Annotated in this window: 80 protein-coding genes and 1 tRNA gene; 70 read left to right on the forward strand and 11 right to left on the reverse strand. The window is 70.0% G+C overall.

The window, feature by feature from the left end:
- Positions 1–247: 247 nt before the first annotated feature.
- Positions 248–1,468 carry a tyrosine-type recombinase/integrase gene (locus tag ACFYYF_RS40210; protein ID WP_388784126.1) on the reverse strand — a complete coding sequence of 407 codons (1,221 nt, stop codon included), beginning with the start codon at positions 1,466–1,468 and terminating at the stop codon, positions 248–250.
- A gap of 492 nt (positions 1,469–1,960) precedes the next feature.
- The gene (locus ACFYYF_RS40215; protein WP_388784128.1) at positions 1,961–2,335 is read right to left on the reverse strand and encodes an XRE family transcriptional regulator; all 375 of its coding nucleotides are present in this window, start codon (positions 2,333–2,335) and stop codon (positions 1,961–1,963) included.
- A 259-nt stretch (positions 2,336–2,594) separates the two neighbouring features.
- Between ACFYYF_RS40215 and ACFYYF_RS40220 the strand changes: the two genes are divergently transcribed.
- The 25 genes from ACFYYF_RS40220 (at position 2,595) to ACFYYF_RS40340 (ending at position 15,054) form a co-directional block, all read left to right on the forward strand.
- Positions 2,595–2,873 carry an XRE family transcriptional regulator gene (locus ACFYYF_RS40220; RefSeq protein ID WP_388784131.1) on the forward strand — a complete coding sequence of 93 codons (279 nt, stop codon included), beginning with the start codon at positions 2,595–2,597 and terminating at the stop codon, positions 2,871–2,873.
- A 4-nt stretch (positions 2,874–2,877) separates the two neighbouring features.
- Complete coding sequence (locus ACFYYF_RS40225) at positions 2,878–3,126, forward strand: hypothetical protein (RefSeq protein WP_388784134.1); 249 nt, start codon at positions 2,878–2,880, stop codon at positions 3,124–3,126.
- A gap of 93 nt (positions 3,127–3,219) precedes the next feature.
- A complete protein-coding gene (locus ACFYYF_RS40230) occupies positions 3,220–3,729 on the forward strand; it encodes a hypothetical protein (protein ID WP_388784137.1) in 510 nt (169 codons plus the stop codon).
- Entirely contained in the window at positions 3,726–4,295 is a 570-nt protein-coding gene (locus tag ACFYYF_RS40235; RefSeq protein WP_388784140.1) for a hypothetical protein, read from the forward strand. The genes ACFYYF_RS40230 and ACFYYF_RS40235 overlap by 4 nt, the downstream gene beginning before the upstream one ends.
- Positions 4,292–4,603 carry a hypothetical protein gene (locus ACFYYF_RS40240; RefSeq protein ID WP_388784143.1) on the forward strand — a complete coding sequence of 104 codons (312 nt, stop codon included), beginning with the start codon at positions 4,292–4,294 and terminating at the stop codon, positions 4,601–4,603. The genes ACFYYF_RS40235 and ACFYYF_RS40240 overlap by 4 nt, the downstream gene beginning before the upstream one ends.
- Positions 4,594–5,205, forward strand: a complete 612-nt coding sequence (locus tag ACFYYF_RS40245) for a hypothetical protein (RefSeq protein ID WP_388784146.1) — start codon at positions 4,594–4,596, stop codon at positions 5,203–5,205. The genes ACFYYF_RS40240 and ACFYYF_RS40245 overlap by 10 nt, the downstream gene beginning before the upstream one ends.
- On the forward strand, positions 5,202–5,654 hold the full coding sequence (locus tag ACFYYF_RS40250) for a VVA0879 family protein (RefSeq protein ID WP_388784148.1): 453 nt from the start codon (positions 5,202–5,204) through the stop codon (positions 5,652–5,654). The genes ACFYYF_RS40245 and ACFYYF_RS40250 overlap by 4 nt, the downstream gene beginning before the upstream one ends.
- A complete protein-coding gene (locus ACFYYF_RS40255) occupies positions 5,654–6,028 on the forward strand; it encodes a hypothetical protein (protein WP_388784151.1) in 375 nt (124 codons plus the stop codon). The genes ACFYYF_RS40250 and ACFYYF_RS40255 overlap by 1 nt, the downstream gene beginning before the upstream one ends.
- A complete protein-coding gene (locus tag ACFYYF_RS40260; protein ID WP_388784153.1) occupies positions 6,021–6,323 on the forward strand; it encodes a hypothetical protein in 303 nt (100 codons plus the stop codon). Before ACFYYF_RS40255 ends, ACFYYF_RS40260 begins: the two co-directional genes overlap by 8 nt.
- Positions 6,324–6,357: 34 nt before the next feature.
- Entirely contained in the window at positions 6,358–7,083 is a 726-nt protein-coding gene (locus ACFYYF_RS40265; RefSeq protein ID WP_388784156.1) for a hypothetical protein, read from the forward strand.
- Positions 7,084–7,390: 307 nt separating this feature from the next.
- Positions 7,391–7,879, forward strand: a complete 489-nt coding sequence (locus ACFYYF_RS40270; RefSeq protein WP_388784158.1) for a hypothetical protein — start codon at positions 7,391–7,393, stop codon at positions 7,877–7,879.
- A gap of 99 nt (positions 7,880–7,978) precedes the next feature.
- Entirely contained in the window at positions 7,979–9,769 is a 1,791-nt protein-coding gene (locus ACFYYF_RS40275) for a hypothetical protein (protein ID WP_388784161.1), read from the forward strand.
- Positions 9,769–10,131, forward strand: a complete 363-nt coding sequence (locus ACFYYF_RS40280; protein ID WP_388784164.1) for a hypothetical protein — start codon at positions 9,769–9,771, stop codon at positions 10,129–10,131. The genes ACFYYF_RS40275 and ACFYYF_RS40280 overlap by 1 nt, the downstream gene beginning before the upstream one ends.
- Positions 10,128–10,346, forward strand: coding sequence for a hypothetical protein (locus ACFYYF_RS40285; protein WP_388784166.1), 219 nt, complete (start codon positions 10,128–10,130; stop codon positions 10,344–10,346). Before ACFYYF_RS40280 ends, ACFYYF_RS40285 begins: the two co-directional genes overlap by 4 nt.
- The gene (locus tag ACFYYF_RS40290; RefSeq protein WP_388784169.1) at positions 10,339–11,085 is read left to right on the forward strand and encodes a hypothetical protein; all 747 of its coding nucleotides are present in this window, start codon (positions 10,339–10,341) and stop codon (positions 11,083–11,085) included. The genes ACFYYF_RS40285 and ACFYYF_RS40290 overlap by 8 nt, the downstream gene beginning before the upstream one ends.
- On the forward strand, positions 11,082–11,339 hold the full coding sequence (locus tag ACFYYF_RS40295; RefSeq protein WP_388784171.1) for a hypothetical protein: 258 nt from the start codon (positions 11,082–11,084) through the stop codon (positions 11,337–11,339). Before ACFYYF_RS40290 ends, ACFYYF_RS40295 begins: the two co-directional genes overlap by 4 nt.
- Positions 11,332–11,478 (forward strand): hypothetical protein, encoded by a 147-nt coding sequence (locus ACFYYF_RS40300; protein WP_388784174.1) that lies wholly within the window; start codon positions 11,332–11,334, stop codon positions 11,476–11,478. The genes ACFYYF_RS40295 and ACFYYF_RS40300 overlap by 8 nt, the downstream gene beginning before the upstream one ends.
- On the forward strand, positions 11,475–11,903 hold the full coding sequence (locus ACFYYF_RS40305; RefSeq protein ID WP_388784177.1) for a hypothetical protein: 429 nt from the start codon (positions 11,475–11,477) through the stop codon (positions 11,901–11,903). Before ACFYYF_RS40300 ends, ACFYYF_RS40305 begins: the two co-directional genes overlap by 4 nt.
- A gap of 103 nt (positions 11,904–12,006) precedes the next feature.
- Entirely contained in the window at positions 12,007–12,516 is a 510-nt protein-coding gene (locus ACFYYF_RS40310) for a hypothetical protein (protein WP_388784180.1), read from the forward strand.
- 331 nt (positions 12,517–12,847) lie between these two features.
- A complete protein-coding gene (locus ACFYYF_RS40315; protein ID WP_388784183.1) occupies positions 12,848–13,066 on the forward strand; it encodes a hypothetical protein in 219 nt (72 codons plus the stop codon).
- A gap of 14 nt (positions 13,067–13,080) precedes the next feature.
- Entirely contained in the window at positions 13,081–13,770 is a 690-nt protein-coding gene (locus ACFYYF_RS40320) for a hypothetical protein (protein ID WP_388784185.1), read from the forward strand.
- Positions 13,767–14,129, forward strand: a complete 363-nt coding sequence (locus tag ACFYYF_RS40325; RefSeq protein ID WP_388784188.1) for a hypothetical protein — start codon at positions 13,767–13,769, stop codon at positions 14,127–14,129. The genes ACFYYF_RS40320 and ACFYYF_RS40325 overlap by 4 nt, the downstream gene beginning before the upstream one ends.
- Positions 14,122–14,586 (forward strand): DUF6221 family protein, encoded by a 465-nt coding sequence (locus ACFYYF_RS40330; protein ID WP_388784191.1) that lies wholly within the window; start codon positions 14,122–14,124, stop codon positions 14,584–14,586. The genes ACFYYF_RS40325 and ACFYYF_RS40330 overlap by 8 nt, the downstream gene beginning before the upstream one ends.
- On the forward strand, positions 14,583–14,708 hold the full coding sequence (locus ACFYYF_RS40335) for a hypothetical protein (RefSeq protein WP_388784194.1): 126 nt from the start codon (positions 14,583–14,585) through the stop codon (positions 14,706–14,708). The genes ACFYYF_RS40330 and ACFYYF_RS40335 overlap by 4 nt, the downstream gene beginning before the upstream one ends.
- Complete coding sequence (locus ACFYYF_RS40340; RefSeq protein ID WP_388784197.1) at positions 14,701–15,054, forward strand: hypothetical protein; 354 nt, start codon at positions 14,701–14,703, stop codon at positions 15,052–15,054. Before ACFYYF_RS40335 ends, ACFYYF_RS40340 begins: the two co-directional genes overlap by 8 nt.
- Positions 15,055–15,136: 82 nt before the next feature.
- Here the strand turns inward: ACFYYF_RS40340 and ACFYYF_RS40345 are convergent, their stop codons facing one another.
- Positions 15,137–15,346 carry a hypothetical protein gene (locus ACFYYF_RS40345; protein WP_388784199.1) on the reverse strand — a complete coding sequence of 70 codons (210 nt, stop codon included), beginning with the start codon at positions 15,344–15,346 and terminating at the stop codon, positions 15,137–15,139.
- Positions 15,347–15,424: 78 nt separating this feature from the next.
- On the reverse strand, positions 15,425–15,721 hold the full coding sequence (locus ACFYYF_RS40350; RefSeq protein WP_388784202.1) for a hypothetical protein: 297 nt from the start codon (positions 15,719–15,721) through the stop codon (positions 15,425–15,427).
- 235 nt (positions 15,722–15,956) lie between these two features.
- Between ACFYYF_RS40350 and ACFYYF_RS40355 the strand changes: the two genes are divergently transcribed.
- The 43 genes from ACFYYF_RS40355 (at position 15,957) to ACFYYF_RS40565 (ending at position 46,189) form a co-directional block, all read left to right on the forward strand.
- The gene (locus ACFYYF_RS40355; protein WP_388784204.1) at positions 15,957–16,211 is read left to right on the forward strand and encodes a hypothetical protein; all 255 of its coding nucleotides are present in this window, start codon (positions 15,957–15,959) and stop codon (positions 16,209–16,211) included.
- The gene (locus ACFYYF_RS40360) at positions 16,208–16,471 is read left to right on the forward strand and encodes a hypothetical protein (protein ID WP_388784206.1); all 264 of its coding nucleotides are present in this window, start codon (positions 16,208–16,210) and stop codon (positions 16,469–16,471) included. Before ACFYYF_RS40355 ends, ACFYYF_RS40360 begins: the two co-directional genes overlap by 4 nt.
- Positions 16,468–16,638 carry a hypothetical protein gene (locus tag ACFYYF_RS40365; protein WP_388784209.1) on the forward strand — a complete coding sequence of 57 codons (171 nt, stop codon included), beginning with the start codon at positions 16,468–16,470 and terminating at the stop codon, positions 16,636–16,638. Before ACFYYF_RS40360 ends, ACFYYF_RS40365 begins: the two co-directional genes overlap by 4 nt.
- A complete protein-coding gene (locus tag ACFYYF_RS40370) occupies positions 16,638–16,835 on the forward strand; it encodes a hypothetical protein (protein ID WP_388784212.1) in 198 nt (65 codons plus the stop codon). The genes ACFYYF_RS40365 and ACFYYF_RS40370 overlap by 1 nt, the downstream gene beginning before the upstream one ends.
- A gap of 157 nt (positions 16,836–16,992) precedes the next feature.
- The gene (locus ACFYYF_RS40375; RefSeq protein WP_388784214.1) at positions 16,993–17,856 is read left to right on the forward strand and encodes a protein transporter Sec31; all 864 of its coding nucleotides are present in this window, start codon (positions 16,993–16,995) and stop codon (positions 17,854–17,856) included.
- A complete protein-coding gene (locus ACFYYF_RS40380) occupies positions 17,856–18,053 on the forward strand; it encodes a hypothetical protein (protein ID WP_388784217.1) in 198 nt (65 codons plus the stop codon). The genes ACFYYF_RS40375 and ACFYYF_RS40380 overlap by 1 nt, the downstream gene beginning before the upstream one ends.
- A gap of 9 nt (positions 18,054–18,062) precedes the next feature.
- Positions 18,063–18,356: a hypothetical protein gene (locus ACFYYF_RS40385; protein WP_388784219.1), complete on the forward strand. Its 294-nt coding sequence runs from the start codon at positions 18,063–18,065 to the stop codon at positions 18,354–18,356.
- Positions 18,353–18,934: a hypothetical protein gene (locus tag ACFYYF_RS40390; protein ID WP_388784221.1), complete on the forward strand. Its 582-nt coding sequence runs from the start codon at positions 18,353–18,355 to the stop codon at positions 18,932–18,934. The genes ACFYYF_RS40385 and ACFYYF_RS40390 overlap by 4 nt, the downstream gene beginning before the upstream one ends.
- Complete coding sequence (locus tag ACFYYF_RS40395) at positions 18,931–19,515, forward strand: hypothetical protein (RefSeq protein ID WP_388784223.1); 585 nt, start codon at positions 18,931–18,933, stop codon at positions 19,513–19,515. The genes ACFYYF_RS40390 and ACFYYF_RS40395 overlap by 4 nt, the downstream gene beginning before the upstream one ends.
- Positions 19,512–20,357 carry a hypothetical protein gene (locus ACFYYF_RS40400; protein WP_388784225.1) on the forward strand — a complete coding sequence of 282 codons (846 nt, stop codon included), beginning with the start codon at positions 19,512–19,514 and terminating at the stop codon, positions 20,355–20,357. The genes ACFYYF_RS40395 and ACFYYF_RS40400 overlap by 4 nt, the downstream gene beginning before the upstream one ends.
- 192 nt (positions 20,358–20,549) lie before the next feature.
- On the forward strand, positions 20,550–21,209 hold the full coding sequence (locus ACFYYF_RS40405; RefSeq protein ID WP_388784227.1) for a restriction endonuclease: 660 nt from the start codon (positions 20,550–20,552) through the stop codon (positions 21,207–21,209).
- Positions 21,210–21,432: 223 nt separating this feature from the next.
- On the forward strand, positions 21,433–21,843 hold the full coding sequence (locus tag ACFYYF_RS40410) for a hypothetical protein (protein ID WP_388784230.1): 411 nt from the start codon (positions 21,433–21,435) through the stop codon (positions 21,841–21,843).
- A gap of 100 nt (positions 21,844–21,943) precedes the next feature.
- The gene (locus ACFYYF_RS40415; protein ID WP_388784232.1) at positions 21,944–22,177 is read left to right on the forward strand and encodes a hypothetical protein; all 234 of its coding nucleotides are present in this window, start codon (positions 21,944–21,946) and stop codon (positions 22,175–22,177) included.
- Between the two features lie 272 nt (positions 22,178–22,449).
- The gene (locus ACFYYF_RS40420; RefSeq protein WP_388784235.1) at positions 22,450–23,175 is read left to right on the forward strand and encodes a hypothetical protein; all 726 of its coding nucleotides are present in this window, start codon (positions 22,450–22,452) and stop codon (positions 23,173–23,175) included.
- An 11-nt stretch (positions 23,176–23,186) separates the two neighbouring features.
- Complete coding sequence (locus ACFYYF_RS40425) at positions 23,187–23,585, forward strand: hypothetical protein (RefSeq protein ID WP_388784237.1); 399 nt, start codon at positions 23,187–23,189, stop codon at positions 23,583–23,585.
- Between the two features lie 2 nt (positions 23,586–23,587).
- Entirely contained in the window at positions 23,588–23,866 is a 279-nt protein-coding gene (locus tag ACFYYF_RS40430) for an HNH endonuclease (protein WP_388784240.1), read from the forward strand.
- Positions 23,867–23,868: 2 nt separating this feature from the next.
- Entirely contained in the window at positions 23,869–24,252 is a 384-nt protein-coding gene (locus ACFYYF_RS40435; protein WP_388784242.1) for a DUF6221 family protein, read from the forward strand.
- A gap of 21 nt (positions 24,253–24,273) precedes the next feature.
- Complete coding sequence (locus ACFYYF_RS40440) at positions 24,274–24,744, forward strand: hypothetical protein (RefSeq protein ID WP_388784245.1); 471 nt, start codon at positions 24,274–24,276, stop codon at positions 24,742–24,744.
- Between the two features lie 155 nt (positions 24,745–24,899).
- Positions 24,900–25,154, forward strand: coding sequence for a hypothetical protein (locus ACFYYF_RS40445; RefSeq protein WP_388784248.1), 255 nt, complete (start codon positions 24,900–24,902; stop codon positions 25,152–25,154).
- 10 nt (positions 25,155–25,164) lie between these two features.
- Complete coding sequence (locus ACFYYF_RS40450; protein WP_388784251.1) at positions 25,165–25,560, forward strand: hypothetical protein; 396 nt, start codon at positions 25,165–25,167, stop codon at positions 25,558–25,560.
- Positions 25,561–25,921: 361 nt separating this feature from the next.
- The gene (locus tag ACFYYF_RS40455) at positions 25,922–26,359 is read left to right on the forward strand and encodes an AAA family ATPase (protein WP_388784254.1); all 438 of its coding nucleotides are present in this window, start codon (positions 25,922–25,924) and stop codon (positions 26,357–26,359) included.
- 237 nt (positions 26,360–26,596) lie between these two features.
- Positions 26,597–26,857, forward strand: coding sequence for a hypothetical protein (locus ACFYYF_RS40460; protein WP_388784256.1), 261 nt, complete (start codon positions 26,597–26,599; stop codon positions 26,855–26,857).
- Between the two features lie 4 nt (positions 26,858–26,861).
- Positions 26,862–28,349, forward strand: coding sequence for a terminase (locus ACFYYF_RS40465; RefSeq protein WP_388784259.1), 1,488 nt, complete (start codon positions 26,862–26,864; stop codon positions 28,347–28,349).
- A gap of 38 nt (positions 28,350–28,387) precedes the next feature.
- Complete coding sequence (locus ACFYYF_RS40470; protein ID WP_388784261.1) at positions 28,388–28,579, forward strand: hypothetical protein; 192 nt, start codon at positions 28,388–28,390, stop codon at positions 28,577–28,579.
- Complete coding sequence (locus ACFYYF_RS40475) at positions 28,576–29,736, forward strand: phage portal protein (RefSeq protein ID WP_388784264.1); 1,161 nt, start codon at positions 28,576–28,578, stop codon at positions 29,734–29,736. The genes ACFYYF_RS40470 and ACFYYF_RS40475 overlap by 4 nt, the downstream gene beginning before the upstream one ends.
- The gene (locus ACFYYF_RS40480; RefSeq protein WP_388784266.1) at positions 29,733–30,425 is read left to right on the forward strand and encodes an HK97 family phage prohead protease; all 693 of its coding nucleotides are present in this window, start codon (positions 29,733–29,735) and stop codon (positions 30,423–30,425) included. The genes ACFYYF_RS40475 and ACFYYF_RS40480 overlap by 4 nt, the downstream gene beginning before the upstream one ends.
- Before the next feature lie 144 nt (positions 30,426–30,569).
- Entirely contained in the window at positions 30,570–31,946 is a 1,377-nt protein-coding gene (locus tag ACFYYF_RS40485; protein ID WP_388784269.1) for a phage major capsid protein, read from the forward strand.
- Positions 31,947–32,007: 61 nt separating this feature from the next.
- A complete protein-coding gene (locus ACFYYF_RS40490) occupies positions 32,008–32,319 on the forward strand; it encodes a hypothetical protein (protein ID WP_388784272.1) in 312 nt (103 codons plus the stop codon).
- A 10-nt stretch (positions 32,320–32,329) separates the two neighbouring features.
- Positions 32,330–32,884 (forward strand): head-tail connector protein, encoded by a 555-nt coding sequence (locus ACFYYF_RS40495; protein WP_388784275.1) that lies wholly within the window; start codon positions 32,330–32,332, stop codon positions 32,882–32,884.
- A 26-nt stretch (positions 32,885–32,910) separates the two neighbouring features.
- On the forward strand, positions 32,911–33,348 hold the full coding sequence (locus ACFYYF_RS40500) for a hypothetical protein (protein WP_388784278.1): 438 nt from the start codon (positions 32,911–32,913) through the stop codon (positions 33,346–33,348).
- A gap of 29 nt (positions 33,349–33,377) precedes the next feature.
- Positions 33,378–33,599 carry a hypothetical protein gene (locus tag ACFYYF_RS40505; protein WP_388784280.1) on the forward strand — a complete coding sequence of 74 codons (222 nt, stop codon included), beginning with the start codon at positions 33,378–33,380 and terminating at the stop codon, positions 33,597–33,599.
- Entirely contained in the window at positions 33,599–34,585 is a 987-nt protein-coding gene (locus tag ACFYYF_RS40510; protein ID WP_388784283.1) for a phage tail tube protein, read from the forward strand. Before ACFYYF_RS40505 ends, ACFYYF_RS40510 begins: the two co-directional genes overlap by 1 nt.
- Before the next feature lie 9 nt (positions 34,586–34,594).
- The gene (locus tag ACFYYF_RS40515; RefSeq protein WP_388784286.1) at positions 34,595–35,104 is read left to right on the forward strand and encodes a hypothetical protein; all 510 of its coding nucleotides are present in this window, start codon (positions 34,595–34,597) and stop codon (positions 35,102–35,104) included.
- 13 nt (positions 35,105–35,117) lie between these two features.
- Positions 35,118–35,609 carry a hypothetical protein gene (locus ACFYYF_RS40520; protein WP_388784289.1) on the forward strand — a complete coding sequence of 164 codons (492 nt, stop codon included), beginning with the start codon at positions 35,118–35,120 and terminating at the stop codon, positions 35,607–35,609.
- A 124-nt stretch (positions 35,610–35,733) separates the two neighbouring features.
- Positions 35,734–39,465 (forward strand): hypothetical protein, encoded by a 3,732-nt coding sequence (locus tag ACFYYF_RS40525; protein WP_388784292.1) that lies wholly within the window; start codon positions 35,734–35,736, stop codon positions 39,463–39,465.
- Between the two features lie 4 nt (positions 39,466–39,469).
- Positions 39,470–41,941, forward strand: coding sequence for a LamG-like jellyroll fold domain-containing protein (locus tag ACFYYF_RS40530; protein ID WP_388784295.1), 2,472 nt, complete (start codon positions 39,470–39,472; stop codon positions 41,939–41,941).
- 9 nt (positions 41,942–41,950) lie between these two features.
- A complete protein-coding gene (locus tag ACFYYF_RS40535; protein ID WP_388784298.1) occupies positions 41,951–42,388 on the forward strand; it encodes a hypothetical protein in 438 nt (145 codons plus the stop codon).
- The gene (locus tag ACFYYF_RS40540; protein ID WP_388784300.1) at positions 42,385–42,882 is read left to right on the forward strand and encodes a hypothetical protein; all 498 of its coding nucleotides are present in this window, start codon (positions 42,385–42,387) and stop codon (positions 42,880–42,882) included. Before ACFYYF_RS40535 ends, ACFYYF_RS40540 begins: the two co-directional genes overlap by 4 nt.
- Positions 42,883–42,893: 11 nt before the next feature.
- Positions 42,894–44,210 (forward strand): glycerophosphodiester phosphodiesterase, encoded by a 1,317-nt coding sequence (locus tag ACFYYF_RS40545; protein ID WP_388784303.1) that lies wholly within the window; start codon positions 42,894–42,896, stop codon positions 44,208–44,210.
- A 70-nt stretch (positions 44,211–44,280) separates the two neighbouring features.
- A complete protein-coding gene (locus ACFYYF_RS40550) occupies positions 44,281–45,213 on the forward strand; it encodes an N-acetylmuramoyl-L-alanine amidase (RefSeq protein ID WP_388784306.1) in 933 nt (310 codons plus the stop codon).
- Positions 45,213–45,515: a hypothetical protein gene (locus tag ACFYYF_RS40555; protein ID WP_388784309.1), complete on the forward strand. Its 303-nt coding sequence runs from the start codon at positions 45,213–45,215 to the stop codon at positions 45,513–45,515. The genes ACFYYF_RS40550 and ACFYYF_RS40555 overlap by 1 nt, the downstream gene beginning before the upstream one ends.
- A gap of 55 nt (positions 45,516–45,570) precedes the next feature.
- On the forward strand, positions 45,571–45,879 hold the full coding sequence (locus ACFYYF_RS40560; RefSeq protein ID WP_388784312.1) for a hypothetical protein: 309 nt from the start codon (positions 45,571–45,573) through the stop codon (positions 45,877–45,879).
- A 16-nt stretch (positions 45,880–45,895) separates the two neighbouring features.
- On the forward strand, positions 45,896–46,189 hold the full coding sequence (locus ACFYYF_RS40565) for a hypothetical protein (protein ID WP_388784315.1): 294 nt from the start codon (positions 45,896–45,898) through the stop codon (positions 46,187–46,189).
- 692 nt (positions 46,190–46,881) lie between these two features.
- On the opposite strand, the gene ACFYYF_RS40570 is transcribed toward ACFYYF_RS40565, so the two are convergent.
- The 5 genes from ACFYYF_RS40570 to ACFYYF_RS40590 form a co-directional block, all read right to left on the reverse strand.
- Positions 46,882–47,340 carry a hypothetical protein gene (locus tag ACFYYF_RS40570; protein ID WP_388784318.1) on the reverse strand — a complete coding sequence of 153 codons (459 nt, stop codon included), beginning with the start codon at positions 47,338–47,340 and terminating at the stop codon, positions 46,882–46,884.
- A complete protein-coding gene (locus ACFYYF_RS40575; protein ID WP_388784320.1) occupies positions 47,337–48,065 on the reverse strand; it encodes a DUF433 domain-containing protein in 729 nt (242 codons plus the stop codon). The genes ACFYYF_RS40570 and ACFYYF_RS40575 overlap by 4 nt, the downstream gene beginning before the upstream one ends.
- Positions 48,066–48,216: 151 nt before the next feature.
- Complete coding sequence (locus ACFYYF_RS40580) at positions 48,217–48,396, reverse strand: hypothetical protein (RefSeq protein ID WP_388784323.1); 180 nt, start codon at positions 48,394–48,396, stop codon at positions 48,217–48,219.
- 25 nt (positions 48,397–48,421) lie between these two features.
- Complete coding sequence (locus tag ACFYYF_RS40585; protein ID WP_388784325.1) at positions 48,422–49,273, reverse strand: helix-turn-helix domain-containing protein; 852 nt, start codon at positions 49,271–49,273, stop codon at positions 48,422–48,424.
- Between the two features lie 10 nt (positions 49,274–49,283).
- Positions 49,284–50,036: a DUF6879 family protein gene (locus tag ACFYYF_RS40590; protein WP_388784327.1), complete on the reverse strand. Its 753-nt coding sequence runs from the start codon at positions 50,034–50,036 to the stop codon at positions 49,284–49,286.
- A gap of 171 nt (positions 50,037–50,207) precedes the next feature.
- Between ACFYYF_RS40590 and ACFYYF_RS40595 the strand changes: the two genes are divergently transcribed.
- Positions 50,208–50,414, forward strand: a complete 207-nt coding sequence (locus ACFYYF_RS40595; RefSeq protein ID WP_388784329.1) for a hypothetical protein — start codon at positions 50,208–50,210, stop codon at positions 50,412–50,414.
- Complete coding sequence (locus tag ACFYYF_RS40600; protein ID WP_388784331.1) at positions 50,411–50,773, forward strand: hypothetical protein; 363 nt, start codon at positions 50,411–50,413, stop codon at positions 50,771–50,773. The genes ACFYYF_RS40595 and ACFYYF_RS40600 overlap by 4 nt, the downstream gene beginning before the upstream one ends.
- A 234-nt stretch (positions 50,774–51,007) precedes the next feature.
- Here the strand turns inward: ACFYYF_RS40600 and ACFYYF_RS40605 are convergent, their stop codons facing one another.
- Together ACFYYF_RS40605 and ACFYYF_RS40610 are read right to left on the reverse strand one after the other, a co-directional pair.
- Entirely contained in the window at positions 51,008–51,226 is a 219-nt protein-coding gene (locus ACFYYF_RS40605) for a helix-turn-helix transcriptional regulator (protein ID WP_388784333.1), read from the reverse strand.
- Between the two features lie 542 nt (positions 51,227–51,768).
- Positions 51,769–51,841 (reverse strand) — tRNA-Arg (locus tag ACFYYF_RS40610).
- Between the last annotated feature and the right edge of the window lie 21 nt (positions 51,842–51,862).

Raw genomic sequence — 51,862 nt, forward strand, 5'->3', positions numbered from 1 at the left:
GACAAAGGGCCAGCCCGGGAGGAAACCCCTCCTGAGCTGGCCCTTCTGTCGGTGCCCCCGGCAGGATTCGAACCTGCGACACCCGCTTTAGGAGAAAGCGTGCACCATCCGTGAGCTTCGGTGAGACTGAGTGAGTTTCAGTGAGGCTCGATGCGCGGGGCTTTGACCTGCACGAATGAGTATCAGTGAGTTTCGGTGAGACTCAATGAGGGGGTGTTGTGGCATCGGTGTGGCATCCGCGTGGCATTCACCCCGCCACCGCCCGCAGGACTCGAACAGCCGGCGTCTCGGGCGCCATGACCGCGAGCACCTGAGCGGCCACGTCCTCGGCGCTGTGCTGGTACAGCCATGTCACCTTGGACCCGCGGTCGTGGCCCATGACCGTCTGTACGTCCTTCTCCGGGACACCGAGATCCTTGAGCCGGGTGGCAAACACGTGCCGCAGATCGTGCACCCGAGGCCACCACTCGTCCCGGCCCGTCTCCTCGTTCCGCACCTGCCGTGCCAGCCCAGCAGCCTTGATCGCCGGAATCCACGTCCGCCGGAAGTTATGCCGGGTGAGGGCGCCGCCGAGCGGCCCGCGGAACACCAGCTCGTCCGCGTGCAGTTCCCGGCCGTCGCCGAGGGGCGAGACGGTGTCGACCGGACGGAAGCGAGCGGCCATCGTCCGGACCGCGTCGGCAGCCGCAGGCGTGAGCGGCACCGTCCGGAAGCCGGCCACCGACTTGGGCGCCGCCTTCCGAAACAGGGTGCCCTTGTCCTCGCTGAGCACTTCCTTCACCTTGATGTGCTCAGCCTCCAGGTCGACGTGCGCCCACCGAAGTCCGGTCGCCTCGCCCCACCGCATGCCCGTCTCTTCCAGGAACACAACGAGCGGCCGGTACCAGACGGCGACGTGCTGGCGGATGACGGCGACCTGCTCGCGCGTGGGCGGGCGAGCCTCCTCGGCGTCCTTCTTCGGCGGCGCGTCGAGCTGGACCTCGGAGGCCGGATTGAACGGGATGCGCTTCCCGTCCCGGACCGCATCGCGCAGCATCGCCGACAGCAGCTCCAGCACCTTCTTACGGGTGTGGTGCCCCTTCACCTCGCGAGTGATCCACGCTTGCAGCTCGATGAACTCGAGGTCGCACAACCTCCATGCACCCCACCGCGGTTCGATGTGGGCATTCCAGTTGGACAGCTTCCTGTTCGTCGTCGTGGTTGCCCGCTGTGGCTGCGCCGGCCACCACATCTCCCACCACTGCGCGACGGTGATCTCGCCGCGCTTCGGGTCGGCGTAGGTCCGCTTCCGCACGCGGGTGCGGACCTCGTCGAGGAACGCCTCGGCCGCCTTCTTCCCGCCCTCGCTGATGGGGAAGCACTTCTGCTTCTGCTTCCCAGCGGGGTCCCGGTAGCGGGCCTGCCAGGATCCTTGGCAGTCGCGGCGACGGTTCCGCTCGCCGTGCTGGCCAGGCGGGTATTCCTCCATGCACAGCGGACAGCCGCACGACTTCTGCCGTAGCTGCCGTGGGTTGTTAGAGGCCCTACGCCCCATGCTTCACCACCTGCTCACTCCTTCGCTGGTGAGGTACGCGGGCCGGGATGTCGACACCGGCCCCGCACCAGCAGACTGCACCGAACGGCGGCTGCTCGACGAGGAGTTCGCTCAAGATGGCCCTGACGATGACCGGCAGGACTGCTGACGGACAGTCACTTGAGATGGTGATGAGTCGCTCGTCGGCGTCAAAGGTGGGCAAGGATGCCTCTGACGCGGCGAGGAGGACGCGGACGCACATGCAGAACCCCCGAAACGCAGGCAGATCGAACTAACTGCGCCGACGGGGGAGGACGACGGCCTTGTCATGACCGTACCGCCGTTTGGTAGAAAACTGCACCGTTGTTGAGCGTGTTGTTGCTGCGACTTTACGGTGAGTGAACGAGTCCGTTTGGCGAAGACTCCCAGGCCGGGAGGATGGTTGTGCTACTGGCCGGTTCGGTTCATCTCGTTCAGTGCACGCATCTCGATCTCCTTGGCGCGCTGCTGATCTGCGGTGAGTCCGCGGTACAGCTCGATGATGCGGGCCTCGGCCTCGTCGGAGAGCGGGCCGGGCGACTTGCGGCCGGCCGCTGCGAAGATCTCAGCTTCCGAGAATTTGGGGAATTCGCGAGCCAGGGCTTGTAGGGCTTCGCGACGTGGGCCGCGGCCAGTGCCGCGCTGCCTGTTGACCCAGGAGTCGACGGTGGCAGGGGCGACACCGATGCGGCGCGCGATCGCTGAGTTGCTGAGATCGCCGTATGTCGACTTCAGTCTCGCGAGTAGCTGCGCCAGGTCTTCGGTTCGCTCCTGGTCTTCCACGGGCATAAGAATGCAGCCCCAGTTCCCACTTTCGCAAGTGAAAGTGGGAGCGTGGCGCGATACAGACGCGGCGCGTGACCTCCCCGTCGCACGCCGGTGACTACGTCATATGCACCACACCATAGAACAAGCGTTCGAGTAGCGCCACGACTCACCGAAACTCACGCCTACTCACTTGACCTCACACACACTCACACAGTAGGTATGTGGGTAGCGGGATCGCAGTGACCCCGCAGTCACCAAACCGCACGGGGCACACATGACCAACCTGTACCGCAAGGGCAAAGGCCAGCCACTGCGCGACGCCATGCGACGTTCGGGGCTGACCCAGGCTCAGCTCGCCGCCAAGACCCGGGCGGTTGACGTGCAGGGTAAGGGAGTGAGTGCTCACACGGTCAGCAATCTCACGGGTACAGGCAAGACCGCCTCGGAATCCTGCCGGCTTCGCACTGCGTGGCTTGTCGCCACCGCTCTTGGTGAAGCCCTGCAAGACCACTTTTCGCTGCCCGATGATCACACTCACACAGTAGGAAGGTAACCCCATGGCGACTCAGACCCTCGCTGAGCGCTCCGAGACGCTCCGCCCCACCGGACTCTCCCCGCTCCTCACGACCGCACAGCTGATGGCCCGCTACGGCGTCTCGAACTGGACGGTCAACGAGTGGGTGAAGAAGGGGTGCCCCCTTGAGCCGACCGCCTTCCGTGGTCGCCGGTTCGACCCCGACCACGTCAGGGACTGGATGGCCGGCCTCTCCGGGACCGCCGCAGTCCCCGCACAGCGCTCTGCCTGACAGCACGGCAAACGGGGCCACCCCGGACCCTGGCCGGTCCGCTGTAGCCCCGCTCGAGATCGATCACCTCACCACTCATCGAATGAGGTTCACGTGGAACAGAGTACCCAGACCAACACCCCCGGGCCCACCGCCCAGACGGACCCGAGACTTCCTGACGAGTCGTCCTTCCCCGCCCGGGCCGCGTACCGCCGGGCCTCCGCGCTGGCCGGCCGCATCGTCAACCAGCTCTCCGTAATGCCCAGGGCCATAGAGCAGTTCACCGAGGTCGGCAGCTGCGTCTACCGCGTACGGCTCTGGTTCGGCTACGGATTGGACGCGGGCCGCGCCGTCCTCGAGGTCGCCGAGCAGGCGGACGCCGAAGTGGTCCAGGACCGCACGGCAAGCGGCGTGTTCGTCGAGGCGCGCGCCTCAATGGACGGCATCCCAATCATCGCCCGGGCCCTGCTGACCAAGAGCGAGGCCGCCAAGCTGTCCGACGAATCGGCCCCGACGGACGAGGAACCCCTCGACCCCGCGCCGACCGTCCAGCCGGTGCCGCTCGGCGCCAGCGTCATCGCCGTCACCCCCGCCGTCGCCGCGGCCACGGGCGGCGCGGAATGAGCCGGGCCCTGCAGCAGCAGCTGCTCTCCCGCCTCGACATCGCCGTGGCCAACCTCGACTTGCCGCTCACCCGCGAGCAGCTCGAGCGCCTGGCCGTCGAACTCACCCCGGCCGTCAACGCGATGCTCGCCGAGCGGGACGCGACGATCGCCGAGCTCGAGCCCGTCCCCTACGCGATGACCGAGACCGCCGATGGCGAACGGTTCGTCCGAGAGTTCGCGGGCTGCAAGCTGAGCATGGACCCGGACGTCTCTGAAGACGCGCCCGCCGCGCTCCTGGGCCTGGACCTGCAGAGCACTCAGTCCGACGTCCGCGCCCTCGATGTACGCGGCGCGACCAGCCTCGTCGTCACGGTCCGCCCTCGGTCCGCGACCGCCTGGCAGTGGTGGCTCGACAAGTTCGAGGCCCGCGCCTGCACCCCCGAACAGCCCTGCTGTGCAACCGTGATCGGCCGCTTCGGCGACGTTGAGGTCGAGCTGCGCGGCGACGGAGTGCCCGACCTTCTCGCGTCCGTCGAACGCGGCGCCGGCCGCCTCGGCGCGTTCATGGCGGGACACCCGTTTTGAGCGCCCCGACCAGCACGGCGGAGTGGATCGGCGCCGGTGCCCTCGGCGTCACGGCATGGCTGTTAGTCGCCGCGGCCGCCTACCTCGGCGCCGCGCACGCGCACGCCAGCGCGAACGCCCAACTCGCCGCCTACCGCAGACGCCGGGCCGCCGCTCCTGTTCCACCGCCAGCGCCCGCCGCACTCGAGTTCCCGCCCATCCCCGAAAGCCCGCCGGACGAAGCGCTGCCCGCGCACGACCGGACCCTGCAGCTCCACCAGGTCAAAGAGAACCGCGCACGCCACCGCAAGGAACCCGCATGCAGCTGATCGACGACATCTACCTCGGCTGGTCACCGCTCCACCACGGACCCACCTGCGCACAACCGACCTGGGACAAGGTCGAGGTCCGCCACGACCTGGGCGCCCGCATCGTGCAGACCGGCGCCGAGCACCACACCTGCGCCAACGACGACTGCCGCCACAGCGACACGTTCGGCCGGGTGCAGGTGCGGCTGCTGTGCCGCGACTGCGGAACCGTCGCCACCCTCACAGGCGAGAACTTGACCACCGTGTTCACCCCCGGCGCGGACAGCGGCTGGACCCAGGCCCCGCGCGAGGTGGCGGGCGTCTGGCTGTGGCCCGGGCAGCCCGCCCTCCCCAGCGCGGAGCCGCACGACTACCTCGTCACCCGCGAGCCGGCCGACACCGTCACGATTGACAATGTGTACGGCCTGATCACCCGGCACCGCGACGCCACCGGCGCTCCGCACTGGATCGCTGCCGCGCTGCCCGACCCTGCCGGCCCACACCAGGTGCACACCCTGCGCTGGCGCCACCGCACCTCCGGCATCACTGTCCTGGCCGAGGCCGCCGCGTGGATCGCGGCCGCCGACACCCGTGCACAGCGCCCCTTGGTGGTGGCTGTATGAACGCGCCTCGCGTCCTTACGCAGCAGGAACTGTGGGCCGAGGCCAAGGAACGGTTCGGCGAGCACGCGATCGACTGGGCGTTCCAGTGCCCGTCCTGCAACGACGTCGCCACCGGCCTGGAGTTCTCCCGAGCCCTCGCCGACCACCCGCGCAGGCATCGTGCCTTCGACCGAGACGTCCGCTACGGCGACGTGTTCGGGCAGGAATGCATCGGGCGCACCCTCGGGAAGGGCGCTGGCCGCGGCTGTCTGTTCGTGGCGTACGGCCTGGTTCCCGGCCCGTGGCGGGTCACCATCCCCGGCCGGGACAAGCCGATGTATTCCTTCCCCCTCGCCCCGGCTCCCGAGTTCCCGGCACGCGGCGGCCACGACCCGCAGTGCGCGTACGTCGGCGGCATCGGTGTCTGTACCTGCAGCCAGCCGACGCCGGCCGAAGGCGGTGGCCGCTGATGCCATCCCCCACTCAGCACCCGTCGCGGTCCAGCGAGGAGGAGGACACCCGGGCCGGCAGCCAGCCGGCCGGGGCGGCGTCCACTGCTCGCGCCGAGATCCTCGCCGTCCTCGAGGACGCCGGGTACAACGCGGCCGCGGCCGCCGAGCTCCTGGGCCGCGCGTACCGCGAGCCCCAGGACGCTGACCCCGACCCGGACTTCCTGGAGACCCTTGCGGGCGGACACGCACTGATCGTCCAATACGGCGACTGCGAGTTGCACGCGGCCTGCCAGTGCGGACGACGGCTCGGGATGTGCGCGCCGGACGCGTCGCTCGACACGTTCGTTCCCGGCTGGGAGCGGCACACCAACACCGAGGTCAGCCATGGCTGACCCGGTCGCACGGCAGCGCCGCAGAGAACTCCTCGAGGCCATCCGCCGGCAGCCCACCGGCTGGTCGACGGGACAGGTCCAGCGGTTCTACCAGGACAACAACTGGGGCCACGACCGGAACGTGGCCCGCTACGACCTGCGCCACCTCGCCGAGTCCGGCCTCCTCATCGCCTCCGGCCCCGAGAACGACCGGGTCTACCACCTCAACCTCGCGCGGGACGCCCGGTTCGGTCACGGCTGGCAGACGCCGCTGTCCACACCGAACCGCATCAAGCGCCGCACCCGCCGCCGCTGACCACCCCTCATTCCTCCTCACTGATCGGAGCGTCATGACCGCCACCGTCCGCCCCTGGTACGAGGAACTCACCGACAGCGTCACCGCCCTACGTGAAGCGGCCAACGAGTACAGGATCGCCCGGCGGTCTGCCCAGACCCTGCGCGACAGCGTCCAGCTCGAGCGCCGGCGCCTCGAGGAGGGCCGCATTCACGCCCTCCCCATGCCCGACACCCGCGGCGAGGCGGGCTGGGCATCCCAGCCGCACACCCGCGACCCCCACGCCGACGCGATCTTCGAACTGACCGATGCGTACGGCCGCCTGCTTGGCGCCACCAGCAGCGCCTTCGAGTACGCATCGATGCTGTTCGCGTCAGGCGCGGCCTGGGCCATCACCCAAGTACAGAAGGGAGCCACGCCTCACCGCGTCGCGTTCGAGCGGGACCCCCAGGACGCCAACCACCTGATGTCCAGGTCCTTCGAAATCGTGGGTCTGGACCGCTACTCCGGGGCCCCGGCCCTGGCCGCAGCGTACGAGCGGCTCGCCGACTGCCTCTACTCCGGCGAGGTCGGCTCGGGCCTGGCCGGACGGGACTACCTCGCCGACCACGAAGCCTCCGAGATGCACGACCTTTTCGCTCACGCTGACGGCACAGGGTCCGCCGCGTACGCGTACGGAGTCATCGCCGAGAGCGCGCTGCGCTTCGCCCTGTTGCCCATCCGGCACGGCAACCAGAAGCCCACGGTGCCGGAGCAGCCCGGACCGGTCGACGCCGGGTGATCAGCCTCGAGCCGCGGAACTGCCGCCACTGGATCGGCGCCGAGGGCCGCCACTGCCGGCGCCGCCACGGCATCCGCCACTACCTGCCCGGGCTGTGCTGCCCGCTCCACACCCCGGCCGCCCTCGCGGGACGGCCCGAGCCCCAACCGGGGCCGGGCTGGCCAGCCGGAACCGGCACCCGGCCGAGCCTCATCTCCGAGTCCCACGTCCACGACTCCCGCGCCATCGCCTCCGGCAAACGCCGTGCCAGCCCCACCGCATACCGGGCCGCTCAGGCGGCCGTCGATCACCGATCGGACCTGAACCTATGACCACGCATCCCAGCCCGGCCGACCTCGCCCACCGCCCCGCACCGGCCGCCCGCCCGGCACCCACCCAGACCCCGCCCAAGCAGCAGCGCGACCGCCTCCCCCTCACCGCAGCCCAGGCCATCGCCCCCGGCAAGCTCACCCGAGACGAACGCCTGCGCCCCCTCTACACCCAGGGCCTGCGCATCAGCCGCCTCCACCCCGAAGCCCGCCTCGTCGCGCTCACCCTCCTCGGCTACGCCAACTTCCACACCGGCCTGATCCACGAGCAATGGCGGCCCACCCCCCAGGAACTCGCCTACGCCACCGGCCTCACCGCCGGTCAGGTCCTGGTCCAGCTCGAGGTCCTCACCCAGCGCGGATGGATTTACTCCCGCGTCCTCACCCAGGGCAAGAACGCCGGCACCGACGTGCTGCAGCTGTGCGTCCCGGCCGCAGTGCTCCTGCACGTCCGCGCCCGCAAGGGCGAGAGCGACCCCAAGAGCTGACCGCTCACCCCGCCAACGGCCGGGCGGGCGCTGACCAACCGCGCCCGCCCGGCGACCAACTCCACCTCCTGACACACCTGCAGACCACCAGAGGAATCGATGTCCGCCACCGCGCACGCAGCCACCCCGGCTGCACAGCACACCGAGCCGCGCCCCGCGGCCACCGGTGCGCTGCCGCGCGGAGGCGGACTCACCATCCGTGTCCCCCTGCGTCTGGTCGTAGGTGCTCAGTACGCCGATCCGGCCCTGAGCGTCTACGTCAAGATCGCAGCACTCGCCCTCCGCCCAGAGGGATGCCGCGCCAAGGTCGCCACCCTGGCCGGCTACCTCGGCATGTCCAAGTCCGCGGTCGAGCGCGCCCTCAAGCAGCTCACCCGGCCCGACGTCATCGATGGCGTCGTCGAGGTGCCCACCGTCCGCAAGACTGCGCCCGACGGAAAGGGCGAGTCCGCGCACCGCATCACCCGCCCGCTCGACGACAGTGAGCTGTGGGTGCGGATCCCGGTCCGCTCGGCCGAGGCCCTCCCTCCGCGCCTGCTGCGTCTGTACGCGCTGCTCGCTTACTCGACGGCGCGGCGGATCCCGGTGACGGCGGCCGAGCTCGGCGAGATGCTGTACCACCACACCGGGCAGCGCGCGGGCGAGCACCTCGGCGAGCGGCAAGCACGGCGGCTGGTCGACGAGCTCGAGGAGACCGGCTGGCTCACCGTCCGCCGGCGCGAGGGCGAGCGCGGCCGCAACGCCTACGAGCCGAACCGTCACCCGCTCCGGATTGTCACCGCAGCGCCGCTTGAGGACGGGGCTGGTGCACCGGTCATTCATGACGGATCGGGTCCGGCGGATCATGACGGATCCCTCGCGTCTAAGGAAGACCAGCAGACTGACCGACACGAGAAAACGCAGGTAGTTGGTGGTTCCCGCCGTAGGCGAGGTGACCGTAGTAGGTCCGCACCCGACGCTCGTGATCTTGGTTCGGGCACGTTCGGGCCGGGCACCTCTCACGCTCCGCGCGGCACCCACACCCCGCGCCGCGCCACCGACAACAGCCGCACGCCCACCGGTCCATACACCGGACCCGAGCTCCGCTGGACGAAGCGCATCCACGACGCGCTCGCCCCCGTCCGCAGCGACCTGGACGGCATCCGCCGCTACGTGCTGCGGCAGATCGCCGCCATGATCGGCACCGAGCTGGACGCCAATGAGGCCAGCAGCAGCGGCCGGATCGCCGACCGCATCAGCCGCCGCCTGCAGCCGGTGATGCGCGAGGACATCCGCGACCTCGGCGCCTGGCTCCTCGCCGTCGGCCTACCCCACCGCGGCTGCGGCCTCCCCTCCTGCGAGGACAGCTACGTCTGGCCGACCGGCGAACCGTGCGAGATCTGCGCCGTCAACCAGCGCGTGAAGCGCGCCCAGTGGGCGCAGGCCCGGGAGCTGCAGGCCCGCCTGGACGAGCTCCGCGCCCGGGCATCCGCCGGCACCGCCGTGCTGCCCGCGAAGGCCAGCTACCGGGAGCGGGACCGGGCGTCGGATGCGGAGATCCGGCGAGCGATCGCCGAGCACGGACCGGCCGGAGCGCTCCACATCTACGGCCACCTCCGGACCGGGCCCCTGCTCCGGGAGGGCTACCAGGAGCAGCTCCCCCTCCCGGCCGCCGAGAACGTTCCGGTGCTCGAGCCGGTGATCCCGGGCCGGATGCCCGACGCGGTCCGTGCCGAAGTCCGTCCGACCGCAGTACGTGAGCGAACGGACGGCTGCCCTGACTGTCATGCCAGCCCGGGCCAGGCGTGCACCACGCCGCGCGGGCGCCGCCGCCGCACCCCACACCAGGCCCGACTCCACGTCACCCACCCGACGTCGGCATATCCCGCCGCGAGCGGAGAGGACAGCTGATGCCCACCACCCCACACCCCACCCGCGGTGTCACCCAATGCGGCCGCTGCGGCGCATCCATCCGCTGGGCCACCGTCATCGGCAGCGGCCAGCGCATGCCGCTCAACGCCCTGCCGTCCCCGATGGGCGGGTACGCCGCGCACACCACTGGCTCTGGCGGGCTCCTCGTCCGGGAGCTGACCCGGGACAGGGCCGAGCCCGAGTACCTCGAGTGGAAGGCCGTCGCGCACTGGTCCAGCTGCACCGGCGGCGGGTCCGGACAGCAGCCGCGGGCGACGGCGCCCAGGGCACGGCCCGCCCGGCGCAGGCCCACCGTGCAGCCGCCCCTGTGGGGACAGCCCGGCGGACCGAGGCAGCGATGACCGCACACGTCGACCTCGAGCCCGCCGAGCGACTGCCGGAGGACGTGCCCGACGGGACGTTCGGCCACGCCCGACACAGGCTCCCCGCCCACATCACTCCCTGCACACCCGCCGAGCAGGCCCGCCACTACACCGATCTGTCCCAAGCCCTCGCCGGCCTGTCCATCCGAGACCTCCTCCGACGCCACTCCAACCAGGGAGAAACACGTGACTGACCCCGCCCACGACCAGGCCGCCCGGGTCCTGGCCACGCACATCGACCACCTGATCGTCGGACTCCGCGACAACGCAGCCACAGGGCTCCCGGAAGACGCGCCCGGGATGGAGCGGGCCACGGAGCTGCTCGGCCTGCACCGGGCCAAGCTCCTCACCGGTGACCAAGCCGTCGTCCTGCTCCCGCTGCTGTACTCGCTGGCGTCCGGCATCTCCGCCCAGGCCGCCGTCGAGAACGCCCATGCGCTCGCCCGCCGTTGGGGAATGCTGCGCGCGTACGGCGGTGCGGCGACCGAGCTGCGCGCCGCGCTGACGGGCCGAGGACCGCTGCTGCCCGCTGGGTTCACGCGGATCTCGATGATCTCCGTGTCCTGCGCGCGCTGCGGTTACACCTACGACGAGGACGAAGCGCACACGCTGCTGTTCGACTCCGACGGGGACGCGACCCGGGCCGTAAAGGACGCTGGCTGGACGGTGCTCGCCGACGGCCGGGTGTTGTGCACCGCCGAGGACGAAGACCACCAGCAACTCCGCACCCCGACGAACTCGGAGCTGGCCTCGGTCCCGGTCAGCGAGGGTCAGCAGGAGCTCACCGGGGTCGAGGACTGCCGAACCCTCGAGGTCGACGGCGACACCGTCGTCGTACGCGGCGGCGGTCCGATGACCGAGGACGAAGAGGGTGTCATCACCGAAGTCGTCCGCACCGCGCGCCGCCAGGTTGAGGCGGAGCAGTCGTCATGACGGGCGAGGTGGAGTGCCAGGCCTGCCACAAGCCCGTGCGATCCGCGGTAGGGCGGGGCCGGCGGATCGGGTCGCGGTGCTGGCGCAAGTTGCGCCCGGACCAGCGGGCCGCGATCACCGAACTCGTGCGCCGCGGCCGGCCGCTCGGCCCCGCCGAAACCCGTGCCGCCCTCAACCGCGCCGTCCCGCCCGGCCACGGCCAGACCGCGATCCCGACCGAGTCCAGCACCGCCGAGGAGACGACCCATGCCTGACCGCTGCGACAGCCCGGCCCCGCGTACCGCAGCGGAGGCCGCGCACCTGATCGCATCCGAGGGACGCCACGTACACATCGTGTCCGACGACACCGTCTGTCTCGCCGGTGTCTGCCAGCTGGACGTGACCGCCCGATGACCATCATCGACTTCAGGCACCCCATCGTCGCGGCTGCCCTGCAGGAACTGCAGCCGCTCGCTGCTGTCATCGCCGACACCGTCCACACCACCCCGGTCCGGATTGGCCCGGGCGGAGACGAGGACCTGGTCGCCGAACTCACCCTCGCCGTCGCCCTGTTCTGTGCCCGGCACGTCCTGCCGGCCGAAGCTGCAGAGCTGGCAGACCCGCCATTTCAACCGACCCGGAGATGGGTCCTCGAGACCCCCTCCCGCGACGCGTGGACGCCTTACGGCGGCGGCTACGACAACCGCGAGGACGCCCTCAACGACTTCAAGGAAACGGTCGCCCGCTACCAGGGCAAACGGCGCCTGTTCCGTGTCCTGCGGGCGACGACCACCTACGCCGTCGAAGCCGTGCACATCCCCGCGGAGGCAGCGCCGTGACCCGCCACCTCGCCGGGGCCACCTTCCCCCTGCTCTACCTCGCCGCCATCGCCGCGCTCGGCATCGCCACAGCCATCCACCTCTACCGGAACTGGAGAAACCGATGACCGACCTTGACATCACCGAGGCGAGCGGCCCATGCGGAACCGCCGTCCGCGTCCCCGCCGAAACCCACGCCGACAACCCGGCCGTCCTCGACCAGTGGATCATCACCGCCCCGTGCTGGCACCCCGTCTGGACGCAGTACCTCCTCGGCCTCATCTCCCTCGCCGACCTCCCGGACACACCGCCCGCCCACCTGCAGCGCCCGGGCATGAGCCACGAGCTCGTCGTGTTCGCCCTTAACCCCGAGCACGGACCGTACGACGCGGCCGCTTTCACCAGCCAGCACGCTGCCGAGTGCGTCCTGACCCCGGTCAACGTCGTCGAACAGTTCACCAGCACCGACACCCAGGCCCGCAACCTCACCGCCCTGTGCGCGAAGGCCTGCACGGACGGCATCCTCACGCCGGAAACCGGCGACGCCCCCGACCGGATCCGCGCCACCTGGCGCAGCGCCATCCGCCAGACCCTCGACCACGACGTCGACCCGCACCACGGGCGGGCGAACTGATGCGCCACCGCCGCACGGGCCGCGCGCTCACGCTCGCAACCGTCCTCCTGGCCGCCGGCGCGATCCGCCTGCGCGTCACCGACCACTGGATCTCCGCGGCCGCCCTCGCCTACGGCGCCGTCGTCGCCGGTATCGGCGCGTGCCTCGAGTACCGGGCGCACCGCCGGGTCCTAGCGCAGCACGAGCAGGGGCGACGGCGCGCCTGCGGTGATGAGCAGCTGGCCCCGCTGCATCCGTGCTGCTCGTTCTGGCTCGCGTCAGAGGGTGCTGTGCACGGGCGCGGCTGCACACGCGCGGCTGCCCACCAATCGGCCGCCAGGCCCGACGCCCCATGACCGCCCTCACCTACTCCGTCGGCCAGCCGTTCCGCCTGCACCTGCCCCACCAGGTGCTCGACGGATGGGAGCTGACCGACCGGCAGGCCCTCGTCATCGACGACGGGGGCCACAGCCTCACCTCAGCCGCCACCACCGCCGACCTCATCCGCGGCTACGGAGGCGGCCACCTCGAGTGGCTCGAGCAGCACCACCCCGCACAGCACGACCAGTAGGAAAGGGGAGCACCATGCGCTGCACCCTGTGCAACACCAGCACGATCCAGTACGGCACCCTCTGCCCCACCTGCACCCTCACCACCCGCAACCACATCGCCGACCTGCCCCGCATGTGGGAGGAACTCGAGGACTGGCTCACCCCCGGCAGCCGCGGCGCCAGCCCGTACAGCGGCCGCCCCTCCAAGGTCGAGGCGCCGATGCCTCTGGACGAGGACGTCCTGAGCCTGCGCGCCGCCGGCGGAATCATCGGCGTCCTCGAGGACTGGCACTCTGCCGTCCGCCACGCCCGCACCCTGCCCGAACTCCCAGCCGCGGCCGCCGCCTCACCCGCGCGGCGCGTCCACGCCGCGGCCCACGGGCTTGCCTCGCACATTCACTTCATCGCCTTGTGGGAGCAGGGCCCGGTCCTCGGCTCCGAGATCCGGCGCCTGGTCGACCGCGTCCAGAACATCCTCGAGCCTGGCCGGAACGACGACGCCCCCAGGTTCCTCGGCCACTGCATCGCCGTCGACGAGTCCGGCGTGGTGTGCGGAGCCAAGCTCTACGCCGACATGAGCCGGCCGGTGCAGTGCGACTGGTGCCTGTGCCCGTACCCACCCTCACAGTGGCTGCAGCTCAGACACTTCCAGCCCGGCCGTACGCCCACCCACGGAGACGCATCATCACCCGCGGGCCGGACCGAGGAACGGATCGCAGCATGAGACTGAACGAGCCCGCCATCATCATCCGCAAGATCAAGGACCCGACAGCCCCGGAGAAGTGGACCTGGCGCTGCGTCAACAGCAACTGCGGCTGGGCCGGACACGGCCTGGGCTCCCAACAAGCAGCCCTCCGCGCCGCCTGCCACCACCTCGCCGCCTCCTTCGACCGCCACCACGGCATGGTTGAGTCCAGCCCGTCGTGGAACGAGGACGCCGGGCGCGCCCGGGCCACGTGCTACTGCGGGTTCGAGGCCGAGGAGAAGACGGAGGCCGGCGCCGAGTACACGATCGAGGCGCACGCCGAGTGGCTGCGCGAGACACTGCCCGCCCGCGTCACGGAAGCGACGGCCGATGCCTGACCTGCACGGCTGGATCACCCAGCAGATCAACGAGACCGAACGCCTCGCCAGCAGGGCCGCCGAACTGTGCGGCTGCCACCCGCCCGCGCCCGCCTGGTCATTCCGCGACGGCGACGAACCGAGCGACGGGCACATCCTCGTCGTCGACGAACCGCACCCGGGCCTGAAGCGGAAGATCGGGCGGCGCTGGAACAGCTCCTACGAGGGCCTGTTCATGGCCGAGCACATCGTCCGCCACGACCCAGCCGCGGTGCTGCGCCGCTGTGCTGCAGACCGCCGCATCCTCGCCGCGCACCCGTACACCACTACCGTGATCAACCCCCAGGACGGATCATCCAACGCCGGGTTCGGCTGCGAGACCTGCCACGCTTGGGACGCCGTCCCCGAAGGACGCGGGAACTGCAGCACGCTCCTCGACCTCGCCGAGGGATACGGGCTGACCGAGGAGCACCCGTGATCCGTGATCCCGACGCCCTCCGCGTGGTCTGGCTGTTCGGCAAGCCCTACTGGTGGGACCGCTCCGACGGCCGGCTCTCCCTTCAGTCCGCAGCATGGATCAGGGAGGCACGGCGTGTCTGACCTGCCCGTCATCACCCACCCGAAGTGGGCGCCCGCCTGCCCGTCCGGCCGCCACATAGTTCACCAGTTCTACGAATGCGACGAGGTCGACGTCCTGGCCGCAGCGGTCGCCGGGCTCTACCAACAGGCCATGGCCGAAACGTTCGCGGAGACGCAGGCCGTCGTCGACCGGCTGCTCATCACCGGCAACGGGACAGGCGAGCCGCGCAGCATCCTCGCCACACCCGAGCCGCGGGAGCCCACGCCGATGGACCGGGCCCTCCACATCCTCGACCTGGAGCTGCGTGCCTGCCCGCTGTACGACGCGGGTCCGCCCGTGGTGCGCGGCCCGTACTGGAAGGCATGACGCGAGACAGCACGAAGCCCGCCAGTCCGAAGGCTGGCGGGCCCGTGACCTCCCAAGTTCCACCGACGCTACGCCCCGCCGATCACCGCGTCCAGACCTCCGGGCCGCCGCCCCGCCACTCGATCATTTCGGTACGCACGACGTCCATCTCGTTGAAGTCCTGGAGGCCGGCCGTCTGGAGTAGCGCCGCGATGTCGCGCACGGAGTAGGCCAGGCCGAGGATGGTTCCGTCTGCGCGGACATGCCGGGCGCCGCCTTCGTCGGGCGGGTACACGATGATCGGGATGGCCATACACCCAGCCTTGCGCGAGATCGGGCGAGGCGCACGGCGGACCGGACCAGCCGGGCATGTCAGCGCCACTGCACCAGGTCATTCTCCGTCGGCCGCCTTTCGGGGGCGCGTTGTTCCGGAGCCCTTGCCTCGGAACACCGCTTGCACGGTGGCCAGCTTGAGTGTCAGGCGCGCCGCGATCTGCCGGTAGGAGAGACCGTTCCCGCCGTCCCAGAGTTCACGGATCAAGTCGTCGCGCTCCTTCGACCACTCCTTGTTCCGCGCGGCCTGCGCTGCCATGACTCGGCTCTTGGCCTTTACTCGCTCCTCGCGGTCCTCAATCTGCTCGACCGCATCAAGGGCGTCCGCCACGCGGCGCACCTCCTCGTCGCTCATTTCAGGCCCTTCATCCGGCGGGCCGCTTGCACGAACTGTAGGGGACCCCTACAGTCGTGGGCAAGCAGTCCGTACTGCTGACGCAAGACAGCCCCGACCCGTGGTGACACACGCGGCCGGGGCTGGACAACGGCGGGGCCCGGTGGTGACACACCGAGCCCCGCCTCAACCCCGATCCGGTGGTGACACACCGACACGGGACAGCCATCCACCTGCATCACCAGGAGGAACAGCCGTGACACACGGTATCCGCACTACACCCATGCAGCCCAGCCCCGGCACGGAGCCGTGGCCCGACGGAGTTACCGCCCGCTACCTCACCGTCGCAGGCGCCACCGTCGATGTCCGAGGCAGCGGCGACAACGTCTCCATGACGTGCCTCGGCTGCGACCTGGGCTACTCCGCGTTCGGCGAGGCCCGCACCCGCGAGCTCGCCCAGGGCCACGCGGAGAAGTGCCGCGCCCTGCCCCGCCCGGCGGTGACCGGATGAGCGAGAGCAGCGGCCTGCCGGCCGCACAACAGCGACGGATCGTCCGCCAGCTCCTCGGCGACATCGCCACCCGCCTCGAAACGAACCGCCCGGACCGGCCGTTCACCGCCGTGTCACGGATCGCGGTCATCCAGGCCACGACCATGGACCCGGTCCTCGGCCGCGCCGTACGCGACATGGCACCCGACGTCCACGGCGAGACCACCCGCCGCGCGTACGCCGCCCGCCTCCGCCGGATCCTCACCGGCGGTGCGCGATGAGCCACGACCCGAAGACGTCCACGCCCGTCGCCCTGCAGCCCGCGACCCCGCAGGCCTGCGCCGCCGACTACGCGACCCGAGACCAGACCGGACAGGCTGCCACCCAGCGCGGCTGCGTCAACGCGGCCGCGCAGGACGGCATCCCGCGCACCAGCGGCGGCCGCTGATGGGCATCCGCAACGTCCTCCGCAGCCTCACCCCGGGCAACGACAGGCAGCTCGCCGCTGACCTTTCCGCTCAACGCCGCGCCGGCCACCGCACCCGCGGCGCGACCCGCGCAGCCCGCCAGGGCCAGGCATGGGAGGACCAAGACCGGGCCAAGGATCGCACCGGCCGCGACCGGCACACCGACTGGCGGCAGTGATGGAGCGCTTCCTGGCAGGCCTCGGCATGGTCCTCAGCCTCGCGTCCGGGGTCTTCGCCGTCGTCTGGATCGCCACCCACTGAACCGCCCCCGACCGCCCGGCTCCCGCGACAGTCCCCCCGCGGGGGCCGGGCCCGTCCCGCTCCAGGAGAGCATCGTGAAGCAGCGCACGCAGACCATCGAGCGCACCAGACTCGTCCCTCACACCGTCGACGGGCAGACCGAACTCGTCATCGACAGACAGCAGATCGAAGTACCCGCCGCGCCCCGCGACTGGGACCAGGCCGTCCGTACCGCCGTGACCGTGATGGCTGTCGTCCTCCTCGCGGTGTCCGTGTGCTGGTCGACGTCCAGCATCGGCTCCCTGCTGAGCAGGATCGTGGCGTCCGCTGCCGCGTACGGAGCGGCGTGCGCCTTCGACACCCTGTGGATCATGTGCACTGCCGTCCAGTGGCTGATGCGCAGCCAGCCGGACGTCGCCAAGAGAGCTGAGGTCGGCGGCCGTTGGGCCCTCGCCGCAGCGATGGCCGCCGTGTTCGCCGACGGCTACCTCAACGACGAGATCGTCATCGGCCTCGTCGGAGCTGCCGTGTCCGCCCTCGCCAAGGGCGGAACCTCCCTCGCGATGCTCGTCCACGCACGCCCCCTCGACGACCGCACCCAGCAGTGGCTCGAGAAGCAGCGCGCAGCCGTCAACGGGCAGCTCGCCCTGATCCCCGTACGTCGCGAACTGCAGCGCGGGCAGGCCGCGATCGACGCCGAGCGCCACCGCCTGGAGCTGCTCACGGAATCCGGATCCGTCGATCCGGACCAGTCCGGACAGTCCGAGGACCATCCGCACCCCCGATCCGCCCCGATCGACCGCAGGTCCCTGACCACAAAGGATGCAGTCCGGATCGCCTGGGATTCCGGAATCCGGGACCGGGACGCAGTCCTCCACGACGCCGCACAGCAGCTCGGCCGGCCGGTCTCCTCGGACAGCGTCGACCGCTACCTCCGCGACCTCAAGCGCGGCGCCTGATGCTCTCCACCGCCGGGCTGCTCCTCGCCCTCGTCTGCATCGCCATCGTCGCCGCCGGGCTCGGCCTCGCCGCCGCAGCCTGGCGGCCCGCCCTGCGCCCTGTGTCCACCCTCGTCGTCCTCGCGGCAGGCCTCACCGTCGGCGCCACAGGGATCGTCGCGGCCGCCGTCCACCAGCTCGCCACCGTCCTGCCGTAGGAGTCCGCCATGCTGCTCGCCGCGCTCGCCCTCGCAGCGCTCGCCCCGGGGGTGATCACCGGGTGGCGCGTGCACCGGCGCCGCGGCTGGTTGCCTGCCGTCCTGGCTGGGACCGGTGTCACCGTCGCTGTGGCCGGGCTCGCCCTCCTTGCCCTGATCATCCTGGCGCCGGTCGCACTCGTCCTCGCCCTCCTGGCCGCGCTCGGCGCGCTGAACGCCTACGACCGCGGGCGCCTGAAGCTGGCCACGCTGCTGGTGTCGGCGATGGCCGTCTGCCTGTGGTGCGCGGGGTGGCCGCGATGAGCGAGCCGATCCTCCCCACGAAGATCATCCCGGCGGGGGAGCCCCTGCCGGCACCGGCCGAACCTCCGCCGCCGCCCCCGCATCCCCCTGTCACACCGCCCGCTCCACCGCCCGGTCCGGATCCGGATCCGGACTGGTGGCGCGGATCCGGATCGTCCGGACCGCCGCCGGTCGTCGTGATCCACCACCACAACTACCCGGCCAATCCTGCAGGTGGATGGCTGTCCGTACCGGATCCGGAGCCCGGTCCGAGGTGGTGGCAGCGGATCCGGATCGGCTACAACGCCGGACTGGCCACGCTCGCCCTCTCGCTCGCCGGCCCGTGGGCTCACGTCCTCGACTCCGTCCAGGAGGAGGAGTCACTCGCGGGCGCCTGGGTGATGGCGCTCGGCCCGCTCATCGTCATCGCCCTCGCCGACAACGCCTACCGGGTCGCCGCCGCAGCCTCCGGCGAGCTGTGGCTGCCCAAGGTCCGCGCCGCCGTCGCCCGCTTCCTGCTGTGGGCCGCCGTCATCGGCACCTGTCTCGCCCTCCCCGTCACCACGCTCGTCTACGCACTCACCGGAGTACAGCCGTGAACCAGCTCGCCACCGGGACCATCACGACCGCCGGATTCGCCCTGGCCGTCGGCCTCCTCTGCGCCGACCTCTGGCGCTGGTGGAAGGGCGGGAGCGGCGGCGGAGGGGGCAAGGGCAAGGGCGCTCCGGCCGAGTCCGCCGGCCCGGCCCGCGACCCCAAGGCGCTGATCCCGCTGGCCTTCGGGATCGTGTTCGGGATCCTCATGGTCGGCTGCCCGTCCGGCCTCCTCGGCCAGGCCGGCGGCATCCTGCGCTGGGGAGGCAACGGACTCGGCGGCACCCTGATGAGCCTCCTCACCGGCCAGAGCGGCACCACCTTCGCCCAGGCCTCCGCGCCCCGCCTCGACGGGTACGGGGCCGTGATCGTCACCGCGCTGACGATCACGCTGTGGCTGGTCCGCAAGCAGGTCGCCAAGCAGATCAAGGGCAAGTGGAAGAAGGGCGTGTTCATCGGCGTCATGCTCTGCATCGGCACCGGCACCGCGGCCCTGGTCGCGCAGATCGTCATCGGCGGCGCCAACGACCTCGGCGCGCAGCTCTTCGACGTCGTCCGCACCGCCAGCATCGGCGGCCTCGCGTGAGCGCCCCGACGACCGTGCAGTGGCTGCGCGCCGCCGTACACCGGATCGCTGTCGGATCCGGGCGCCGCGCCACCTCCATCGCCGCCTGGGCCGCGCGGCGCGGCCGCGGCATCTGGTCCGGGGCACGCGCCTGGCTCGACGAGGGGACCGGGCTCGGCTGGCTGCTGCGCCTGGCCCTGCTTGTCATCGCCGCGGCCGCCGCCCGGAAAGTCGCCACGGCCGTGGGCCTGGCCGTCTACCACCGTGCGGCCGCCGGCCGCGCCCCCTTCCTGTGCTGGGGCCTGGCCGCCTGGTGGATCGTCAGCGCCTACCGCGCCGGCGCAGACGGGTGGGAGCCCAAGCAGCAACCCCAGCAACCCACCGATCAGGAGACGTCCGAGCAGCCCGCCGAGGCCGACGCGGAAGACGAAGACCCGGCGCCACCCCCCGGGCCGCCGCCCGCCGGGCCCCCGCTACCGAACCTGCTCGACCTCCGCACCGCCCTCGCCCGGGTAGGCACCCCACACGCCCACATCGCCGCCCTGGCCTCCGACATCGGCACCACCCCCGAACGCGTCCGCGAGGCACTGGACCGGTGGGACATCCCCGTCGAGCCAGTCCGGATGCAGGGCCGCGGCTCCTCGACCGGCGTGAAGGGCGGCGCAGCCGTCCACCCCGCCCTCGCCCCGGGACAGGACGTGACCGACGTTGTTGCCGCAGGTCAGACAGCCAACAACGACAACAACAACGCGGACAGCTCACCGGCTCGAGAGGAGGTGCGTGTGCAGGCCATCGGCGAGGGCGGGCGACTCGTCCACGACCCCGCCGAAGCCGTCCGACGCCACACCTCGATCCCCGACTAGCCGGCCCGGGCGGCACATGGACAGGACGGCACGCCCGTCGAGGACTGACCTCGCCCTCACCACTGCGTCACAAGACGGATACACCGCGTCCACGCCCGGCGGGCCCGGTAGATCATTCCCTCACACACCGGCACCGATCCCGGCCGCCACTGCACGGCCAGGCCCGGCACGCCCCTGCCCCGAGGACACCCCATGCCGCGCCGCCGCAAGACCGACGACACCTGGATCGTCATCGTCTTCATCCTGGTCATCGTCACCGTCGTGCTCACCGCATTCGCCCGCTGGGTGGTTGCAACACCCGCCCTCCTGCCCATCACCGCCCTCGTCCTCATAGCCGTAGGCCTCCTGTCCGCCCGACGCCGCGCCGCCCGTCGGGCCGTCGCCGCGCAGCAGGCGCAGATTCGTGACGTCCAGTCCCAAGAGATCGCCCGCTACCACGTCATGGACCCCAGGCAGTTCGAGGACGCGATCGCCTACCTCTGCCACCGCGACGGCTGCCGCGACGCCCGCCGCGTCGGCGGCGCCGGCGACCTCGGCGCCGACGTCACCGCCATCGCCCCAGACGGCCGCCGCATCGTCATCCAGTGCAAGCGCTACGGCCCCACCACCAACGTCGGCAGCCCAGACCTCCAGAAGTTCGGCGGCACCTGCTACGCCGTCCACGGCGCCCAGGTTGCAGCCGTCGTGACCACCAGTCGCTTCACAAAGCCCGCCATCGGCTACGCCCAGTCCATCGGCATCCATCTCTTCGACCAGCACGCGCTCGCCGCCTGGGCCAGCCGCACCGGCCCGGCCCCATGGATGCTCGACTCCGCGAACCCCCACAACGGCCCTGCACGCGCGAGACGATGAGCGTCAAGGCCCACAACGAGGCCAGAGCTGCCATGCACGCTCCCGCCGACTGGACCTGACGGAACGACGACGGCCCCCGGCCCGTAACACCCTCCAGACCGGCCCCGCCGCGACCCCTCCCGCGGCGGGGCCTCGGTATGTCACAACCAGGACACACCGCCACACAGCCCCACCACAGCCGCGCATCATGCCCCCTACCGACACAACACACCCGGGGGAACCCATGCGCCGCACCACGATCGTTGCCGCCCTCGCCGCCGCCATCATCGCCCTCGCCGGCTGCTCGGCGTCCGCAGACGAGAAGGCACAGGACTGCGCCGCCGCGCTCTCCGAGCGGACCGGAGGCGACTCCAAGGACACACCGACCGTCGGCGAGGCCAAGGAGCGGGTCGACGCCTTCGACAAGACGCTCGCCGGCATGGTCCGGTCCGGATACCAGAGCCAGGCCGACCGGGCGTTCAACACGCTAGGCACGAAGGCCAAGGAGGGCGGCGAGGAGCGGCCGGAGGCATGCGGACCGCTGTCGGACGATGACTACACCGCGCTGCAGATGGCCACCGCGATCAACAGTCTGGGCTGGACGAAGGACGGCGAGTTCGACAAGCTCCAGATGGTGGAACACCTCGACGGCTAGTGCTGCCACCGCCGCACAGAGGCCCCGCAACCGAGTCCGGACGGGGCCTCACCTCATAGCCCCTGGCGCACCCCGCCCCGCCTGCCGCACGATGGATCACATGAGCCCGTACGTCCCGCCCGGCCACCTCGACGCCGAACAGACCGCCACCCTCCTCGGCATCACCCGCGGCAACCTCCGCATCCTCGTCCACCGCGGACACCTCACCCCCGCCGGCGGCACCGACCGACACCCGCACTTCCGGCTCACCGACGTCGACGCCCTCTACGCGCAGCGCGCCGCCCGATCCCAACGCCCCGGCGGCCCCGTACGCCCCACACGCCAACCTGCTTGACGCGCAGGTCAGACGGGTGTAACGATCAGCCCACAACAAGCATGTCCGCAGACGGACACCACAGACCGCACAGCGAAGGCCCCGGAGACCTGACTCCGGGGCCTTCGCCGTGCCCAGGCACCGCCGCCCGGCGATGAGATCGAGGAGGTCTCCAGGGTCCACGGTCCCTGCGCGCAGCGACCGGGCGGCGGGCCACCAACCCCAGGAGCCCCCATGCGCCACGCCCCCACCGCACTCCTCACCGCCGCTCTGCTGGCCGCCACACTCACCGCGTGCACCACGGACCACCCCGACCCGGCTCCGAGCACCACCCGGCCGCCAGCCACGACCAGGCCGCCGCTCACACCGACCCCGAGCACCCCCTCGGCCCCCTCGCCCTCCCCGAGCCCGAGCCACAGCCCCGACGCGTCACCGTCCGCGTCCGACGCCGCCTGACCACCCGCCAGGAGCACCCGTTGACCGTCATCGTCGGCCTGGCCCACAACGGCCGCGTCCACCTCGGCGCAGACTCCGCCGGCGTCGCCGGCTACACCCTCACCGTCCGCGCCGACGCGAAGCTGTTCCGCACCGGCCCCTACGTCATGGGCTTCACCAGCAGCTTCCGCATGGGCCAACTCCTCCGCTACGCCTTCCAACCGCCCGCACCCGACGGCGACGACCTCCACCGCTTCATGGTCACCACCTGGGTCGACGCCCTCCGCACCTGCCTCAAGAACGGCGGCTGGGCCCGCAAAGACAGCGAGCAGGAGCAGGCCGGGACCTTCCTCGTCGGCATCCACGGACGCCTCCTCACCATCGACAGCGACTACCAGGTCGGCGAGTCCATCGCCCCCTACGCCGCCGTCGGCTGCGGCCAAGACCTCGCCCTCGGCGCCCTCCACGCCACCCAGCACCTCGGCCTCAAGCCCCGTACGCGCCTCACCGCCGCGCTCGCGGCAGCAGCCCACCACAGCGCCGGCGTAGCCGAGCCATTCACCCACGTGGCCACACGCCGCTAGGAGCAGCCCGAATGTCCGACAGTCAGCAGACGCACGCCGAGTGGCAGGCCGAGCAGCACCAGGCAGCCCAGAAGGCCGCGGCCGAGTGGGCCGCCATGGCGGAGGACGCGCACCACGACGCCCTGCAGAGCGCGACCCACGCGAAGGAGAACAGCAGCGGCGCCGCCTACCTCTTCGCCCAGCACCAGGAGGCCGCCGAGGAGCACCACGCCCGGTCCGACGGCTACCGGCAGCTCGCCGAAATGTGGGCACGCGTCGCCACCGCCCTCACGCCGCCGCAGGCCGCCTCCACCTACAACGCCTTCAACATCCACGGCACCCTCGACCGCGACACGGCTGCACAGACCGTGGACACCCTCCGCGAGGCCGTACGCCGTACCGGCGTCGTCCAGCCTGATTCCGCCCGCTGACCGTGCCCAGCAACCCGCGCAACGGCCGCCGCTACCGGCGTCTCGTCGCCTGGCAGAAGGCCCTCGGCCTCCCGTGCTGGATCTGCGGCCACAACATCCCGGAGGCCGTTGACGGCCGCCGGCACCCCCTCGCGTTCACCCTCGACCACTACATCCCCCTCAGCCGCGGCGGAGACCTCCTCGACCCCGCCAACGCCCGCTCAGCGCACCGCCGCTGCAACAGCGCCCGCGGCAACCGCCCCACCCTCAAAGCCCGCACCCAGACCGCCATGAGGTGGTGACCATGCTCCGCACCGCCGACGTGATCCCCTTCCTCCGCGCCCGCTACCAGGAAGAGGCCCGCCTCGCCCACCGAGCCGCCTGGTGCCAGGACGCAGCCACCTGGCACGCCGAACCGTCCCCATACGGCACCGGCGACGGCACCGCCCGCTGGTACATCGCGGACTGCCTGGACGACGGCGTCGTCTCCCACGTGGATCCGTCCGGCTCGGACGACGAACACGTGGCCCGCCACATTGCCCTCTGGGACCCAGCCCGCGTCCAGGCCGACTCGGCGGCCCGGGAACGCGTCCTCGACGCCTGGGAAGACACCGAATACGACGTCCCCGACTACGTCATCGAAGCCCTCGCAGAGCCGTACAAGGACCACCCCGACTACCCCAAGTAGCAGCGCCAGGAGGCGACGACCGTGGTGTCCCTATGGCCCGCCCTGGCCCGCGTAGAGCCAACCTGCTCCTGGCCCCCGCAGTGGGACGCCTGGACCACCAGCGGCCAGTACCTCTACCTCCGCTACCGCAGCGGCAGAGGCAGCGTCACCGCCTACCCCAGCCCCGACTGGGAAGCCTGGGACCCCACCACCGCCCCCCTGATCCAGTGGGACGACGACACCGACGACACGGACATCGAACTCGCCGACTTCCTCGACGCCGCCGGCCTACGCCTCAGGCTCCCCATCACCTGGAGGACGCGCATGGAACGACTCCTGCGCCGCCTCGTCCGCCGCTGCGAAGTCCACGACGCGCCGTCCTACCCCCGCATCCGCGACCTCGAGCACGCCCTCGGCTACCCACCCAGCGAAGCAGCCCCCGACCTCGTCGCGGCACTCAGCGACCCCGACATCATCGACTGCGGCCATCGATGGTGCCCGCGGCGGCGTTGACTCACGTCGGCCCAGCGCTTCCCCCGCGGGGCTCACACCCACGGTTCCTCCGGCCAGGCAGCCCGGCCGGTGTGCGCACTACGACACCCGTCATCACGCAGGGCCGACGCCCGCCAGCCTAGGCACTGCCACCCCAAGCAGCAACGGAGATCGCCATGAGCGAGCCAGACACCACCGGCATCGACGTACGCCTCGCCGCCGACCTCACCGTCATCCGCCCCGGCGACACCGTCCTCGTCCGGCTCTCCACCCCGCGCGTCACCCAGCAGCAGGCGCACGCCGTCAAAGAGCGTCTCGAGGAAGCCCTGCCAGACGTCACAGTGCGTCTCGTCACCGGGGTGGACGGCATCGACGTCTACCGCCCCAGCGACGACGCCCACAGCCCGGCACACGCGTCGAGCACGCACTAAGGTGGCGCGCATGCTCCACCCTGACCTGACCCTGTTCAGCGCCGACCTGCTGTCCAAGTGGGGATTCTGGGACGGCGACGCCCCCGACGCGTGGTTGGACTACTGCGACAGCGAGGGCATCGACCACACCAAGCTCGACTTCCCCACCGCCGCCATCGTCCGCGCCCACCTCGTCCCCGTGCTCGAACAGCACGTCACCGTGGTCGACGTCGAGACCATCCACAACCCCATCCGTGTGCAGACGCGCGACGGCGTAGACGTGAGCGAGACCTGGTACGGCCGAGGCCCGACGCCCCTGCTCACCCCCGAATTGGTCGACGTCCCCATGACCGAGGTCCTGCGCCTGGCCCTCGACGCGGCCGGCCTCACAGAGCCGCCCCGCTACACCCCGCCGCTCAGCAACTGAGCCAGGCCTCACGGAGGTGGTGACCTTGGCCCGTGCCATCGCCTACCCCGAGCACGACGGGCGCTCCTGGCGCTGCGACGGCTGCGGCTCTCACGGCCGAGCCTGCGGAGGCACTGACGGTCACCGCAGAGCAGCCGAGACCATCGCCCTACACATCGAGGACTGCACGCCCAGAGAGACCCCAGGCGGCACCGCACAGTGCCCCGTGTGCGGGCAGCAGGTGGAGTTCCCGGTCTCAGCCACGCACTCGACCGCGACCAGGGTCACGGTCTCAGTCGACCTCACCCCGGTCCGCGAGCACGTCGCCAGCCACCAGGCCCGCTTCACGATGGAGCTGCCGCCGACAGCGAGGTGACGCCCCGTGCTCATCGTGGTCACCGGTCCACCGGCCGCTGGCAAGTCGAGCTGGATCGACGCGCATGCCAAGGCCAGCGACATCGTCATCGACCTCGACCGCATCACCCGCGCGCTCACCGGACCCGGCGCCCCATCCTGGAACCAGGACCCGCTGCAGCTGCGCGTCGCCCACCGCGCCCGGTACGCGGCGATGCGCGAGGCCTTCGAGCTCCGCGACAAGACCGACGTGTACCTGATCCACACCATGCCCACCGCCAAGTGGCTGGCCCGGTACAAGCGCATGGACGCGAAGGTGATCGCGGTCGACCCGGGGCGCACGATCGTGATGCAGCGCATCGAGGCCATGCGCGACCCGGAGATGAAGCGGGTCGCGACCCGGTGGTACCGGTCGCGGCCGGCCACCCAGCCGGGGGCCCGGGCGGGCCGCACGATGGAGTGGTGATCATGGTCGCGGGCAGGTCGATGATCATGGCCCGACCCCTTTTTGAGTGCAGGGTCGGGCGACCCAAACGCCCTTGTCGCCCTGTTTTTTACACGGGGCCCGTACTCACTAATCCGCTGAACTCAGTTCGAGTGAATTAGTAAGCGGAGGCCCCCTCCTATTCACGCGAACTCGGTTCGAGTGAATTAGTGGCGGTCACTCTCGGTGATGTAACGCTGTGTCACGTCGGGGGTGATCATGACCACCAACGTCGAGGCCACCCAGGCGGAGATCGAACACCTCCGTGTCGGCGACATCGCGCCCGGCCTGGCCCAGCTCGCCCTCACCATCGCCGCGTCGCTGGACGGGCACGAAGGTGCGACCGCCAAGGCGAACGCGGCGCGCGAGCTGCGGACTTGTCTCGAGTCCCTGCGCAAGCTCGCGCCGATCGCGGGCGTGGACGACCGGCTCGATGAGCTGACGAAGAAGCGGAGGACCCGACGTGCTCGCTCCGCCTGACCTCATGACGGGCCTGCAGACGCCACGACTGTCCACCGCCCCCGCCGCGTTCCTCTCCTCGGCCGGACAGGAGGCGGTCGAACTGGCGGCGATGGCCGGGCTCGATCTGTTCACCTGGCAGCAGCACGTCCTCGACGTCGGCCTGCGCGAGCGGGACGACGGGTCCTGGGCCGCGTTCGAGGTCTGCGTCAACGTCCCTCGCCAGAATGGGAAGGGCGCGATCATCGAGGCGCGCGAGCTCGCGGGCCTGTTCCTCCTCGATGAGCAGCTGATCATCCACAGCGCGCACGAGTTCAAGACGTCGAAGGTCGCGTTCCAGCGTATCGAAGCGCTGATCCTTGGGTGCCCTGACCTGCGCAAACGTGTGCTGCGGGTGCGTAACAATACGAACGAGACGTCGATCACGCTGGTCACCGGGCAGACGCTGCAGTTCCTGGCCCGCTCCGGCGGCTCGGGCCGTGGCTTCACCGGCGACTGCAACATGATGGACGAGGCGATGATCCTCGGTGACGAGGCCATGGGCGCGCTGATGCCGACCATGTCCGCGATCCCCAACCCGCAGCTGTGGTATCTGGGCAGCGCAGGCATCGGAGCACAGTCGGTGCAGCTGGCGCGGCTGCGGCGCCGCGCGCAGGCCGCTGTCGAGTCGGGGCAGCCCGACCCGTCGATGGCGTACTTCGAGTGGTCGGTCGACCCGCACCTCGACGAGTGCGCGCAGGGCTGCGCCGAGCACGACGACTCCGCTGACCCGGTCGCGTGGGCGCGGGCGAACCCGTCGCTCGGGCACCTGATCAGCACGGAGTTCGTGCGCAACGAGCGCGCCTCGCTGGGCACTGGCGGCGTGTTCGAGCGGGAGCGGCTCGGGGTGGGCCTGTACCCGTCGGACGAGGCGGACACCTGGCAGGTCATTGCCGAGGAGGCGTGGCGGGCGCTGTCGGTCGGGAACGTCGAGGAGATCGCGGCGGCGCGGGCGACGTCGCCGGTGGCGCTGGCGATCGACATGACGCCGGAGCGGTCGCACGCGGCGATCTGTGCGGCGCTGCGCTGGCGGGGCGGTGTGCACGTGGTGGTGGTCGACCACCGGCCCGGTACGGGCTGGATCGTGGGGCGGGCCAAGGAACTGCATGCGAAGTGGAATCCGCGCGCCTGGGTGATCGACCCGGCGTCTGCGGCGGCGTCGCTGATCCCCGAGCTCGAGGACGAGGACGACGGCCTGGGCGTGGAGGTCGTCAAGCCGAAGGCGCGGGAGATGGCGGCGGCGTGCGGGCAGTTCTACGACGCGGTGACCGACCAGTCGCTGACGCACTTCGACGAGGCGCCGATGGCGTCGGCTCTGGCAGGCGCGCAGAAGCGGGACTTGGGCGATGCGTGGGCGTGGGCGCGGCGCACGGTCGGTGTGGACATCAGTCCGCTGGTGGCTGCGACCGAGGCCAAGTGGGGGCTGACCGTGGACGTCGAGGAGACGTCGGATCCGCTGGACAACATCTGGTGAACGGAGAGACCAACATGGGGCGCTTGCAGGCTTTGTGGGTGGGCCTGGCAGGCGTGGCCGGCCTGGCCGTGGGAGCGGCATGGAGGGCCCTCCCCGGCCTGGCCGGCCTTGGCCTGGTGGCGTACGGGGCGTGGCTGGCGTGGCCACCTGCCGGGTTCATGACGGCCGGTGTGCTGGTTCTTGCCGACCTGGTCGCGGACCGCATCAGTAGCGGACGGGGGCAGTCGTGAGTTTCCTTCTGGGGCGCCGTGAACTGCGGGGCCGGCCGACGCCGTTCACCGAGCCGCCGATCCCGCCGAACTCGGCGCAGTCGGCCGGGTACGCGCGGGTGGACCTGTCGCGGACTGAGTCGTCGCTGCAGAAGATCGCGGTGTGGTCGTGCGTGAATCTGGTCGCGACGATCGCGGAGACGATGCCGCTGCAGTACTTCCCGCGGCCGCGGGAGGTGGCGCCGCTGCCGTCGTGGCTGGCCGACCCTGGCGGGGATGGGCACGGGCTGCCGGACTGGACGTCGCAGTACGTGTACTCGGCGATGCTGCGCGGCAACGTGTACGGGTTCGCCGCGGAGCGGGACCGGCTGCGGGGCACGCCGACGCAGATCGCGCTGCAGCATCCCGACCTGGTCGGCGTCTCCCTGGTCAAGGGTGTGCCGCAGTGGCGGGTCAACGGCGAGGACGTGCCGGCCGATGACATGTGGCACCGGCGGGTCCACCCGGTCCCCGGACGGCTGCTGGGTCTGTCGCCGATCGAGCTGCAGGCGTTGACGATCGGGACGGGCATTTCGGCGATGCGGTTCGGGGCGCAGTGGTTCCAGGACGGCGGGCACCCCTCGGCGCTGCTGACGAGTGAAAGCAACCTGGACCAGAAGCAGGCGGCCACCGCGAAGCAGCGGTTCCTCGCGGCGATCTACGGGCGCCGTGAGCCGCTGGTCCTGGGCGCGGGCTGGAAGTACACGAGCATCCAGATCGCCCCCAACGAGTCCCAGTTCCTCGAGACGAACGGTTACACCAGCGCTGAGTGCTGCCGGATCTTCGGGCCCGGGTTCGCGGAGATCTACGGGTACGAGACGGGCGGCAGCCTGACGTACTCGAACATCGAGCAGCGCTCCCTGGACCTGCTCACCTACGCGGTCGACCCGTGGCTGGTGCGCGTCGAGCGCGCCCTCACTGGGCTGCTGCCGGCGGGCGAGACCGTCAAGTTCAACCGGGGCGCCCTGGTCCGCACGGACCTGCTCACCCGGTACAAGGCGCACGCCATCGCGCTGCGCAACCAGTTCAAGGTCATCAACGAGGTCCGTGACCTCGAGGACGAAGGCCCGGTCCCGTGGGGCGACAAGCCCAGCACGGATGCCCCGGCCAACCACGACCCGACAGGAGGTCAGTCATGAGCGACAAGTCCGAACGCGCCTCTGTCACGGGGGTCGTGCGCCGCGCGTTCCCCGTCCAGCTCGAGGTGCGGGCGAAGAAGGACACGCCGTCCGTGTCGACGATCGAGGGGTACGCCTCGGTGACGGAGCAGCCGTTCGAGATGTGGGACTGGCTGGGCCCGTACTCCGAGGTCGTTCGAGCCGGGGCGTTCGCGAAGACGCTCGGCGAGAACCCTCAGGTGCAGCTCCTGCTGAACCACGCCGGGCTGGCGATGGCGTACACGAAGGCTGGAACGCTTCGCCTGTCGGAGGACACGACCGGCCTGCACATGGAGGCCGACGTCTCCACGAAGCGCTCGGACGTGGGCGACATGCTTGCCGCGCTCGAGGAGAAGAGCGTGGACGAGATGTCGTTCGCGTTCCGTGTCACCCGCCAGATGTGGTCCCCGGACTACGATCAGCGCGACATCCTCGAGGTCGACCTGCACCGCGGCGACGTGTCCGTGGTGAACTTCGGTGCCAACCCGGCCACGAGCGTCGCACCTGCGATGCGGGCCGCGGACTTCGACCAGATCGGCGAGGACGACGCCCGCGCGCTCATGGAGCGCCTGCAGCGCCGTTTCGCCGCTCCGGTCGTGGAGCCCGAGCGGGTTCCGGCCGGGCATCCCCTCTCGTTGTACCTGGCTCAGGCCGAGGCCCTCGCCCTGTAGCCGCACCCCGCCTGCACCACCCGACGCGCCGGAGCCCACGCCGGAGCGCTCTGCGGCATGCCCGCAGGCGCCACCACCTGGGCCACCACCCGTACGGCCAGCAGGCGCGACCCCATCGATCACCGATCACTGAAGGAGTGAGCCATGCTCGCATTCCTGCGTAAGCAGCTGCAGGACCTGCTCGAGCAGCGGGCCGCGCTGAAGACCGAACTCGACGCCGTGCTGAAGGCGCCGACGGACGAGAAGCGCGGCCTCACTGACGACGAGGACAAGACGTTCGCCGAGAAGCGGGACGGCATCAAGAAGGTGGACGCCGACATGGCGGCCATCGAGCAGCGGATCGCGGACCTCGAGGATGAGGAGAAGCGCGCTGCGAAGGCGGACGAGCTGCGCGGGAAGTTCTCCCCGGAGGGCCCGCAGCCCACCGGGGTCAAGGTCGTGTCCGAGCCGGAGACCTACCGCAAGGGCGGCAAGGCCTCCTACTTCCGCGACCTGTACCGCTCGCAGCACGTCGGCGACAGGGGCGCGCTCGAGCGCCTGCAGCGCAACGACCAGGAGGTCGCGGCCGGCCTGGAGAAGCGCGCCATCACCACCACGGACGGATCGGCCGGCGAGTTCGTGCCGCCGCTGTGGATGATCGACGACTACGTGGCCCTCGCCCGCGCGGGCCGTGTCGTCGCTGACCAGATCGCGCACCAGCCGCTGCCGCCGGGCACCGACACGATCAGCCTGCCGAAGGTGGTGACCGGCACCGCCACGGCGGAGCAGGCGTCGCAGAACACCGCGGTGCAGAACACGGACGCGACGACCGGTTCGGTCTCCGCGTCCGTCGCGACGATCGCGGGCCAGCAGGTGGTGCCGCAGCAGCTGATCGACCAGTCGCCGATCAACATGGACCAGATCCTGCTCGCGGACCTGGCCGCGGACTACGCGACGAAGCTCGACGTGTTCTGCATCAGCAACAACGCGGCGAACAAGCGCGGCCTGCTGAACGTGACCGGCGCGAACGCCATCACGTACACGGACGCCACGCCGACCGTGGGCGAGGCGTACTCGAAGGTCGGCGACGGCATCCAGCAGATCCACACCGGGCGGCTGCTGCCGCCGGACAAGATCTTCATGCACCCGCGCCGGTGGGCCTGGTACACGGTGTCCCTGGACACCCAGGGCCGGCCGCTGGTCGTCCCGGTGGCGAACATGCCCGCCAACGTCCTGGCCTCTATGAGCGACGTCGTGTCCGAGGGGTTCGTGGGGACGCTGCAGGGCCTGCCCGTGTACGTCGACCCAAACATCCCGACCAACCTCGGCGCTGGCACCAACGAGGACCGGATCATCCCGATCCGCTCCACCGACGTGATCCTCTTCGAGGGCACCCCGCGCGCGGAGACCTTCCGCGAGACGAAGGCCGACCAGCTGTCCGTGCTGCTGCGGTTCTACAACTACGCGGCCCTGCACTCCGAGCGCTACCCGAAGTCGATCTCGATCGTCTCCGGCACCGGCCTCATCGCCCCGGTCTTCTAGTTCGCCCCTGGCCCCGGCACCGACCTGGTGCCGGGGCTTCACCGTGAAGGGAGTTCACCCCATGCAGAGCGAAGACGAGCGGGTCGAGGCGGAGGCCGCCGCCTCGCAGCGGAAGGCGCTGCGGGCCTCGCTGGAGCGGGAGCGCGACGGCTACAAGACGCGCGGCCTGGACGACCGCGCCGCGCAGGTCGAGGAACAGCTCAACCTGCTCGACGACGACCACGACCAGGAGAGCGCCGAGGATGGCGAGGAATCCTCGGAGTCCGGTGAGGAATCTTCGGAGTCCGGTGAGGAGCGCATGCCGAGCGCGCCGGTGGAGCGTGCGGTCGAGTCGAAGCCGCGCAGCACAGCGGGCCGCGCCCGCGGTAAGTGAGGCGGTCCGCATGGCGCTGCTGACGCTGGCCGAGGCGAAGGCGCAGCTGGACATCGACGGTACGGGGCAGGACGCCGAGCTGCAGGTGTACGTGGATGCGCTGACCGCGACGATCGAACGGCACGTGGGCCCGGTCGAGATCCGCACCGTGAGCGAGGTCGTGGACGGGCGGGCGGCCCTCGTGCTCACGCAGGCGCCGGCGGTGTCGCTGACCTCGCTCACCCCGCTTATGACGGCCGGCCTGGCCGTCTCGGTGGGTGAGGTGTTCCTCGACGGAGACAGCGGCGTCGTACGGCGCCTGGACGGCGCCGTGTTCACCGGCGGCCCATGGCGGGCCGTGTACGAGGCGGGGCGCGGCGCTGTGCCGCCCACGATCAACCTCGCCGCGCGGATCCTGCTGCAGCACCTGTGGCGCACCCAATACGGGGCGTCGCGCGGCCTGTCCGGGATCGGGGGCGGCGACGACTTCAACGTCACGGAGGCCGTGCCCGGTTGGGGCTACGCGATCCCGAACCGGGTGCTGCAGCTGCTCGAGCCCTACAAGGTTCCTGCGGGGGTGGCGTAGTGCAGACCTCCCGAGTGCCGGCGGCGATGGACGCACTGCTGGCGATCCTTCGGGCCCGGCCCGCGCTCGCGGACGTCGCCGTTGTCGATGGTGAGACAGCGGTGAACCTGACCCAGCGGCGCCGGATCCATGTCGGCTGGTCACCGGGCGCCGATCAGGCGGTCGAGGTCCAGCAGCAGTTCAACGCCGCGGGTGCCCGAACCCGCGACGAAGTGTTCTCGATCAGCTGCTATGCCGAATCGCGGGGCGGCGACAAGGACATGTCTTTCCGCCGTAACGATGCGTTCGACCTGGTCGGCGAGGTCGAGCAGGCGCTCCGCGCGAGCGATGCGGCACCTGAGGCTCCGACCCTGAACGGCTCCGTGCTGTGGGCGGAGTTGACCACGGGCAACGTCCTGCAGGACACGGCCGAGGGCGCGACCGTCGGTGTCATCTTCGCGGTGTCCTGCCGGGCCCGTATCTGATCCACCCCACTCAAGACTGGAGTACTGCCATGGCGCGTGTGCGCTACCTGGGCCCGGAGCCGGTGACCGTGCCCGAGCTCGGCGACCTGCTCGTCGAGCCGGACCAGGTTGTCGAGGTCCCCGACGAGCGGTTCGAGGGCTACGTCTGCCAGACCACCAACTGGGAGTCCGTCGAGGAGCCCGGCCTCAAGGCCGCGGCCGCGGAGAAGAAGGCGGCCCGTGACCGTGCCGCGAAGGGAGCTGATCTCTGATGGCGATCGGTTCGGGCCTTGGCGCCCAGATCGGCTACTCGCCGGAGTCGTCCTACGGGACCTTCGTCGCTCCGGCGAAATTTGTGGAGTTCACGAAGGAGAGCCTCGCTCTCAAGAAGACGACAGCGCAGTCCGCGGGTATCGCAGCCGGCCGGCTGCTCCCTCTCTCGGCGCGGCGGGTGCTCACCCGCCAGGAGGTCCAGGGATCCATCGACCTGGAGATCGTCAACAAGTCCATGGGCGGCCTGCTTCAGGCGTTGATGGGTACGACGGTCACGCCGGTGCAGCAGGTCGCGACGACCGCCTACCTGCAGACTCACATCCTCGCGGACACGTTCGGCAAGAGCCTGACGATCCAGAAGGGCGTACCGCTGACCACGGGCGTGGTCACGGACAAAACTTTCTTGGGCTGCAAGGTCACCAGCGCGGAATTCTCGTGCGAGGTGGGTGGCATGCTCACCGGCAGCTTCGAGTTCGACGGCAAGTCGTGCGACGAGGCACAGACACTGGCGAGCGCGAGCTACCCGAACATGTCGCCCTTCCACTTCGCGCAGATGGCCGTCAAGACCGGCACGTACGCGTCGGAGACGGCACGAGACGGCGTCCGCAAGATGTCCGTGAAGATCGAGCGTCCGCAGGCGACGGAACGCTTCTACGCGGGCCAGGCCGGGCTGAAGAAGGAACCCATCTCGAACGACCAGGTGAAGATCACCGGGACGATCGAGGGGGACTACATCGACACGATCCTCGACGACCTGCACACCAGCGACGGCGCGACCTCCCTGGTGTGGGAGTTCATCGGCCCGATCATCGCGTCGACCTACGCGGAAACCTTCCGCATCACGCTGCCCGCGGTCCGCTTCGACGAGGGCCCCCCGGTCGTCGACGGATTCGACGTCGTGAAGCCGAGCTTCAACTTCACCTCGCTGTACGACGGCACGAACCCGGTGAAGATCGAGTACATGTCTACGGACGTCACTCTGTGAGGTGACCTCGTGGTCTCCGACATCCGCATCACGAACACCGGCAGCCTGCTCGAACTGCAGCGCCGACTGCGGGCTGCCGGTCACGAGAACATCCGCGCCAGCATGCAGCGCCGCCTGCGGCACGCGGCCGAGCCCCTGCGGGACGATCTGCAGTCCGCGATCAGCGGGCTGGACATCAGCTCGCAGGGGCGCCGCGGCCGGCCGGGCGGACCGTCCCCGACAACCCGCCCACTGCGCGCCACGATCGCCGAGGCCATTCGGATCTCCGTGCGGACCGCGGGCAACCCCGGCGCCCGCGTGTGGCTCGACAAAGGGCGCCTGCCCTCCGACATCCCGATGGGCCTGGTCAACCGGATCAACGAAGGCCGCATCAGGCACCCCGTGTTCAACAACCGCAAGCGCTGGGTGCAGCAGAACGCGACCCCGTTGTGGTGGGACAACACCGTCCGTAAGGGCCGCCCGCGCATGGAGCGCGAGGCCGCCCGTGTCCTCGACGACGTCCGCCGTCGTCTCGAATAGCCAGGAGCAACCTGTGATCGTTTCCTACCGCCTCGACGACGGCACTCTCGAAGAGGTCTCCACAGATGACCTGTCCGCGATCGAGGCCTCGGTTATCGAGTCCGCGACGGGCCTGGACTGGGACGACGTCGACGGCGCGCTGCGCCTGCAGCAGCCGACCGCGATGCGGGCCGTGTTGTGGGTGTTCCGCAAGCGCCTGCAGCCCACGCTGCGGTTCTCCGAGTTCGACCTGCCCGGATGGAAGCGGCGCACGAAGGCCCGGCTGGAGTATCCGGAGATCCGCGACATGGTCGAGTCGTTGAAGAAGAACCCTGAGGCCACGGACGAGGTCGTCGAGCAGATGACCCGTCACATGCGGAACATGGCGCACGACGAGGCCGACGTCGACCGGGCTTTCCAGGAGCTGGCCCCAAAAGCCCCGGCCACCGCCACCCCGTCGGCACCGGAGCCGGTCCTCTCGCCGGACGCCGCATCGGAGACCTCCTCGACGACTACTGGCCTCTGATCGCCCATCTCCTGCACATCGGCCCTGCCGAGCTCGAGGCGCTGCCGCTTGCTCGATTTCTCCAGGCCGTGGTCTGGGTCGACCGACACGTGGCCGCGCAGGCCCAAGCCTCTGGGGGTGAGTGATGTCCGGTACGCGTCTCACGTTCACGCTGGAGGGCCGCGACCGTCTGTCCCGGGTCCTGGACAAGGCGGGCGACTCGGCGGGCGATCTGGAGAAGAAGCTCGCTCTGGTCGGGGCGGCGATCCCCGCGGCTGCCGCGCTGGCCCCGCTCGCCGCGCAGGCCGGCGCCGCGGCTGTCGCAGTGGCCGCGTTCGGTGCGGCCGTCATCCCGCAGATCGGCGCACTGTCGGATGCGAGCAAGGCGCAGGCGAAATATGAGGAAGCGTCCCGCAAGTCGGGTGCCACGTCGAAGGAGGCGCTGGCTGCTCAGCGGGAGTTTCAGCAGCAGGTCAAGCAGATGCCGTCCGCGACCCGCGAGGCGGCGGCTGGTCTGTCGACGCTGAAGAAGCAGTACACGGCCTGGTCGGATGGGCTGGCCAAGGACACCATGCCGGTGTTCACCCACGGCCTGGCCATCACGTCGGCGATGCTGCCGAAGCTGACACCCCTGGTCAAGGGCGCGGCATCGGAGCTGGACCGGTTCATGACCACGGTGGCCGGCGGGGTCAACACCACCGGCTTCGACAAGCTGTCGACGACGTTCGCGAAGTTCGCGACCGACTCCATGCGGCGGGCGAACGATGGCCTGATCAGCTTCATGCGCACGCTCGACACCGGCAAGGTCGGCGGCAGCCTGTCGGAGTTCATGAACTACGCGCGGGCGCAGGGCCCGCTGCTGGCGGAGACGTTGAAGAACGTGGGCGCGGCAGCCCTGAACCTGCTGCAGGCCGCTTCCGGCGTGGGTGTGGGGCTGCTGCAGCTGGCGAACTCGGCGGCGGCCGTGGTCGCCTCGCTGCCGCCCGGGTTCGTCACCGTGCTGATGCAGACCGCGGTCGCGATCCGTGCGGTGCGCCTGGCAGGCTCCGGGATCCAGCTCCTGGCCGGCGGCTTCCTCACTGCGTCGACGGCGATCCGCGGCATGGGCACGGCAGCCCTCGGTTCGGCCACGACGATGGGATCGCTGCGTCTGGCGCTGGGCACCCTTTCCACCGGGGCGAAGCTGAACCTCGCCGCGGTCGGGATCGGTCTCGCGGTGGTGGCCATCACCAAGCTGGCCAAGCTGGGCAAGGCCGCGCCGCCGGACGTCGACAAGCTGTCGGCGAGCCTGGTCAAGCTGACCCAGACCGGGAAGTCGACGGGCGAGGCGTCCCGGGTGTTCGGCGAGAACATGTCCGGGCTGTACGACTCGGTGCGCAACATCACCGACCCGTCCCTGGTGGACCAGATCCAGAACGGCTTCGTGAAGATCTTCACCGCCGGACAGGTCAACTCCACCGCGAGCACCGACGCCCAGGAGAAGCTGGACGCGATCGATGACTCGCTCGTCAAGCTCGTCAAGGGCGGCAACGCCGACCTGGCGGCCGCGGCACTGGACAACCTGGCGGCCAAGTACGCCAAGGGCGGGCACGACGCGTCCAAGTTCCGCGCCCAGATGGACGAGTACAACAAGGCCCTGGCCGACCAGCGGTTCGCGCAGGAACTCGCCGCGCAGGCGCAGGGCCTGTTCGGCGCTCAGGCGCAGAAGACGCAGGCCGCGCTCGCTGCTCAGAAGCAGAGCGCGGACGGGCTGCGGCAGAGCATCGAGGCGCTGAACGATGCGAACCGCAGTGCGCTCGGCGGGCAGATCGGATTCGATGCGGCGATCGACGCGGCCGCGAAGTCCGCGAAGGAGAACCACGACTCGCTGCGCATGGTCAACGGGCAGTTGGACACCAACTCGCCCAAGGCCCAGGCTGCGGCAACGGCGCTGAACGATCTGGCCGCGAAGACGAAGGACGCCGCTCTCGCGAACTATGAGGCCACCGGGTCGTGGGACGGTGCCATCGGTATCTACGAGCGGGGCCGCAAGGAGTTCATCAGGTCGGCGATGGCGATGGGCCTCAACCGGAAGGAGGCACAGGCTCTCGCGAAACAGATCGGGGATATCCCGGACAAGACGGCCCGGGTGAAGATGAGCAGCGAGGACGCTGCCCGCGATCTCGACACGTTCGTCGCCAAGATGCAGAAGGCGCCCGGCTCGAAGTCTGTCACCCTCAAGACGCTCAGCTCGTCGGCCGAGGCCCTGCTCTCGCAGTTCGGGTACAAGGTCAAGCGCCTGCCGGACGGGTCGGTGAAAATCACCGCCATCACGGGCAGTGCCCTGGCGGGGATCGGCGCGGTGAAGTCGGCGCGTGACGGGCTCAAGAACAAGACGATCACCATCACGACGGTCCGGGCCACGTACTTCACGACAAGCGGCCGCCCGGGTCAGACGGTGGCGGCAGCTCACCGTCCGGACCTCGCCCGGGGTGGCCCGGTCCGCGGGTACGCGGGCGGCGGGCCGCTGCAGTTCTTCCCCAACGGCGGTCTCATCTCCGGCCCCGGCAGCGGCACGTCGGACAGCATCCTCGCGATGTTCGCATCGGGTGCGATGGCAGGCGTGTCGAACACCGAGTTCGTCGTCAAGTCGGCGTCCGTCAGCAAGTACGGGATCCCCCTGCTCACTGCGCTCAATGACGGACGTCTGGAGCAGTTCCTAGCTGGCCGCGGTCTGGCCGGCGGCGGCACCTCAGGTGCGGGCACCCAGGCGGGACGGGGTCTGGCTCAGGGACTCATCGGCAGCAAGGGCACCGTCGGTGACGCAGCCCGGGCCATGGCATCCGCTGTGGAGACGGGCATCCGTGACGAGCTGGAGATCCGGTCACCGTCGAAGAAGACGAAGGCCCTCATGGCCGACGTCGGCAAGGGCATGATCCTCGGGCTCACCGGCTCACAGGCCAAGATCAAGTCCACGTCCAAGGACCTGGCCATGGACATCTGGAAAGCGTTCTCCGGCACCAAGGACAACCGCCTGGTAGCCATGGTCAACCGGGAGACGGCCAAGCTCCTGTCGGCGGCGAAGAAGCGGGACGCCCTTCAGAAGAAGATCGCCGAAGCGAAGGCGTTCGCCTCGGACATCACGAAGAACGCACGCGAGGGCGCCGGTCTGTCCAGCTTGGGCATGGAGCCGGACAAGGTCACCGCGGGCGGTATCAAGGCCGGACTGGCGGGCAAGCTGTCGCAGCTCAAGCAGTTCACCCGGTACATCGACATCCTCGGCAAGAAGGGCCTGAGCAAGAGCCTGCTGCGGCAGATTCTCCAAATGGGCCCGGAGGCCGGGTACGCCTACGCCTCGGCGCTGGTCGGTGCGGACAAGAACACCTTCAAGTCCATCAACTCCATGCAGGGGCAGCTGGACAAGTCGACGACGAAGCTCGGCAAGCTCGGCGCCGACCGCCTGTACGACTCGGGCAAGAACGCGTCGAAGGGGTTCCTGAAGGGGCTGGAGTCCCAGGAGAAGGAACTCCAGAAGACCATGATCAGGATTGCCAAGGCGATGCAGCACGCGCTGCGTGAAGCCCTCGGCATCAAGTCGCCGGCCACGAAGATGAAGCCCGACGGAATCAACACGGCCCGCGGGATCGCGGTCGGTGTTCTCGCCGGCCTGCCCCACATCGACCGCGCCATGAACGTGGTGGCCGGGCGGATGGCGGGCCGCGCCACCGTTCCGGCGGGCAAGGCCGCTGCAGCTGGCTCCGGCGGCCTCGTCTACAACATCAGCTTCGTCATCGAGCAGGCGATGGACCCAGTCGCTGTCGGCCGCGAAGTGCAGCGGATCCTGCTCCAGTTCGGACGCGCGCAGGGCGCGACCGTGCGCCTGAACCTCGGGGGGTGAACGGATGGCCCTGCTCGTAGAGGTGGGCTGGGGTGGCCTGGTGCAACTGCCGGCCACCATCACCTGGACGGACATCAGCCCGTACGTCGACGGCATCGTCCAGGGCGTCGTCATCTCCCGGGGTGCGGCGGACGAACGGTCGGAGACGCAGCCCGGCACGGCGACCCTGACCCTGGACAACCAGGACGGCAGGTTCACCCCCGGCAACAGCTCCAGTCCCTACTACCCGTACGTGCGGCGCAATGCGCCGATCCGGATCGCTCAGGCCGTGACACCGACACGGTCCGGATCGGCGCCCTACCCGCTCGCCTCGCTGGGTGACGATTTCGACGACAACAGCGTGAACACCACGCTGTGGCCCAACAACTACGGCGGGGCCTCCGAGACCGGCGGCCGGATGCGGGTCCCGGTCCCCGTCGGCACCACGGCCGGCTACCAGTCGGCCCGCGAGTGGACGGTCACCGGATCGAAGCTGACGGCGAAGCTCGTCACCCTGCCGGCCGCGAACGGCAGTAGCAGTAGCTCGGCGTCGATGTGGGTCAACTCGACCACGTCCGGTACCCGGATCGGCTGGTCGTACAACGCCGTCTCCGGGCTCCTGTCCTGCCAGAACCAGACCGGCTTCTCCGACGGCTCGGCCGTGTCGATGGCCTACTCCGCGATCGACCACGTGTGGCTGCGGGTCCGGGAAGCCAGCGGCACCGTGTACTGGGAGAGCAGCGGTGACGGTGCCAGCTGGACCGTGCGGCGCTCGCTGGCCGCCCCGGCCTGGGTGACGAGCCAGACCGTCGCCGTCGAGTTCGCCGCCACCCGTACCGGTGGCACCGCGGACTACATCGAGTGGGACCTGGTCGGCGCCGACGTCCGGCCCCGCTTCTACGGCATGGTCAACGAGTTCCCCATCGAATGGCAGGGCCTGGTCTCCACGGTGCAGATCTCGTGCACTGATCTGTTCAAGAGGCTCAACCGCCTGCCGGACCTGAAAAGCATGCTGGCCGAGGAGATCGTGCACCAGGACGTCGCCGGCGTCTTCGACTTCGTCTCGGCGTACTACCCGCTCACCGAACCCTCCGGATCGCTGGCGGCCGGCGACCTGTCTGGGCGCGGCAGCGGCGCGCTCGCCGTCACCCAGGTCAGCACCGGCGGGACGCTCGACTTCGGCACGGACGGGCTCGCCGACACCGGCGATACATGCGCCACCTTCACGCCCGCCAGCGCCAGCGCAGGCAAATACTTGACGGGCGACCTGGGCGCACAGTTCGCGGCCGACTCCACCACGTACTGGCAGACCGTCGAGTTCTGGATCAAGACGACCACGGTCAGCCGCGCGATCCTCGGCATGTTCGACAGCGGCCTCGATCACCAGATCGTGTACGCCCTCAACGCCAGCGGCGTCCTGACGATCGAGCACACAGACGGCGGTGGCACCCTCACCGTGTACACCTCGGGCGGGGCCAGCCTCACGGACGGGAACTGGCACCACGTTGTTCACGACGGCTACCCCACCAAGCAGCTCTATGTGGACGGTGTGGCCTCGAGCTTCACCAACAGCGTCGTCGACATGACCGGCCTGCGCACCATGCACATCGGCGGCTACCGCGGCGCCCGCCTGTTTGCCGGACAGATCGCGCACGTGTCGGTGACCTCGGTCAACGGGAACATCGGCGCCACCGTCTCGCCGGCGCACTACCAGGCGGCAACATCCGGGTTCTCCGGTGAGGCAGCGAATCTACGGATCCAGCGCCTCGCCCGATACGCGAGCATCCCGTCGGTGACGATCGTGGGCAGCACACACGACGCCATCGCCTCACAGGGTCCCGGCGGCAGCGGCGTCGTGGCCCGCATGCGGGAGGTCGAGTCCACCGAGTCCGGCAAGCTCTATGCCGCGCGCGACTCCTACGGGCTCGTCTACCAGTCCCGCGACGTCCGCTACAACCCTGACCCGTCCACCGAGGCGTTCCAGATCGACTACGCCGATCTGGAGCCCGGCACCGGCTACGCCGACGATGATCAGAAGCTGGCCAACTCGGCGGAGGGCGGCCGACCGGGCGGTGCCGTACAGAAGGTCACGGCGCCCTCGAGCATCCTGGCGTTCGGGGAGTACCCGGCGCAGGGCGGCGAGATCAGCCTGCTCAAGACCAACGACAACAGCGTGCTGGACGCCCTGTACTGGCTGGTCTCCCGGTATGCGAACCCGCAGCCGGAGATGCGCGAGGTGGTCATCGAGGCGTACACGCTGGCCGCCTACCTGAGCATCCTCGCCGCTGAAATCAGCGGCTTCTTCACCGTCCTCAACATGCCCTCGCAGGCCCCGACGTCGTCCGTGCGCTGCACCATCGAGGGCTACACCGAGACGCTCAAAGAGCGGTCGCACGTCATCCAGTTCCATACCTCGGCGTCGGTCACCGACTCGGTGTGGGTGCTGGGCGACTCGGTCTACGGCGTCCTCGATTCCACCACCCGCCTCGCCTACTAGGAGCCCCGCATGCCGATCGCCGTGCAGCGCGCGGAGACGTTCTACCTGCCGCCGCCCCGGGAACCCGACGACGCCTGGGCCGGTGTGCCGGCCGCCGAGCTGGTCTGGCGGTGGATGGAGTACCGGACAGGCCGGCGCTTGGTCCTGCCCACCGAGAACGTCGACGACGTCTACTTCGCCCGCATCAACCAGAACCGGTGGATCGCCGACTGCTCGTCGTGCGGGTCAGCCGCAGTCGTGAGCCCTGCCGATCCTCGGTACGCCTGCACCGAATGCCAGTGGGGATGGTGCCTGGTCGTCTTCCCGGCCGACCCGGCCGCCGTCGAGGCCAGCCTCATGGGGCTCAAGCCCGGCCTGCGGAACTGGTGGAACGACGACGACCCGACCAACCCGAACCGGCCGCCGGACCCTGGACCCGAGCCGGGACCGGAGGATGAGCCGGCATGACGTTCACGCCGAGAACCTGGGTCGTTGGCGAGGTGGTCTCCGCCGCGATCATGAACCAGGAGATCCGCGACCAGTTCAACAGCATGTTCGCCGCTTGGACCGCCTACGTACCGACGTGGACATCGAGCGGCACCGCACCGAACATCCAGAACGGAACACTCTCCGGCCGCTACATCAAGTACGGCCGGACCGTGCTGTGCGAGATCAACATGGTGACCGGGTCAACCACCACGTACGGCTCCGGAAACTACAACTGGAGCTTGCCGTTCACGGCCGCCAACGCCGGCATCTCCGTCGTGGGTACAGCCCAGCTGCTCGGCACGGCCCGCTGGAACGGCGCCATCGTCATCAGCCCGAACGCAGCCAACTGCAGTGCGTTCCTCCCGGTATCCGCGACCGACACCCGAACGAACTTCATGACGCCCAGTTCGCCCGAGACCCTCGCCTCGGGCGCCCAGGTACGGCTGTGCTTCACCTACGAGTCCGCAACCTGATCGGAGGAAACGTGGTCACCTTCGATGGCCTGCCCGCCGTGCTCTACTCCGCGCACCGCGGTGGCGCCGGCGAAGTCCCTGAGAACACCCTCGAGGCGCTGCGGGCGGGGGCCCGGTGGGCTGAGGTCCTGGACCTGGACACGCAGGTCCTTGGCGACGGCACACCGGTGCTGATGCACGACGCGACCGTGGACCGTACGACCTTCGGCGTCGGCCTGGTCAGCGACTACAACATCGCCCAATGGGTGCAGCTCCGCTCCGACCCTGCCGCCTGGGGGTTCGGGCCGAACTCTCCGATGCTCGCGGTTCCCACGGTGGACCAGGCGCTCGATGCGTTCGGCGGCCGCCGCGTGCTAACCGTGGAGGCGAAGACGTCGGCCGGGGTGCCGGAGCTCGCGGCTGCGATCTGCGACCGCGGCCTGCAGAACTCGGTCCTCGTCAACACCAACGACCCGGGCACCGTCGCCGCGATCCGCGCGGCCGGGTGCCGGGCGCATCTGTGGCGCTCCGCCGCGCAGATGGCCAGCGACGACTTCGCCGAGCTGGTGGCCGCGGGCGCGGATGTCCTGGACGTGGACATCGCCGCGGCGGATGAGCTCCTCGGGGCGGCTGTGGCCGCGTGCCCGCCGCTGGGGGTGTGGGCGCACACGATCACCCGGCGCGTGCAGCGCGACCGCGCCGTCGCGCTGGGGTGCCGCGGGATTGTCACGGACTATCCGGGCTACGTCACCGGGCGGGCGCCCGTGCGCAGCAGTGACAGCCTGGCCTCCGGCCTGGGGTACGGGTACGTGCCTTCGGGCAGTGCGCCGCGGCCTCTGCTTCTGGCCGGTGGGGTGCTGCACTTCGCATCCACCGGGGACACCCAGGTCGTGCTGCTTGGCGAGTTGTCGCCGGTGTCGCGGCCGTCGTTCACGGTCGAGGCCCGGTTCTCTCTGTCGTCGGCCGACTCGACGCGTCCGTGGTTCGGGCTGCACTTGGGGCTCGACGATGCGGGCGCCGTGCTGAAGTCCTCGGCGATCGTCCACGACGGGTACACGGTCCAGTACACGGGCGGCGGGAACCTCGCGATCTACCGGGACGACGTCGACACCGGCACGTCCACGAAGGTGGCGTCCGTCGCGGCCGGCGGGACCTTCAAGGCGGACACCGCGTACACGCTGCGCCTGACCGTGTCGCCCACCCAGCTCCGGCTGTCGGTGCCCGAGCTGTCCACAGCTGTGGCCGTTGCCAGTGACGGCGCGCATCGCGGCCCGATGTCCCTGTACCTGGGACGGGCCGCCTCCACCGCAGGCATCACCGCGAAGGCCTGGGACATCAACGTCATCTGAGCCCTCCTCTCCCCCTACACCCCACCGCCCCGAGCCAGTTGGCCGGGGCATTCTCATGTCTGGAGTCCGCATGGCCACACCCCCCAGCGCTGCGACGTTCGCCGCGCTGCTCCGCGACGAGGGCGCCACAGTCGTTGAGGTCGGCGACTGGGAGCACCACAACCGCAACACGAAGGGACCGTGGGGTCCGGTGCACGGTGTGATGATCCACCACACCGTGACCAAGGGCACCACGAGCACGGTCGCCATCGTGCGTGACGGGTACGCGGACCTGCCCGGCCCGCTGTGCCACGGCATGATCGCCAAGAACGGGACCGTGCACCTGGTCGGCTACGGCCGCGCAAACCATGCAGGCCTCGGTGACCCGGACGTGCTGCAGGCCGTCATCGCCGAGAAGGCCCCGCCCACGGATGACCAGGCGGCGGTCGACGGAAATCGGCACTTCTACGGGTTCGAGTGCGAGAACCTCGGCGACGGCCAGGACCCGTGGCCCGAGGAGCAGCTGCTCGCGATAGAGCGGGTGGCCGCGGCCCTGTGCCGGCACCACGGCTGGTCGGAGCGCTCGGTCATCCGCCACCTGGACTGGCAGCCGGGCAAGGTGGACCCGAGGGGGCCGGGCATGGACTGGTCGTCGATGCTCGCCCGGATCGCGAAGCGCCTGGGGGCGAAGCCGTCGACGCCCACGCTGCCGACTCCGCCGCAGATTCCGAAGGTGTCCCTGTCCAGGCTTATCGCCGCGGCCAAGCATGACCCGGCAGCGCACGGGACCCCGGTCACGTACGCCGGTACCCGCACGGTCGAGATCGCGCTGATCAACGAGGGCTTGCTCTCGCTCGCGCGGCTCGATGGCCACTACGGCACCGCGACCAAGGACGCCATGTCCGAGTGGCAGGAGCGGTGCGGCTACCACGGACGGAAGCCCGGGCAGCCAGCTGACGGCATTCCTGGCAAGGACTCGCTCACCCGGCTCGGCAAGAAGCACGGCTTCAGCGTCGTCGCCTGATGAGCCCGGACTACAGCCGCCCGCCAAAGGACTGGCCGGGTCTGGAGAGCGTCGACCTGGTCGAGCTCACGCCGGGCATCTTCTACGGGTGGCTGGACGAGACCAACCCGATCTTCTGGCACCGTTGCGCTGCGCTGGCCGACGTGCCCGAGGAGCGCACGGTGCACGGCCCCTGGCGGGCGGCGGGCACCGGCGCGCACACGCTCGTCACGCGCGAGCCCCTCCACCTCGAGCCGTCGCTCCTGTGGAAGTGCTGCGGCACCCACGGCTTCGTACGCGACGGGAAGTGGATCCCCGCCTGATCACCGCTCGGCTCCGACAGCCGGGCGATCCTCCATCACAGAAAGGAGGCTGGCTATGCCCGCCTCGCTCTTCCCGTCCATCATGCGGACCGTGGTCCCGCTCATAGCCGGATGGCTCCTGACGCTCGCGGTCAAGGCTGGAGTCACGATCACCTCGGACACGGTCACCGCTGCTGTGACCGTCGCCGTGGTCCTGGCCTACTACCTCCTCTTCCGCATGCTCGAGTTCCTCGGGACCAAGTTGCGCGGCACGGTCCTGCAGAAGGCGGCTGGGTTCTTCCTCGGCTGGGCGCGGCCGCCGGCCTACCCCTCGGCCGACGACGCGTTGCCGCCCCTCACGGGTACCTACCGCACGGATGTCTGACTGATCGGAGCACGCTGTGGCAGATGAGCCGACCAACGGCGAACTCGGGAGGCTCATCGAGGCCCTGCGCTCCGAGATGCGTGAGGACCTGGGCGGTCTGAACACCCGGCTCGACCGGGTTGTCCCGCTCGACGTCTACACCATCGAGAAGCAGCAGACGTCGAAGCGACTCGACGACCTCGAGACGGCTCGCAAGGAAGACGCGGCCCGGGTCACAGCCACCCGCCGATGGATGATCGGCACCGTCATAACAGTCGTGGCCGCCCTGCTCCCCTACCTGGGCGCGCTGGTGAAGGGAGCAGGCGCATGACAGGGGTCAAGGGCACGAGGCGCAGACTGCGCAGGCGGGCATGGCATGGTGACCTCCTGGCCGTACTCGGCGCGCTGCTGGCGGGGGCTGCGTTCCTGACAGTGCAGCAGCTGGCGAGTGATCTGCGGGCGGCCAATGAGGCGCGCGACGCTCTCGCCACCCAGGTACAGCGGCTAGGAGCAACACCCGTCGCAGGTCCTCCGGGGACTCGGGGCAAGGAAGGCCGCAGCGTGACCGGGGCACGCGGTCCGAAGGGCGACCCGGGCGAGGCCGGTCCGCCCGGTGAGCCCGGACCATCCGGTTCACCGGGACCGTCCGGACCGCCGGGCAAGAACGGATCGGACGGCGCGAACGGGACGAGCGGGGCGGATGGCGTGGGCCAGGCCGGCGCTACCGGTCCGGCCGGACCGGCTGGGCCCCCGGGTCCGCAGGGGGAGCCGGGCCCCGCAGGTGAGGACGGGCAGGACGGCGCTGACGGGGCGGACGGGCAGACCTGCCCAGACGGTTACAGTCTGCAGGCCCCAGCCTATGACCCTGACGCCCTGGTCTGCAGACGAGAGCCAGCCCCCAGCAACGACAGCCCCGAGAGGTCGAGCCTGCTGTCGTTGGGCCTGGACCCGACCCGACGGCAGTACGCGTGAACCGTGACGGCCCCCGCCTCCTCGAGGAGGCGGGGGCCGTTTCGTCGTGTCTCAGTCCTGCTTGAGTACGCGGGTGCGGGCTTGGTCCAGGCGGTCGCGCAGCACAGTGGCGCTGACCTTCTGCAGGCCGCCTCTGGTGAGCTTGTACACCCAGGGCCCGGGGATCTCGGCGAGGGGGACGAGTTGTTCGTACACCTCGCGGAACTGGGCGATCCTGACGCGGGTGGGGGTGTTGTTGTCGGTGAAGACCACGTAGCGCGCTGAGTGGTCGAGGATCGCCTGCAGCTCGAGCAGGTTGCTCAGGATGGCCTTGTCCGATCCGATGCAGATCCGGCCCGCTTCACTGGCGTCTGCGATCCACTGCTCATCAAGTACGGACTCGGCGGGCGTGACTCCGTACAGATCGCCGATGGTCTGGACGTCGGGGCACAGTTCCCGGGCGGCCTCGGCGAACCTGTGCGCGTGCGCGCTGCGGTCCAGGAAGAGGCGCAGTCCCCCCGCTTCGGTCATGCAGCCTCGCGTTCGATCCGTTCGTGAACTTCGGCCACCTGGTCCTCGGGAAGGCCGTAGTCGATGGCTACGTCTGCGATGGACTCGCCCGCGCGTAGGTCGTCGGCTACGACGTACAGGGGTGTACCTGACTTGGTGAAGAACGGACGCCCGAAGTTGACGCCCGGGAGCACGCTGATCTGAGCGACCTCGTACCCCGGCAAATCGATCTTGCGGGCGTACTGGTTGCCGGAGTCGTCGTAGTCGATCCGGGTCAGGTAGCTCTCGATGGCCTCCCGGAAGACGTACTGCCCGTCCTTCAGGACGATCAGCTTGCGCGTCTCCCGCTTGTCCTCACCGCCGAGATCGTCGCCGATCTCGTACAGCAGCTGGGCGCCGAGGACGTACAGCCGACGGGATGCGAGGGCATGCTCGACGCCGATCTGGTCCCGCACGAGCTCGAGGGCCGGTCGGATCTTCTGCAGCGGTACCTGGGCCCGCCGGAGGGCGGACAGGAACATGCCCTCGGCGAGCCCGATGAAAGGAATCGAGGGGTGAGGGGAGTGAGGTGAGCCCAGATAGGTGATCAGAGGGGAGCCGACGACCTCGGGACGGTTGGGGAAGGTGTTCCGGTATCCCCGTGCCCAGTTCCGGAAAGTCGACGAAGCCATGTCGAGGTAGCCAGCCGCTTCGGCTTGTGTGTACAGGGGGACACTGAAGCGGACGTCCTCACGCTTGTCAGCCACGGCCACCACCTCCGCCCCCAGTCTTACAGCCGTAGAGCGAGGACGATACACAGCCCCCAGCCGTCGAGGGAGTGACTCTTCACCATCGGTCGATAGCTGTGCGTACGCGTCTCGAACAGAGCAAGCCGCTGACCGCTCGTCGCGTCCGGGCTCAAGCAGCCTCGAGGACCTCACCCTGCACAGCGGCCGCCCACGCCACGACCAGCCGCTCGTACTCGACGCGCTGCTCCGCACTCAGGGTTCCGCCGGCGCGCAGCCAGAGCGCACGGATCTGCTCGTTGATGTCGTCGGCAGACCGTGCGGAACCAGGGGCAGGGTCGTCTGGGGACATGCTCCGATCTTACGGTGCACCTCTGTCAGCGAGGCCGGACTGCGCGCTGGGCGCGGGTGATGACTGCCTGAGCGTCGGCGCCGTACACGGCCGACTCCCGAAGCGTGCGCCAGGTCCGGAGGTAGGTCGACACGGTGTCGGCGTCGTCCAGCCACAGTTCGGCATGCCAGTCCTCGGCGATGACGAGCCGTTCGTCTATGACCCAGAAGCCGTTGGCCGGCGGGATCTTCAGGGACGCGGCCAGGGGAATAATGCCGAGCCGGACTGTATCCATCCCGATCATCCCGCCGAGCCGATCGAGCTGACTCGCAAGGACCGACGGTGAGCAGATCAGGGCGTGGAGCGCGGGCTCCCACACCAGGGCGTGGAACTCGCGTCCGGTGGTGTACAGCCACTCCTGGCGCCGCATGCGTGCACGGACCGCCTCGTCGGTGTCCTGCTTCGTTCCGTACAGGTTGGCGTAGCGGAGGAATACGGCGCGCGCGTAGTCGGCGGTCTGGAGCATGCCGGGGATGACGGCTTCCTCCCACGCCAGGATGGTCGTTGCTCGGACCACCTCGATGTTCCAGGCGTCCTGCACGGGCCGGTGGCCGGCGGCCAGTTGGCGGCGCCAGGAGCGGATGTGCGACTCGAATCCCTTGAGGCGCGCGGCCAGTTCGTCGAAGGTGTCCGGCTGTCCGACGGCGTCCGCCCATGCGCGGAGGTCCGCGCTGGTCGCGGTCTGCCGGCCACCCTCCAACTTGTAGATCTTGGAGTGTGGCCAGCCGAGCCGCTGTGCGAGCTGGGGGCCGGTGAGCTGTCCTCCCACGGCTGCGAACCGGAGCTCACGCAGGCGAGCTCCGAGGGCCTCGCGCGCTTGCTGGAAGTCCGTGCTCACCGGCCCGCCGCTAGCGGGACTCGCGCAGCTGCGCGGCGAACTCGGTGCAGCCCAGGGCGTCGTGGCTGGCGACGTCGCGGAGCTGGCAGTAGCGCAGGACCTCAGCGGGCTCGGTGATGATCTCGACGTCGTGGAAAACGTCCTGGTCGTCGAAGTTCAGCCGGGCGACCATGCGGCTGTCGAAGATCCAGAAGTCCTCGAGGGGGAGCAGGCGGGCGTCGGCCTCGCTCCGGGACAGGCAGCGGATGTCTTCGCCAGCCGCGGTGCCCCGCGGGGAGTCGGCGAGGAGGAACAGCTGCCCTTCGGTCGGCGGCTCGTCGACGATACGGACGCGGCCGACTGTCTTCCCGGCGAGGACCTGGGCGCGGATGTTCCGCGACCAGTCGTCGTCGTAGTCGAGGGTGATCGCCCCGGTCTCGAGGAACTCGCGGTAGGTCTCGTCCTCGCGGTCGGAGGCGTAGCCGCGGCGCGTCTCTAGCCGCCAGGCGGTGTGCTCGAAGGTCTCGAAGAGCCGGCCGAACTCGTCCAGGCCGATCAGCTTGGGCACGCGCTCCATCTCCTTGGGGGCGTGGTTGACGAGGAGCTCGCGCGGTACGAGCACGGCCGTGTCGTCCGGGCCGAGGTGGCGCAGCCGAGCGAGGTCCGCGGGGTCGGTGACCGGCAGGCCCTGCACGATCACATCGCCGGTGTCCGTATCCGTGTGAAGGGCGGGGCACCCGCCGTTCTTGCTGTCCGTGCCAGTGAAGATGAGCCGTCGCGCCACGGTGTCCTCCTTGTACGGGGGTTGTCGCCACCAGCATCACCAGCGGATGAGCTTCGCTCTACAGCGTGCCGCGCCCGTCGTGAGAACACAGGAGAACATCCGGCCAGAGCGGGAGAACATTCGAGAACATCGCCTCGCCCGTGTCAACAGGCGGCGCCTACGGTCCTGGTCATGGCCACAGCACCCGAGCTGCACGACACCGTCGACCCGTTCACCGCCATGGAGTCCCTCCGGGCGGCCCTGGACGGCGTCGGGATCGTACTGCCGTCCCTCGCAGTCGACCCCGCGTCACCGACCCTGCGTCTGGTTGACCTCGGGCGAGTCCGCGCTGACGTGGCCCTGCGACTGGCCGACGCACTGCGAGGAGCAGCAGCATGACGACAACCACCACCGAGACTTCGCCAGCAGTCTTCGTCCCTCCGGCTGTGCTCGAGGCCTTAGGGCTTCCCGATCTGCACGGCCTCGACGAGGACCGCGCGAGCGGACGAGCATGCGTCTGGGAGGGCGAGCGGCTGACCATCGAGACCGCGGTCGACCTCGGCGAACAACTGGCGCCGACCAACTCCGCCAGCGTCATCGGACAGCGCTGGTTCCCCCGGGCCTGCCACAAGCACCTCGCCCAGCGGGCGCACGACACGCTCTTCACCCACTGCCCGAGCTGCGAAGACTGCGCTGAACCGGCGGACTGCGAGGTGGGACGTGCCCTGTACCGACTGCTGAGGGAGCACCGCCGATGATCTGCGCGCGGTGCGACAAGCCGATCGGTAAGGGCGAGCGGTCCACGACGTCACCGATTGACGGGGCGTCCGGGGCAGGCGCCACAGTCACAGTTCATGCGGAGCCGTGCCGTCGCGTGGACCAGCCGACAGTGCAGCAGGGGCGCGGCGTGAGCCGCTGGTAGATCTCCCGGGGCCAGGACGGGCCGGACCCGGGTGATGCGGCCGCCCTTGCTCCCCCGCGGGGGCGGCCGCTTAGCGGATGAGGTCAGGCAGCGGTACGTCGAGGACGTCGGCCAGGAGCAGCAGGTCCTCCAAGTTGGGGATGCGTGCCGCGTACTCCCACCTGTGGATCGTGCGGTGGTCGCGGCCGATCCGATGGCCGAGTTCCACCTGGGTGAGTCCGGCGTGAATGCGTGCCTCGCGGAGGCGTGACCCGATGACGGCGCGGCGGGTGATTACCCAGTCGGGCACAGGATCGAGTGGCACACGACCCACGCTGTAACGATCATGGCCACTTGTCTTTGCCTGGCCGGGCAAATTGAATGATCTAGGTCACGGGAGGCTGCTGCCTTGAACTCTCGAGCTGCGGAATTCCGTGAGTAGGGAGCGGCCCCGGGTGTACGAGTCTCCGCCCGGCCGGCCGTCAGGCGCCGCGACTACGTCAAGGCGCCCCGCCCCGGCACCGTTTGGTGCCGGGGCGGTTTAACGTGGACGCGAAGAGGCCCCCACCGTCATGTCCGGTGGGGGCCTCTTGCCTGTATGGGCCGCCTCCCCGACGGGCGCCACACAGGATCGCGAGAGGCGAGTCTCAGACGCGCGCGGGGAGTCACGCCTGCCCCTCTCGTGATCAGCACTCTACGTGTTGTGCACATGGAGTCCAGTCCCTCAGATGGGTGACTTCGCAGCTTTTTCCCTGGGGATGTGGCATCCATGTGGCATCCGGCCACGAGAAAGGCCCCCCGTTCGAACAGAACGGGGGGCCCTCAACCCCTCTGACCTGCTGCGCAGATCAGTGCCCCCGGCAGGATTCGAACCTGCGACACCCGCTTTAGGAGAGCGGTGCTCTATCCCCTGAGCTACGAAGGCGTGCGGATCGTGTGCGATCCG

Origin of the sequence: Streptomyces sp. NPDC001914 (assembly GCF_042891215.1) — a bacterium.
Classification (GTDB): Bacteria; Actinomycetota; Actinomycetes; order Streptomycetales; family Streptomycetaceae; genus Streptomyces.

Coding starts and splice junctions, on each gene's coding strand:
- ACFYYF_RS40425 (WP_388784237.1), top strand. CDS start 23,187: ATGTCCGACAGTCAGCAGACGCACGCCGAGTGGCAGGCCGAGCAGCAC.
- ACFYYF_RS40530 (WP_388784295.1), top strand. CDS start 39,470: ATGGCCCTGCTCGTAGAGGTGGGCTGGGGTGGCCTGGTGCAACTGCCG.
- ACFYYF_RS40250 (WP_388784148.1), top strand. CDS start 5,202: ATGAACGCGCCTCGCGTCCTTACGCAGCAGGAACTGTGGGCCGAGGCC.
- ACFYYF_RS40220 (WP_388784131.1), top strand. CDS start 2,595: ATGACCAACCTGTACCGCAAGGGCAAAGGCCAGCCACTGCGCGACGCC.
- ACFYYF_RS40450 (WP_388784251.1), top strand. CDS start 25,165: ATGCTCCACCCTGACCTGACCCTGTTCAGCGCCGACCTGCTGTCCAAG.
- ACFYYF_RS40300 (WP_388784174.1), top strand. CDS start 11,332: ATGCCTGACCGCTGCGACAGCCCGGCCCCGCGTACCGCAGCGGAGGCC.
- ACFYYF_RS40435 (WP_388784242.1), top strand. CDS start 23,869: ATGCTCCGCACCGCCGACGTGATCCCCTTCCTCCGCGCCCGCTACCAG.
- ACFYYF_RS40480 (WP_388784266.1), top strand. CDS start 29,733: ATGAGCGACAAGTCCGAACGCGCCTCTGTCACGGGGGTCGTGCGCCGC.
- ACFYYF_RS40320 (WP_388784185.1), top strand. CDS start 13,081: ATGCGCTGCACCCTGTGCAACACCAGCACGATCCAGTACGGCACCCTC.
- ACFYYF_RS40500 (WP_388784278.1), top strand. CDS start 32,911: ATGGACGCACTGCTGGCGATCCTTCGGGCCCGGCCCGCGCTCGCGGAC.
- ACFYYF_RS40255 (WP_388784151.1), top strand. CDS start 5,654: ATGCCATCCCCCACTCAGCACCCGTCGCGGTCCAGCGAGGAGGAGGAC.
- ACFYYF_RS40225 (WP_388784134.1), top strand. CDS start 2,878: ATGGCGACTCAGACCCTCGCTGAGCGCTCCGAGACGCTCCGCCCCACC.
- ACFYYF_RS40325 (WP_388784188.1), top strand. CDS start 13,767: ATGAGACTGAACGAGCCCGCCATCATCATCCGCAAGATCAAGGACCCG.
- ACFYYF_RS40550 (WP_388784306.1), top strand. CDS start 44,281: ATGGCCACACCCCCCAGCGCTGCGACGTTCGCCGCGCTGCTCCGCGAC.
- ACFYYF_RS40510 (WP_388784283.1), top strand. CDS start 33,599: ATGGCGATCGGTTCGGGCCTTGGCGCCCAGATCGGCTACTCGCCGGAG.
- ACFYYF_RS40445 (WP_388784248.1), top strand. CDS start 24,900: ATGAGCGAGCCAGACACCACCGGCATCGACGTACGCCTCGCCGCCGAC.
- ACFYYF_RS40405 (WP_388784227.1), top strand. CDS start 20,550: ATGCCGCGCCGCCGCAAGACCGACGACACCTGGATCGTCATCGTCTTC.
- ACFYYF_RS40210 (WP_388784126.1), bottom strand. CDS start 1,468: ATGGAGGAATACCCGCCTGGCCAGCACGGCGAGCGGAACCGTCGCCGC.
- ACFYYF_RS40600 (WP_388784331.1), top strand. CDS start 50,411: ATGACGACAACCACCACCGAGACTTCGCCAGCAGTCTTCGTCCCTCCG.
- ACFYYF_RS40535 (WP_388784298.1), top strand. CDS start 41,951: ATGCCGATCGCCGTGCAGCGCGCGGAGACGTTCTACCTGCCGCCGCCC.
- ACFYYF_RS40525 (WP_388784292.1), top strand. CDS start 35,734: ATGTCCGGTACGCGTCTCACGTTCACGCTGGAGGGCCGCGACCGTCTG.
- ACFYYF_RS40460 (WP_388784256.1), top strand. CDS start 26,597: ATGACCACCAACGTCGAGGCCACCCAGGCGGAGATCGAACACCTCCGT.
- ACFYYF_RS40380 (WP_388784217.1), top strand. CDS start 17,856: ATGCTCTCCACCGCCGGGCTGCTCCTCGCCCTCGTCTGCATCGCCATC.
- ACFYYF_RS40365 (WP_388784209.1), top strand. CDS start 16,468: ATGAGCCACGACCCGAAGACGTCCACGCCCGTCGCCCTGCAGCCCGCG.
- ACFYYF_RS40570 (WP_388784318.1), bottom strand. CDS start 47,340: ATGACCGAAGCGGGGGGACTGCGCCTCTTCCTGGACCGCAGCGCGCAC.
- ACFYYF_RS40295 (WP_388784171.1), top strand. CDS start 11,082: ATGACGGGCGAGGTGGAGTGCCAGGCCTGCCACAAGCCCGTGCGATCC.
- ACFYYF_RS40265 (WP_388784156.1), top strand. CDS start 6,358: ATGACCGCCACCGTCCGCCCCTGGTACGAGGAACTCACCGACAGCGTC.
- ACFYYF_RS40280 (WP_388784164.1), top strand. CDS start 9,769: ATGCCCACCACCCCACACCCCACCCGCGGTGTCACCCAATGCGGCCGC.
- ACFYYF_RS40260 (WP_388784153.1), top strand. CDS start 6,021: ATGGCTGACCCGGTCGCACGGCAGCGCCGCAGAGAACTCCTCGAGGCC.
- ACFYYF_RS40350 (WP_388784202.1), bottom strand. CDS start 15,721: ATGAGCGACGAGGAGGTGCGCCGCGTGGCGGACGCCCTTGATGCGGTC.
- ACFYYF_RS40245 (WP_388784146.1), top strand. CDS start 4,594: ATGCAGCTGATCGACGACATCTACCTCGGCTGGTCACCGCTCCACCAC.
- ACFYYF_RS40270 (WP_388784158.1), top strand. CDS start 7,391: ATGACCACGCATCCCAGCCCGGCCGACCTCGCCCACCGCCCCGCACCG.
- ACFYYF_RS40490 (WP_388784272.1), top strand. CDS start 32,008: ATGCAGAGCGAAGACGAGCGGGTCGAGGCGGAGGCCGCCGCCTCGCAG.
- ACFYYF_RS40540 (WP_388784300.1), top strand. CDS start 42,385: ATGACGTTCACGCCGAGAACCTGGGTCGTTGGCGAGGTGGTCTCCGCC.
- ACFYYF_RS40465 (WP_388784259.1), top strand. CDS start 26,862: ATGACGGGCCTGCAGACGCCACGACTGTCCACCGCCCCCGCCGCGTTC.
- ACFYYF_RS40495 (WP_388784275.1), top strand. CDS start 32,330: ATGGCGCTGCTGACGCTGGCCGAGGCGAAGGCGCAGCTGGACATCGAC.
- ACFYYF_RS40275 (WP_388784161.1), top strand. CDS start 7,979: ATGTCCGCCACCGCGCACGCAGCCACCCCGGCTGCACAGCACACCGAG.
- ACFYYF_RS40360 (WP_388784206.1), top strand. CDS start 16,208: ATGAGCGAGAGCAGCGGCCTGCCGGCCGCACAACAGCGACGGATCGTC.
- ACFYYF_RS40485 (WP_388784269.1), top strand. CDS start 30,570: ATGCTCGCATTCCTGCGTAAGCAGCTGCAGGACCTGCTCGAGCAGCGG.
- ACFYYF_RS40305 (WP_388784177.1), top strand. CDS start 11,475: ATGACCATCATCGACTTCAGGCACCCCATCGTCGCGGCTGCCCTGCAG.
- ACFYYF_RS40595 (WP_388784329.1), top strand. CDS start 50,208: ATGGCCACAGCACCCGAGCTGCACGACACCGTCGACCCGTTCACCGCC.
- ACFYYF_RS40385 (WP_388784219.1), top strand. CDS start 18,063: ATGCTGCTCGCCGCGCTCGCCCTCGCAGCGCTCGCCCCGGGGGTGATC.
- ACFYYF_RS40410 (WP_388784230.1), top strand. CDS start 21,433: ATGCGCCGCACCACGATCGTTGCCGCCCTCGCCGCCGCCATCATCGCC.
- ACFYYF_RS40505 (WP_388784280.1), top strand. CDS start 33,378: ATGGCGCGTGTGCGCTACCTGGGCCCGGAGCCGGTGACCGTGCCCGAG.
- ACFYYF_RS40310 (WP_388784180.1), top strand. CDS start 12,007: ATGACCGACCTTGACATCACCGAGGCGAGCGGCCCATGCGGAACCGCC.
- ACFYYF_RS40330 (WP_388784191.1), top strand. CDS start 14,122: ATGCCTGACCTGCACGGCTGGATCACCCAGCAGATCAACGAGACCGAA.
- ACFYYF_RS40315 (WP_388784183.1), top strand. CDS start 12,848: ATGACCGCCCTCACCTACTCCGTCGGCCAGCCGTTCCGCCTGCACCTG.
- ACFYYF_RS40345 (WP_388784199.1), bottom strand. CDS start 15,346: ATGGCCATCCCGATCATCGTGTACCCGCCCGACGAAGGCGGCGCCCGG.
- ACFYYF_RS40415 (WP_388784232.1), top strand. CDS start 21,944: ATGAGCCCGTACGTCCCGCCCGGCCACCTCGACGCCGAACAGACCGCC.
- ACFYYF_RS40390 (WP_388784221.1), top strand. CDS start 18,353: ATGAGCGAGCCGATCCTCCCCACGAAGATCATCCCGGCGGGGGAGCCC.
- ACFYYF_RS40580 (WP_388784323.1), bottom strand. CDS start 48,396: ATGTCCCCAGACGACCCTGCCCCTGGTTCCGCACGGTCTGCCGACGAC.
- ACFYYF_RS40560 (WP_388784312.1), top strand. CDS start 45,571: ATGCCCGCCTCGCTCTTCCCGTCCATCATGCGGACCGTGGTCCCGCTC.
- ACFYYF_RS40235 (WP_388784140.1), top strand. CDS start 3,726: ATGAGCCGGGCCCTGCAGCAGCAGCTGCTCTCCCGCCTCGACATCGCC.
- ACFYYF_RS40285 (WP_388784166.1), top strand. CDS start 10,128: ATGACCGCACACGTCGACCTCGAGCCCGCCGAGCGACTGCCGGAGGAC.
- ACFYYF_RS40555 (WP_388784309.1), top strand. CDS start 45,213: ATGAGCCCGGACTACAGCCGCCCGCCAAAGGACTGGCCGGGTCTGGAG.
- ACFYYF_RS40370 (WP_388784212.1), top strand. CDS start 16,638: ATGGGCATCCGCAACGTCCTCCGCAGCCTCACCCCGGGCAACGACAGG.